The organism is Pacificoceanicola onchidii (genome assembly GCF_004804335.1).
In the GTDB taxonomy this organism is placed as follows: Bacteria; Pseudomonadota; Alphaproteobacteria; order Rhodobacterales; family Rhodobacteraceae; genus Pacificoceanicola; species Pacificoceanicola onchidii.
The window spans coordinates 1-57,671 of the sequence record NZ_SRXY01000013.1; the positions used below are offsets into that span (position 1 = coordinate 1).

General features: G+C 59.4%; 51 protein-coding genes, 1 pseudogene and 1 riboswitch (1 of these 53 running past the window's edge). Of the genes and pseudogenes, 22 read left to right on the forward strand and 30 right to left on the reverse strand.

Going from position 1 to position 57,671, the window contains the following annotated elements; all coding sequences use genetic code 11:
- A partial coding sequence (locus E4662_RS23190) for a PfkB family carbohydrate kinase (RefSeq protein ID WP_240705305.1) occupies positions 1 to 536 on the reverse strand: 536 nt, incomplete at its 3' end.
- A 118-nt stretch (positions 537 to 654) separates the two neighbouring features.
- Here E4662_RS23190 and E4662_RS23195 point away from each other — a divergent pair.
- Positions 655 to 1,758, forward strand: a complete 1,104-nt coding sequence (locus E4662_RS23195) for a Gfo/Idh/MocA family protein (protein ID WP_136444025.1) — start codon at positions 655 to 657, stop codon at positions 1,756 to 1,758.
- A 13-nt stretch (positions 1,759 to 1,771) separates the two neighbouring features.
- Positions 1,772 to 2,905 (forward strand): Gfo/Idh/MocA family protein, encoded by a 1,134-nt coding sequence (locus tag E4662_RS23200; RefSeq protein ID WP_136444026.1) that lies wholly within the window; start codon positions 1,772 to 1,774, stop codon positions 2,903 to 2,905.
- Here E4662_RS23200 and E4662_RS23205 read toward each other — a convergent pair whose 3' ends face one another.
- The 4 genes from E4662_RS23205 to repA form a co-directional block, all read right to left on the reverse strand.
- A complete protein-coding gene (locus tag E4662_RS23205; protein ID WP_136444079.1) occupies positions 2,906 to 3,904 on the reverse strand; it encodes a LacI family DNA-binding transcriptional regulator in 999 nt (332 codons plus the stop codon).
- A 193-nt stretch (positions 3,905 to 4,097) separates the two neighbouring features.
- Complete coding sequence (gene repC, locus E4662_RS23210; RefSeq protein WP_136444027.1) at positions 4,098 to 5,357, reverse strand: plasmid replication protein RepC; 1,260 nt, start codon at positions 5,355 to 5,357, stop codon at positions 4,098 to 4,100.
- A gap of 190 nt (positions 5,358 to 5,547) precedes the next feature.
- Positions 5,548 to 6,492 carry a plasmid partitioning protein RepB gene (gene repB / locus E4662_RS23215; protein WP_240705306.1) on the reverse strand — a complete coding sequence of 315 codons (945 nt, stop codon included), beginning with the start codon at positions 6,490 to 6,492 and terminating at the stop codon, positions 5,548 to 5,550.
- A 23-nt stretch (positions 6,493 to 6,515) separates the two neighbouring features.
- Positions 6,516 to 7,700, reverse strand: coding sequence for a plasmid partitioning protein RepA (gene repA, locus E4662_RS23220; protein WP_136444029.1), 1,185 nt, complete (start codon positions 7,698 to 7,700; stop codon positions 6,516 to 6,518).
- Positions 7,701 to 8,033: 333 nt separating this feature from the next.
- Here repA and E4662_RS23225 point away from each other — a divergent pair, with 333 nt between their 5' ends.
- The 4 genes from E4662_RS23225 (at position 8,034) to E4662_RS23240 (ending at position 11,574) form a co-directional block, all read left to right on the forward strand.
- Positions 8,034 to 8,810 (forward strand): enoyl-CoA hydratase/isomerase family protein, encoded by a 777-nt coding sequence (locus E4662_RS23225; RefSeq protein WP_136444030.1) that lies wholly within the window; start codon positions 8,034 to 8,036, stop codon positions 8,808 to 8,810.
- 3 nt (positions 8,811 to 8,813) lie between these two features.
- Positions 8,814 to 10,022 (forward strand): acyl-CoA dehydrogenase family protein, encoded by a 1,209-nt coding sequence (locus tag E4662_RS23230; RefSeq protein ID WP_136444031.1) that lies wholly within the window; start codon positions 8,814 to 8,816, stop codon positions 10,020 to 10,022.
- Positions 10,019 to 11,023, forward strand: a complete 1,005-nt coding sequence (locus tag E4662_RS23235) for a phosphotransferase family protein (RefSeq protein WP_136444032.1) — start codon at positions 10,019 to 10,021, stop codon at positions 11,021 to 11,023. Before E4662_RS23230 ends, E4662_RS23235 begins: the two co-directional genes overlap by 4 nt.
- 113 nt (positions 11,024 to 11,136) lie before the next feature.
- Positions 11,137 to 11,574: a MerR family transcriptional regulator gene (locus E4662_RS23240; protein ID WP_136444033.1), complete on the forward strand. Its 438-nt coding sequence runs from the start codon at positions 11,137 to 11,139 to the stop codon at positions 11,572 to 11,574.
- Here the strand turns inward: E4662_RS23240 and E4662_RS23245 are convergent.
- From E4662_RS23245 to cobU, 3 genes are all read right to left on the reverse strand, one after another.
- Entirely contained in the window at positions 11,558 to 13,687 is a 2,130-nt protein-coding gene (locus E4662_RS23245; protein ID WP_276606327.1) for a heavy metal translocating P-type ATPase, read from the reverse strand. The genes E4662_RS23240 and E4662_RS23245 overlap by 17 nt on opposite strands.
- A gap of 270 nt (positions 13,688 to 13,957) precedes the next feature.
- Entirely contained in the window at positions 13,958 to 14,974 is a 1,017-nt protein-coding gene (cobT, locus tag E4662_RS23250) for a nicotinate-nucleotide--dimethylbenzimidazole phosphoribosyltransferase (RefSeq protein ID WP_136444035.1), read from the reverse strand.
- Complete coding sequence (gene cobU / locus E4662_RS23255) at positions 14,971 to 15,483, reverse strand: bifunctional adenosylcobinamide kinase/adenosylcobinamide-phosphate guanylyltransferase (RefSeq protein ID WP_136444036.1); 513 nt, start codon at positions 15,481 to 15,483, stop codon at positions 14,971 to 14,973. The genes cobT and cobU overlap by 4 nt, the downstream gene beginning before the upstream one ends.
- A 229-nt stretch (positions 15,484 to 15,712) precedes the next feature.
- Between cobU and cbiB the strand changes: the two genes are divergently transcribed.
- On the forward strand, positions 15,713 to 16,654 hold the full coding sequence (gene cbiB / locus E4662_RS23260; RefSeq protein ID WP_136444037.1) for an adenosylcobinamide-phosphate synthase CbiB: 942 nt from the start codon (positions 15,713 to 15,715) through the stop codon (positions 16,652 to 16,654).
- 16 nt (positions 16,655 to 16,670) lie between these two features.
- Here cbiB and E4662_RS23265 read toward each other — a convergent pair whose 3' ends face one another.
- The 13 genes and pseudogenes from E4662_RS23265 to E4662_RS23325 all read right to left on the reverse strand — a co-directional run bounded on the left by E4662_RS23265 (position 16,671) and on the right by E4662_RS23325 (position 30,705).
- A complete protein-coding gene (locus E4662_RS23265) occupies positions 16,671 to 18,116 on the reverse strand; it encodes a cobyric acid synthase (RefSeq protein ID WP_136444038.1) in 1,446 nt (481 codons plus the stop codon).
- 3 nt (positions 18,117 to 18,119) lie between these two features.
- Positions 18,120 to 18,731, reverse strand: coding sequence for a cob(I)yrinic acid a,c-diamide adenosyltransferase (gene cobO, locus E4662_RS23270; protein ID WP_136444039.1), 612 nt, complete (start codon positions 18,729 to 18,731; stop codon positions 18,120 to 18,122).
- A 66-nt stretch (positions 18,732 to 18,797) separates the two neighbouring features.
- A complete protein-coding gene (locus tag E4662_RS23275) occupies positions 18,798 to 19,181 on the reverse strand; it encodes a pyrophosphohydrolase domain-containing protein (protein WP_136444040.1) in 384 nt (127 codons plus the stop codon).
- On the reverse strand, positions 19,181 to 20,155 hold the full coding sequence (gene nrdF, locus E4662_RS23280; protein ID WP_136444041.1) for a class 1b ribonucleoside-diphosphate reductase subunit beta: 975 nt from the start codon (positions 20,153 to 20,155) through the stop codon (positions 19,181 to 19,183). The genes E4662_RS23275 and nrdF overlap by 1 nt, the downstream gene beginning before the upstream one ends.
- 15 nt (positions 20,156 to 20,170) lie before the next feature.
- Entirely contained in the window at positions 20,171 to 22,318 is a 2,148-nt protein-coding gene (gene nrdE, locus E4662_RS23285) for a class 1b ribonucleoside-diphosphate reductase subunit alpha (RefSeq protein ID WP_136444042.1), read from the reverse strand.
- Between the two features lie 82 nt (positions 22,319 to 22,400).
- A pseudogene (gene nrdI / locus E4662_RS23290) lies at positions 22,401 to 22,790 on the reverse strand (class Ib ribonucleoside-diphosphate reductase assembly flavoprotein NrdI); the annotation flags it as partial.
- 7 nt (positions 22,791 to 22,797) lie between these two features.
- Positions 22,798 to 23,019, reverse strand: a complete 222-nt coding sequence (nrdH, locus tag E4662_RS23295; protein ID WP_136444044.1) for a glutaredoxin-like protein NrdH — start codon at positions 23,017 to 23,019, stop codon at positions 22,798 to 22,800.
- Positions 23,020 to 23,130: 111 nt separating this feature from the next.
- A riboswitch (cobalamin riboswitch) is annotated at positions 23,131 to 23,333 on the reverse strand.
- Between the two features lie 34 nt (positions 23,334 to 23,367).
- Complete coding sequence (gene metH / locus E4662_RS23300; protein WP_136444045.1) at positions 23,368 to 26,100, reverse strand: methionine synthase; 2,733 nt, start codon at positions 26,098 to 26,100, stop codon at positions 23,368 to 23,370.
- Complete coding sequence (locus E4662_RS23305) at positions 26,097 to 27,149, reverse strand: homocysteine S-methyltransferase family protein (protein WP_136444046.1); 1,053 nt, start codon at positions 27,147 to 27,149, stop codon at positions 26,097 to 26,099. The genes metH and E4662_RS23305 overlap by 4 nt, the downstream gene beginning before the upstream one ends.
- A gap of 154 nt (positions 27,150 to 27,303) precedes the next feature.
- Positions 27,304 to 27,969, reverse strand: a complete 666-nt coding sequence (locus E4662_RS23310; protein WP_136444047.1) for a hypothetical protein — start codon at positions 27,967 to 27,969, stop codon at positions 27,304 to 27,306.
- A 4-nt stretch (positions 27,970 to 27,973) separates the two neighbouring features.
- The gene (locus E4662_RS23315) at positions 27,974 to 28,825 is read right to left on the reverse strand and encodes an SDR family oxidoreductase (RefSeq protein WP_136444048.1); all 852 of its coding nucleotides are present in this window, start codon (positions 28,823 to 28,825) and stop codon (positions 27,974 to 27,976) included.
- Positions 28,826 to 28,986: 161 nt separating this feature from the next.
- Entirely contained in the window at positions 28,987 to 29,346 is a 360-nt protein-coding gene (locus tag E4662_RS23320; RefSeq protein WP_136444049.1) for a glycine zipper family protein, read from the reverse strand.
- 165 nt (positions 29,347 to 29,511) lie between these two features.
- Positions 29,512 to 30,705: a helix-turn-helix domain-containing protein gene (locus tag E4662_RS23325; protein ID WP_136444050.1), complete on the reverse strand. Its 1,194-nt coding sequence runs from the start codon at positions 30,703 to 30,705 to the stop codon at positions 29,512 to 29,514.
- Between the two features lie 221 nt (positions 30,706 to 30,926).
- On the opposite strand from E4662_RS23325, the gene E4662_RS23330 reads away from it, so the two are divergent.
- Complete coding sequence (locus tag E4662_RS23330) at positions 30,927 to 31,352, forward strand: hypothetical protein (protein ID WP_136444051.1); 426 nt, start codon at positions 30,927 to 30,929, stop codon at positions 31,350 to 31,352.
- Here E4662_RS23330 and fdhF read toward each other — a convergent pair.
- The 3 genes from fdhF to E4662_RS23345 all read right to left on the reverse strand — a co-directional run bounded on the left by fdhF (position 31,294) and on the right by E4662_RS23345 (position 36,707).
- Positions 31,294 to 34,119, reverse strand: a complete 2,826-nt coding sequence (fdhF, locus tag E4662_RS23335) for a formate dehydrogenase subunit alpha (RefSeq protein ID WP_136444052.1) — start codon at positions 34,117 to 34,119, stop codon at positions 31,294 to 31,296. The genes E4662_RS23330 and fdhF overlap by 59 nt on opposite strands.
- Entirely contained in the window at positions 34,116 to 35,834 is a 1,719-nt protein-coding gene (locus E4662_RS23340) for an NADH-ubiquinone oxidoreductase-F iron-sulfur binding region domain-containing protein (RefSeq protein ID WP_136444053.1), read from the reverse strand. The genes fdhF and E4662_RS23340 overlap by 4 nt, the downstream gene beginning before the upstream one ends.
- A 303-nt stretch (positions 35,835 to 36,137) precedes the next feature.
- Positions 36,138 to 36,707: a YbaN family protein gene (locus E4662_RS23345; protein ID WP_136444054.1), complete on the reverse strand. Its 570-nt coding sequence runs from the start codon at positions 36,705 to 36,707 to the stop codon at positions 36,138 to 36,140.
- Here E4662_RS23345 and E4662_RS23350 point away from each other — a divergent pair.
- The 14 genes from E4662_RS23350 (at position 36,706) to E4662_RS23415 (ending at position 51,384) form a co-directional block, all read left to right on the forward strand.
- Positions 36,706 to 37,098, forward strand: coding sequence for an RrF2 family transcriptional regulator (locus tag E4662_RS23350; protein WP_338113523.1), 393 nt, complete (start codon positions 36,706 to 36,708; stop codon positions 37,096 to 37,098). The two genes, E4662_RS23345 and E4662_RS23350, sit on opposite strands and share 2 nt — an antisense overlap.
- Positions 37,082 to 38,278 (forward strand): NnrS family protein, encoded by a 1,197-nt coding sequence (locus E4662_RS23355; protein WP_136444056.1) that lies wholly within the window; start codon positions 37,082 to 37,084, stop codon positions 38,276 to 38,278. The genes E4662_RS23350 and E4662_RS23355 overlap by 17 nt, the downstream gene beginning before the upstream one ends.
- Positions 38,279 to 38,280: 2 nt before the next feature.
- On the forward strand, positions 38,281 to 38,949 hold the full coding sequence (locus tag E4662_RS23360; RefSeq protein WP_136444057.1) for an NnrU family protein: 669 nt from the start codon (positions 38,281 to 38,283) through the stop codon (positions 38,947 to 38,949).
- Positions 38,950 to 39,146: 197 nt separating this feature from the next.
- Entirely contained in the window at positions 39,147 to 40,145 is a 999-nt protein-coding gene (gene iolG, locus E4662_RS23365; RefSeq protein WP_136444058.1) for an inositol 2-dehydrogenase, read from the forward strand.
- A 110-nt stretch (positions 40,146 to 40,255) separates the two neighbouring features.
- On the forward strand, positions 40,256 to 41,197 hold the full coding sequence (locus tag E4662_RS23370; RefSeq protein ID WP_136444059.1) for a sugar ABC transporter substrate-binding protein: 942 nt from the start codon (positions 40,256 to 40,258) through the stop codon (positions 41,195 to 41,197).
- Positions 41,198 to 41,275: 78 nt separating this feature from the next.
- Positions 41,276 to 42,397, forward strand: a complete 1,122-nt coding sequence (locus E4662_RS23375) for an ABC transporter permease (RefSeq protein WP_136444060.1) — start codon at positions 41,276 to 41,278, stop codon at positions 42,395 to 42,397.
- 1 nt (position 42,398) lies between these two features.
- Positions 42,399 to 43,178: an ATP-binding cassette domain-containing protein gene (locus E4662_RS23380; RefSeq protein WP_136444061.1), complete on the forward strand. Its 780-nt coding sequence runs from the start codon at positions 42,399 to 42,401 to the stop codon at positions 43,176 to 43,178.
- 66 nt (positions 43,179 to 43,244) lie between these two features.
- Positions 43,245 to 45,077, forward strand: a complete 1,833-nt coding sequence (gene iolD / locus E4662_RS23385) for a 3D-(3,5/4)-trihydroxycyclohexane-1,2-dione acylhydrolase (decyclizing) (protein ID WP_136444062.1) — start codon at positions 43,245 to 43,247, stop codon at positions 45,075 to 45,077.
- Positions 45,074 to 45,973, forward strand: a complete 900-nt coding sequence (iolE, locus tag E4662_RS23390; RefSeq protein WP_136444063.1) for a myo-inosose-2 dehydratase — start codon at positions 45,074 to 45,076, stop codon at positions 45,971 to 45,973. The genes iolD and iolE overlap by 4 nt, the downstream gene beginning before the upstream one ends.
- Positions 45,974 to 46,029: 56 nt before the next feature.
- The gene (locus E4662_RS23395; protein ID WP_136444064.1) at positions 46,030 to 47,211 is read left to right on the forward strand and encodes a phytanoyl-CoA dioxygenase family protein; all 1,182 of its coding nucleotides are present in this window, start codon (positions 46,030 to 46,032) and stop codon (positions 47,209 to 47,211) included.
- 52 nt (positions 47,212 to 47,263) lie between these two features.
- Positions 47,264 to 48,070 (forward strand): 5-deoxy-glucuronate isomerase, encoded by an 807-nt coding sequence (gene iolB / locus E4662_RS23400; protein WP_136444065.1) that lies wholly within the window; start codon positions 47,264 to 47,266, stop codon positions 48,068 to 48,070.
- A 456-nt stretch (positions 48,071 to 48,526) separates the two neighbouring features.
- Positions 48,527 to 49,645, forward strand: coding sequence for an extracellular solute-binding protein (locus E4662_RS23405; protein ID WP_136444066.1), 1,119 nt, complete (start codon positions 48,527 to 48,529; stop codon positions 49,643 to 49,645).
- Positions 49,642 to 50,352, forward strand: a complete 711-nt coding sequence (locus E4662_RS23410) for an SDR family NAD(P)-dependent oxidoreductase (protein ID WP_136444067.1) — start codon at positions 49,642 to 49,644, stop codon at positions 50,350 to 50,352. The genes E4662_RS23405 and E4662_RS23410 overlap by 4 nt, the downstream gene beginning before the upstream one ends.
- 3 nt (positions 50,353 to 50,355) lie before the next feature.
- Positions 50,356 to 51,384 (forward strand): zinc-dependent alcohol dehydrogenase, encoded by a 1,029-nt coding sequence (locus E4662_RS23415; protein ID WP_136444068.1) that lies wholly within the window; start codon positions 50,356 to 50,358, stop codon positions 51,382 to 51,384.
- Between the two features lie 133 nt (positions 51,385 to 51,517).
- Here E4662_RS23415 and E4662_RS23420 read toward each other — a convergent pair whose 3' ends face one another.
- The 6 genes in view from E4662_RS23420 to E4662_RS23445 are tightly spaced (at most 60 nt apart) and all read right to left on the reverse strand, a layout consistent with a single transcriptional unit that may run on beyond the window.
- Positions 51,518 to 52,357, reverse strand: a complete 840-nt coding sequence (locus E4662_RS23420; protein WP_136444069.1) for a carbohydrate ABC transporter permease — start codon at positions 52,355 to 52,357, stop codon at positions 51,518 to 51,520.
- A 1-nt stretch (position 52,358) separates the two neighbouring features.
- On the reverse strand, positions 52,359 to 53,288 hold the full coding sequence (locus E4662_RS23425) for a carbohydrate ABC transporter permease (protein WP_136444070.1): 930 nt from the start codon (positions 53,286 to 53,288) through the stop codon (positions 52,359 to 52,361).
- Positions 53,289 to 53,348: 60 nt separating this feature from the next.
- Positions 53,349 to 54,686: an ABC transporter substrate-binding protein gene (locus E4662_RS23430; protein WP_136444071.1), complete on the reverse strand. Its 1,338-nt coding sequence runs from the start codon at positions 54,684 to 54,686 to the stop codon at positions 53,349 to 53,351.
- Positions 54,687 to 54,722: 36 nt separating this feature from the next.
- Positions 54,723 to 55,823, reverse strand: a complete 1,101-nt coding sequence (locus E4662_RS23435; protein ID WP_136444072.1) for an ABC transporter ATP-binding protein — start codon at positions 55,821 to 55,823, stop codon at positions 54,723 to 54,725.
- Positions 55,824 to 55,871: 48 nt separating this feature from the next.
- Entirely contained in the window at positions 55,872 to 56,828 is a 957-nt protein-coding gene (locus E4662_RS23440; protein WP_136444073.1) for a 3-hydroxyacyl-CoA dehydrogenase family protein, read from the reverse strand.
- Positions 56,818 to 57,671 carry the 3' portion of an MBL fold metallo-hydrolase gene (locus E4662_RS23445; RefSeq protein WP_240705308.1) on the reverse strand. 97 nt of this gene lie beyond the right edge of the window, so 854 of the gene's 951 nt are visible here — the last part of the coding sequence; its start codon lies beyond the right edge, outside the window; its stop codon occupies positions 56,818 to 56,820. The genes E4662_RS23440 and E4662_RS23445 overlap by 11 nt, the downstream gene beginning before the upstream one ends.

Consider the following 57,671-nt stretch of genomic DNA (forward strand, 5'->3'; position numbering starts at 1 on the left):
TAAGGACGATAGTCGATGTCAAAGATGATCGGCAGACCCGCCCGCTTCGCATTCTCAAAGGCGCGGAAGGTCGCGCTGCGCGATGGCTCGGCGGCAAATACCGTCCCGGCGGTGATCAGGGCGGAAAACCCGGAATAGTCCACCCGGTCCATGTCTTCTTCAGTCACTTGAAAATCCACCGCACCGTTGCGGTAGATGACGTTCTGGAACGCGTCGATGCAGCTTTCGTAGACTGCCAAAGACAGGCGGTATTCTCCGCCCAGAACCCGGATAAACGACGTATCGACCCCGTAATGCTGCAACCGGTTCAAGGCAAACCGTCCCACGGCATCGTCAGACACAGAGGTGATCAAAGACGCAGCGCTCCCGAGCTTTACCAGCCCGGCGCAGATATTGGCGGACGAGCCACCCAGATCCGCGCGAAACGTCTCGGCATGTTCACTTTTCACACCGACGGGATCGGCAAACATGTCCATCCCGGCACGGCCAAAAACCGCAAAACGATTTCCTTTGATCCCATTGATCAATGCAGACATCAGTCCCCCCTGACACGGCGATTTCAGTACCGGACAAGGAAACATCTTGCCTCCGGACGAATCCTAGGATACCGATTTTGCAACCGGTTGCAAACACCATTCTCCAAGGTGCTGAAACATGACTGATATCGGAATAGGAATCATCGGCGGCGGCTATATGGGCAAGGCACATTCCGTGGCCATGTCTGCCGTTGGCGCGGTGTTCAATACCGCGCTTCGACCACGGCTCGAGATGATCTGTGCAAGTTCGGAAGAGAGCGCCGAGCGGTACCGCAAAGCCTATGGCTTTGCCCGGGCGACGGCGCATTGGCAGATGTTGGTCAATGATCCTGCGGTCGAAGCCGTGGTCATTGCCTCGCCCCAATCGACACACCGCGCCATCGCCGAGGCGGCCTTTGCGCTTGGCAAACCTGTTTTTTGCGAAAAACCCTTGGGCGCATCGATCGAGGATAGCCACGCCATGATGAAGGCGGCGGAGTCAGCCCAAGTGCCTGCCATGGTTGGCTTCAATTACATCCGAACCCCTGCCAGCCAATACGCCCGCGCCCTTATCGCAGCTGGCGAGATCGGCGACGTGACATGGTTCCGCGGCGAACACACCGAGGATTTTCTGGCTGACCCTGCCTCCCCTGCCACATGGCGCACCAGCGGCATGGCAAACGGCACCATGGGCGATCTCGCACCGCATATGATCAACGGCGCGCTGGCACTGATCGGGCCGATCTCATCCGTTATGGCCGAGGTCGAAACCGTGCACGAAACCCGCCCCGGCGGCACCGTCACCAACGACGATCACGCGCAGATGATGTGCCGGTTCGAAAACGGCACCATGGGGCATATGTACTTCAGCCGCGTCGCAACCGGTCGCAAAATGGGTTACGCCTATGAGATCTCCGGCACCAAGGGCGCGATCCGCTTTGATCAGGAGGATCAGAACGCGATCTGGCTCTACCGGATGGACGGACCAGAGGCGGAGCGCGGCTTTACCAAGATTCTGACAGGCCCTTCCCATCCGGATTATGAGCCCTTCTGCCAGGGCCCAGGCCACGGCACCGGCTATCAGGACCAGATCATCATCGAAGCCCGCGATTTCCTGCACGCCATTGAAACTGGCGATGCGGTATGGCCAACCTTTGCTGATGGGCATGCGGTCAATCGTGTTGTGGCAGCCGCACTGGCGTCATCACAGGAAAAGACCTGGCGGAACATCTCCGAATTCTAGGGACAAGACACTCATGAAAAAGCTGAAATGGGGCATGATCGGCGGCGGCGAAGGCAGCCAGATCGGACCGGCACATCGTCTCGGCGCGCAAGCGGACGGGCTGTTTGAATTCACCGCAGGCGCGCTTGATCACCGGCCCGACGTTGGGCGGGAGTATGCAGAGCGGCTCGGGATCGCCGAGGATCGCGCCTACGGCGACTGGCAAGAGATGCTTGCGGGCGAACGGGACCGCGCGGATCGGGTTGACCTCGTGACTGTTGCCACGCCGAACGCAACGCATTTCGAAATCACCAAGGCTTTCCTTGAAGCGGGTTTCAACGTGCTGTGTGAAAAACCCATGACCATGAGCGTCGAAGAAGGCGAGGAGATCGTGCGCGTTGCGGAAACCACCGGAAAGCTCTGCGTGGTCAACTACTGTTATTCCGCTTACCCAATGGTCCGGCAGGCCCGCGCTATGGTGCGCGCCGGGGAGATTGGCAAGGTCCGCCTTGTTGTCACCAATTTCAGCCATGGCCACCACGGGGATGCCACTGACGCCGATAACCCGCGCGTGCGTTGGCGTTATGATCCCGCGATGGCGGGTGTCTCGGGGCAGTTCGCTGATTGCGGTATCCACGCTCTGCACATGGCCAGCTTCATCTGCGATGATGAGGTAGAAAAACTCTCCGCCGACATGGCCTCAACTATTCCATCCCGCGTGCTCGAAGACGACGCCATGATCAACTTCCGCATGGAAGGTGGCACAGTTGGCCGGCTCTGGACGTCTTCCGTGGCCATCGGCCGGCAGCATGGGTTTGACATCCAGGTATTCGGCGAAACGGGCGGTTTGCGGTGGGCCTCAGAGCAGCCCAACCAATTGGTTTACACGCCGGTCGGTGGCCGTACGCAAATCATCGAGAAAGGCGAAGGCGGTCTCTATGACGATGCCACGCGCCTGTCCCGCGTCGCCATTGCCCACCCCGAAGGATTCCCGCTCGCGGTTGCCAACATCTATTGTGATCTGGCCGACGCGATCCGGGGCGAGGCCCGCGATGGCCTCCCGGGAGCCGCCGATGGTGTTCGCTCTATCGCGGCTGTCCATGCGGCCGTTTCTTCGGGCAATGCCGATGGCGCCTGGACCGAAGCCAGACCGCCGATGTTCCGATAATCAAACCCGGGGCCGGAGCGTGCTGCGTTCGATCACGCGGCACGGGAAAATCCGCGCCTCCGGGTAACGGTCCGGCTCCTGCAGCATGCTCTCGACCAGATCGACACAAGCCGCAATGATCCGTTCAATCGGCTGGTGGATCGTGGTCAGGGCGATGCTTTCCCAGCGGGCCATTTCCATGTCGTTCAGCCCGATGATGCCAACGTCTTTTCCTGGCTCTAATCCACTTTCCCGAAGGGCTGAGAGCGCCCCGACAGACAGAACGTCATCGCCGCAAAAATATGCTTCGGCAGGACCAGCGGCGATCTGACGGAGCATCTCAGCCCGTCCCGCTTCGAACGAGTATCCACCCGAAAACGTACTGAGCAAGTCCGCTTCAGGGTCTGCTTCAATGATCTCGCGAAATCCCACCAGACGATCCTGCGCAGAGGTCGCGTCGGCAGGACCACCCAAATACCCCACGCGCCGGTAGCCACGCGCAAGCAACTCCCGCGCCGCGATCCGCCCACACTCCACGTTGTCGATCCCAACCACGTGAACATCCGGAGATGTGTTGAACCGCCCAAAAGCGTGCACCACCGGCACATTTGCATCGTTGAACGCCTTGGCGAAACTGGGCGGCAAGGTCGAAGACGCGACAATCACCGCATCCACGGAATACTGCCGCAGCATTCTGACAGAGTTGGTCGGCTCAGTCTCATCGGTCAGATTAACAATCAACGGACGCAGCCCTCGCTCCTGCAACGCGCGGGTAAACTGGTCAAAAACCTCAAGGAAAATCGGGTTGTGGAAGTTGTTCGAAATCAATCCGATCAGCTTGGTCCGTCCCGTCGTCAGAGAAGACGCCAAAGCGTTGGGGCTGTATCCGAGCTCCTGCGCCGCGCGTTCCACCTTGTCGCGCGTCTTGGCCGAAACAGAGGCACCTTTGGTAAATGTACGCGACACGGCAGACCGCGACACGCCTGCGCGCTCGGCTACGTCTTTCAATGTCACGTTCACCGTCGTTTCCTCCGTTTGAGCCTGCGTATCATAAAGGGTTTGGCTGATCTTTCCAGCAGATGCCCCTTGCGGCCCAACTCTTCGCATCTGAGGCGTTGGATGTTAGTATTTTGCGAAACCGCCACCACATAAAGGGCTTCCCAGTCCTTTCGGCACTGTATCTTGTATAACCTCACCTCCCTGCCCTTTTTGACTATGCCGCTTGCTTGGCCAACCTGCCATGGAAACTCCGCTCGAGATGCAACTCCCCTGCCCCTGCTTTTCGGATCATCCCGCGCAGATACCCGTTAGGCGACGTAATCTCACCGGCGCAGTGCTTGTCAAAAGTCAGAACAAGCGCGGCTGCAGCTGTTTTGGGTCCAAGCTGTTCCTGAGCTTTCTTCCAAGTCAGATCTGACAAGCCGATCATTGGTCCAAGATGACCTGCAGCCCGGTGTAGATCACGCCAATCCTTCAGATAGGATCCGATTGCTCGGACCCAGGTGGTAAATTCTGGGCAAGCTCGCATGACTGTGGGAACGTCAATCCTGCTATCAGTGGGAGCAGTTTTTTTCCGGGCATTCAAAGAATTACGATTTACAGGATTAAGTTGATTGGTAGTTTGTATGTGGGGTTCAGAAATGGGCTCCTTGGGGGTCAATTCTGGTGTGTTTTCCTCGATCAATTCTACCGGGTCTTCATGGTTTTCCACAGAACTCTCGGACTGGAGAGCCGCCTGAATGGCGTTTTCGACTTTGCTTTGAAGCTGTTGAAATTGTTCCAAAAGTCGCGCAAGTGCTTCGGAAGTCGAATTGCCACGCGGAAGCTGTTTCAGAAGATCGTCAAACGCGGGCATCAGTATTGACCACGGACCGCGTAGATCGTCCTGGATAGCGCTTTCAACCCGAGCGCGGATGACTCTCCGCGCAACTGTAATCTGGCGTTTCAGACGTTGGCACAAGGTGCGTTCCGCCTTTTGCGCGCGCCACAAACGCTCGAACTCTTCCGCGCGCGCGGACAGCGGCGACAGATCGAACCCGTATGCTTCTGTGATGAAGCCTTCGGCGTCGCGCCTCCCCCAACGCTTGCCGTTGGGACTGTCCTTGAAGGAAATGACGCCTCTGTCCGCGAGGCGCCGTGCGTGCCGTTTCAAGGCTGACAGCGAAAAACCGGTTTGTTCCATCAGGTAGGCATTGGACGCCCAGACAATTGGCCGATTGCCCACGGTCCAATCCTGAACCTGTGAAAAGGCGCCGAGCGTGTCGAGAAGAAGCATATCGCCGGCCTTGAGACCAATATGCGCTGCGACCCGTTTTACGGCAGCCATGGCCTGCGCCTTGGGCACAGCCAGAGTTTCGCCGTGTTCCGCCAGACGTTCCGCATATGAAAGCCCGTCCGTGATTTTTCGCCAGCCAGAAGGCAAACTCTCTCTGTTCTGAAGCTGCACCGCTTCAGTTGCTCCAATCGGAGCCATTCCAATTCTTGTCATCGCTCAAACAGCAGACAAAAAAAACCCGTTCGCTCAAAAGCGTTTTCTCTTGTGTGGTGATTCGGTGGCTGCTAGATTCTAGGTGTCTAAGCTAAGAATGCGCCTTGTGCGCAGCAGCCCTCGGAACTCCGGTTTCGGGGGTTTTCTTGTTTGCCTTTCTCCTTTCTGCTCTGCCTCAGGTGTCGTCCGTCCGATTTACAGCTGTAAACTCGGCGTAGGATTGTTTGATTATGTCGGCGAGGTTCTCGTCCAGCCATTCGGCGAACTTCGCGTTCGGTCCGGATTTCCTGGCGGACAAAGAGACTGCGCCTTTTCCCGTCTTGATCGTTATCCCTTCAACGGGGGACGTTTCCGAAGACCCGCTGCCGGGACGGGCCCCGCGCTTGGTAATCTCGCTTAGGAGTTGTTCCAAACGGTCATCTGAAGATGCGTTAGCCCCGAGGGATTCCAGAATGGACAAAGCGGCGGATTTCGTGATCCGTTTTGCCACGAAATGCTCCGCCAACGCTGTCCACTTCGGTCTGCCGGATTTCGGAGCCGCGCCGATCGCATCACCGACAGTTTGGGGGATGTTCTGATACACTTTGGTCAAATGCGAGAGACCGGACGCAGACAGGCTGAGCACCTGCCGAACCGTGGCCGTTGTGTGGTCCGCGTTCAAAATAGCCTCTGCAAATCGCGCCTTTTCATAGAACGACAGATTGCGCCGAGCGGCGTTTTCGAGCCCCTTGGCAAGCAGCGCCGTCTGGTCATCAATGTCCTGCACGTTTGCACGGACCTTGATCCCAAGCTCGCGGCAGGCTTTTAGCCGTCTCCGGCCGTAAATCGCCTCATAGCGATCGTCAGCACCAGCTTTGCGCACAAGGATCGGAACTTGCTGACCGGCATCCTGTATGCTCGCCTTCAAGGTCTCAAAGGACTCCCCGTCTTCTTCCGAGTTTACAGCTGTAAACTCCCCCAACCTGTCCGCCGGTCCCCAATCGTCGATCAGACCGGGATCGATTTCTCGAATTGCAGCCAACGACCCCTGGAGCGCTCCGAGTGCCGGCGCGCTTGGCTTGGTGGTTCGGTCCCCGGACTTGGCGCCGGAGCGGGCAATGGTGCTAGCGATGCCAGACATGTCTTGCAGCGTCTTTCGAGCCATCAGCTACGCCCCCATGATTGTTGGATCATGCGCTCGACCTCGTTGCCAACTGCATCCATGGAGCCCTTGGCACGGTCATAGGTCGCCCGGGTCATTTCGGAGCGAACAACCTCATAGATTGATTGCTTGAGCATCGTCGCGTCACTGATGGCCGTGCTCTTTAACGCGGTCGCAGACATGACACGGTCCTGGAACAGGGCGCGCATGAAAGATGTCAACTGTTGTGAGGGCACATCCGTAGGCTCATCCCGCGTGATCAGGAATTTGAAGTGATCGTATTGCAAAGACGCGCCCGCATCTTCGATGACGCCCATGTAAGCGCCTGCGAGTTCGAGGAACTGCGCTGTAGAGGACACATCAAGCATCGAAGGCGTGAGCGGCACGATCAGCGAGCTTGCCGCCGCCATACCTGCGATGGTCAGAAACCCCAGTTGCGGCGGGCTGTCGAGCAGAACCAGATCGAAATCCTCTTCGACCTGTGCCAATGCGTTTCGGATGCGGGTGAAGAACGGCTGATCCGGGTTGGAATGGACCGCGGACTCCGTTTCGAACTCGGAGAGGATGAGCCGAGACGGCGCAATCGAAAGCCCGGGAAAGTAGGTTTCCCGAACAACCTCTGCCATATCGACAGGATCGTCATAGCGAATGGCATCATAGATTGTCAGGCCGTCAAACTCGATCTCAGGGCTGATCCCGCACATGGAGGTCAGGGAGCCTTGCGGATCAAGATCTACGACAAGCACACGATATCCGCGCAGAGCGAAGTAATGGGCGAGATGGATGGTCGAGGTGCTCTTGCTGCTGCCGCCCTTGAAGTTCATCAACTGCCAAACCTGTAGCTTTTCGTCCGGCGATCGCTGCGGCACGTACCGTCCCTTGGTGCGAGAGGAGCGTTCGAGAATTTCGCGTGCGTTCAGTATTTCCTGAGCGGTGTAGTGCCGACGACCGCTGCGGATGTCCTGCGGTTCGGGCACCGTGCCTTCTGCATGAACTTTGCGCATGAACTGCCCGGACACGCCAAGGAGTTCTGCCACCTCAGGAGCCGAGAAACTGCGCAGACGTTTGGTGTTGTCCGGCGCGAAAGCCGACAGCAGATGCTCCCGGATTGCAGCGTTCAGACGCTCGGAAATCTCGGTCGCGAGCGTTGATGGTCTCTCAGTGTCAAGTGGTGTCACTGGAATCATGTGGTTGCCCCAATTTCAAAAATGTGGCCTTTTTTACGCCACTTGGGGATAAAAGGTGCGATTCACCATCTTAAGTCAAGAAATTTCGCCTATTTAGTGTCTATGCAGGCTCAACTCGACAATATGGTCTGTCTGTCAACGGCGCAAGTTTACAGCTGTAAACTCCATCTTGGCGCGGGAGCAGCCGGGACAGCCTTCGGAAACAGCGGAGGAACTTGCACAAAAAACCTTTCCGAACCGGTCGCCTTTTGCTCCAAGATGATCAACTATTGATCAAGGGACAACGCAGCCCTTTTGCAGGCTGCGAGAGGAACAAGACCAATGGGAGGCATAATGTCCGAATCCGAAAACCTGATCACCGAACGCCGAGGCAGCGTACTGCGCCTGACGCTGAACCGTCCGGAGAAACGTAATGCCGTCAATGACGCGTTAATCCTGAAGCTGACCGAAGCATTCGAGACAGCATCCAAGGATCCGGATATTCGGGCAATTGTCCTGACCGGGGCAGGGGACAAGGCGTTTTGTTCAGGCGCGGATCTGGGCGGCGGTGTTTTCGATTTTGACTACTCGGAGCCGATTTCGAACTACGCCAACATGCTGCGCGCGGCCCGTCGCTCTACGGTACCGGTCATTGGCCGGATCAATGGGTTTTGCCTGGCGGGCGGCATGGGTCTGCTGGCGGTTTGTGACATGGCTGTCGCGTCCTCGTCAGCGAAGTTTGGCTTGCCCGAAGTCAAAGTTGGCCTCTTCCCGATGCAGGTCGCCGCACTTCTGCAAAGCCTGATCCCCGCACGGACCTTTGCCGAGATGTGTTACACTGGCGAGATGATGAGCGCCGAAGACGCGCTTGCCTGCAATTTGGTAAATTACGTTGCCGCGCCAGAAGAGCTGGACGCCAAAACGGACTGGTTGGTCGAGCGGGTCACGTCAAAATCCCCGACGGCCATCCGGCGCGGGAAATACGCGCTTTCGGCGACGTCGGGTATGAGTTTCGAACAGGCGATCAGCTTTTTGGAAAGCCAGATCGGGCTGATGCCGATGACCGAAGACGCGAAGGAAGGGATTACTGCCTTTGGCGAGAAACGCGCCCCGAACTGGACGGGCAAGTAAGCCATGGACTTTTCAATCACGCCCCGCGTCGAAGATTTCCGATCTCGTATCGCCCGTTTTGTCGATGAAGAGATCCTGCCGTTGGAAGCGGATCGGGACACGTACGATCTTCATGAAAACATTCGCAAGGACGTTCTGAACGGGCTGCGAGACAAGGCAAAGGCAGAGGGGCTTTGGTGCCTGCAATTGCAAAAGGAAACCGGCGGGCAGGCGCTTGGTCTGCAGGGGATGGCGGTTTGCTATGAGGAAATGAACCGGTCGATCTTTGGCCCGGTCGTCTTCAACGCCGCAGCTCCCGACGATGGCAATATGCAGGTTCTGGAAAAGGTTGGCACCGCGGAACAGAAGGAGGAATGGCTTCAACCCATTGTGCGCGGGGAGGTGCAGTCCGCCTTTGCCATGACGGAGCCCGCGCCGGGTTCAGGGTCCGATCCTGGCGGCATGATGCTGACCAAGGCTACGCGCACAAACAGCGGCTATGTCATTCGCGGGCGCAAATGGTTCATCACCGGGGCGGAAGAGAGCGATCACTTCATCCTTATTGCGCGCACCTCGGATGATCCGCGCAAGGGTCTTTCCGCTTTTTTGCATCGGCGTGACACGCCCGGCTTTCGTATTGAACGGCGGATACCGATCATGGGGCCCGAAGAGCACGGAGGGCATTGTGAGGTTGTCTACGAGGATATGGAAATCCCGGCCGAGAACCTGCTCATGGAGGAGGGAGATGGTCTCAAGCTGACGCAAATTCGCCTTGGCCCTGCGCGCCTTACCCACTGTATGCGTTGGCTTGGTCTCGCCAAACGCTGTGTCGAGATAGCGGACGATTATGCGCAAAACCGCTTTGCCTTTGGCGAGCGCCTGTCTAAGCGCGAGAGCGTGCAGATGATGATGGGCGATATTGCCATGCAGATCGAAATCGGTCGGCTTTTGGTGATGAAGGCTGCGTGGGAACTGGATCGCGGCAACTTTGCGCGCAAGGAAGTTTCCATGGCCAAGGTCCACGTGGCGAATGTGCTTCACAAGGCCGCGGATGTGGCGATCCAAATCAATGGCGCGCGCGGGTATTCCAAGGATACGCCTTTGGAGTGGATCTACCGCTATGCCCGTCAAGCGCGGCTCGTCGACGGCGCGGATGAGGTGCACAAGATGATCCTGCATCGCAACGTTGAAAAAGAGGGCAGGGGGTTTTGGCAGTGGGATGTCGGTGCATGAATGCCGATTTTGACCCGGCACGGCTGGAAGGCTTCCTGGCCGAGTTTTTCGGTGATGCTCCGCTTGCTTTGGAGCGTGTTGAGGGCGGTCAATCGAACCCGACCTACTTCGTCACACATGGCACGCGCCGTATGGTTTTGCGCAAGCAGCCGGATGGTCCGATCTTGCGCGGCGCTCATGCGGTTGACCGAGAGTATCGTGTGCTGTCCGCACTGCACCCAGCAGATGTTCCGGTTCCGCGCCCCATCTCATTTTGCAGTGACCCGGAAGTGATCGGGACACCTTTTTACCTGATGGAACGTGTCGATGGCCGGGTGTTTGCCGATGGTGCGTTGGCAGACGCGGACCCCTCCGAGCGCCACGCCCTTTGGATGGGTCTTGCCGATGCTCTGGCAAAACTGCACGCAGTCAATCCGGAGGAAGTGGGTCTCGGAAATTTCGGACGGCCCGGAAATTATTTTGAACGGCAGATCGCACGATGGTCCCGGCAATGGCATGAGAGCACGCATCCGCCGATCCCGGAACTGGACTGCCTCGCAGAGTGGTTGGTGGATAATCAGCCGGATGATGATGCGCTTGTGAGCATTGCACATGGCGATTACCGCATGGGGAATGTGCTCTTTCATCCGACAGAGCCGCGCGTGGTGGCCATTCTGGATTGGGAACTGTCCACGCTTGGGCACCCGCTTGCGGATCTTGGATACTGCTGCATGGCGTGGCACACGGCACCGGAGGAATACGGTGGCCTGCTTGGTCTTGACTATCCGTCGCTGAACCTTCCCGAAGAGGCTGAGTTTGTCGGGCGGTATATGGCGAAGAGCCGAAGCGGGTCGGCTTTGACGGCGTTCCACAAGGCATTCGCGCTGTTTCGGTTCGCCGTGATTTGGGTCGGAATCGCGGACCGCGTAAAGGCGGGGACAGCCGCTGGCACGGAGTCGCCCGCGGGCATGGCAGAGAGGTTCGCGCGTCGGGGATTGGAAGTTATTGAAGCAAAACACTAAAGTGGGGCAGGGGAGACGCGTGTGTATTCCGCAGATTCCTCGTTCTCTCCTTACGGCGGGTTGCGGAGATATTTTGATCTGGTAAATTACCTCTAGTCTCTAGAGGGTTTGACATGTCCTATTCCATTGGCCAGCTTTCCAAGAAAACTGGCGTCAAGGTGCCAACCATCCGTTACTATGAACAGGTGGGACTTCTGCCAGAAGCGCCGCGAAATGCGGGCAATCAGCGGCGGTACGAGAATGCGCATCTGGAGCGGTTACGTTTTATCCGTCATGCGCGCGAGCTTGGTTTCGAGATGGAAGACATTCGGGCTTTGCTGACCATGTCCGAAAAACCACAAGACAGCTGCCATGCGGCAGACAGCATTGCGCGCGATCACTTGGCATCAATACGGGAACGGATTGCGCAGCTTCAGATTTTGGAGCGGGAGCTGGAGCGCATGGTCGACGAATGCGCCCATGGTCGGGTGTGTGATTGCCGTGTGATCGAGGTGCTGGCCGATCACGCGGAATGCCGCACAGACCATGGCAAAGTCAGTTTGCCGGGCTGACCTGCAACGATTTTCGCTCAACGCGCGGCTTGTCCGCGCGGGGCGGCTTTCCCAATGCGCCCAGCAAACGCATTGCGTTGAGCGTGACCAGAACCGTCGCACCCGTGTCCGCGAGAACAGCCATCCAAAGGCCGGACAGGCCCGTGACGGTTGTGACAAGGAAGATCGCCTTCAGCCCAAGCGCAAGGGCCACGTTCTGACGTACCGTTTTCATGGTTCGCCGGGCTAATCCGGTCAGTCGCGCAACGTCCCGAATGTCGTTCCGCATCAACGCGGCGTCCGCGGCTTCCAACGCCACATCTGTGCCGGATCCAATTGCAACGCCGACCTGCGCCTGGGCAAGGGCAGGGGCGTCATTGACGCCATCGCCAACCATCATGACTGTCTCATGCTGGGCACGCTCGGCAATTCGGGCGGATTTGTGTTCTGGGAGCATTTCAGCCTCGGCCGTCAGGCCAAGACGCGCAGCAATGGCAGTGGCGGCGCGGCGGTTGTCACCGGTCATCATGACCGCGCCAATTTCCTGCTCGGCAAGGGCTTGGACGCCCGCGGCGCTTTCCGATCGAGGCTCGTCACGCAGGGCAATGAGACCAAGAACGTCCGTGCCGAGCAGCACAACAGCCAGCGTACATCCTTGGTCTTCCAGGGCGGCAATCCAGGTTTGTGCGTCCTCGGGCAGGGGGACACGCTCTGCCGCATACTTCGGCGCGCCAATGAAAAGCGGTTTGCCCCCTGCCGTGGCTTCCATGCCTTTGCCCGGAACGATTTGCGGGTTTTCGACGGCAACAGCCGATGCGCCCTCTGACCTCGCGTGGGCGCAGATTGCGGCGGCCAGCGGATGGGATGAGCTTTGCTCCAATCCCAAGGCCAACCCAAGCAACGCAGAGTTGCTTCCGGAAAACGCGATAACGTCGGTCACTCGCGGCGCGCCTTCTGTGAGCGTGCCGGTCTTGTCAAAGACCACGGTTCTGACCTGCGCGATATCTTCCATGACCGCGCCACCCTTGATCAGGATGCCATGTCGCGCGCCGGCTGCCAGCGAAGCCGCGATGGCGGCCGGAACGGATATGACCAGGGCACAAGGACAGCCGATCAACAAAAGCGCAAGCGCGCGGTACGTCCATGTTGCCCAATCAGCCCCGGCCAACAAAGGTGGTAGGATCGCGACAGCGAGCGCCAAGGCCAGGACAATCGGCATGTACACTTTGGAGAATCGTTCGATGAACCGTTCTGTAGGTGCCTTGGCGTCTTGTGCGTTTTCCACCATCGCGATGATGCGCGAGATCGTGTTGTCCTCTGCGGGTTTCGTGACAGTGACGGTCAGCGCGGCGTCGTGATTGACCGATCCGGCAAAGACGTCTTCTCCGACGGATTTCGTCACGGGCAAGCTCTCCCCGGTGAGCGGGCTTTCGTCCAGGCTCGATGTTCCCGTTTCGATGGTGCCGTCGGCAGGCATCCTGTCGCCGGGGCGGACAAGGATACGCTGCCCCTGTTGCAGGCTCTCCGCAGGGACTTGGCGCGGCGTGTTCCCGTCAAGAAGCCAGGCGTCCTTTGGCAACAAAGCACCAAGCGCCTTGATGCCGGAGCGTGCCTTTTGCGCTGCCTGAGCTTCCAGAATTTCGCCCAAGGTAAAAAGCAGAACCACCAGTAAGGCTTCGAGCTGTTCGCCAATGATTACCGCACCGATGGCGGCAATCATCATGAGCATTTGAATAGTGAACACGGCACCAAGCCGGGCCGCCATGACAGCGCGTTTGGCCACGGGGAAGATGGCAAACGACGCGATGGCGGTGAACACGACCGTATCGTGCCCCCCGAGCAAGTGAACCACCGCAAAGCCCAGAACCGTGGCCAGGAGGCTTAGGCCAAGGTGGCGCACTTTGGGTATCGCCCACCAAGGTGTTTGGGCAGCGGAGCCTGCGTCACGCGGGGCCACTCCGAACCCCAACTGCCGAACGGTTTGTTCAATCGTTGCAGTCGGGACGTCCCCCGTTTCAGCGGAGACGGTCAGTGTCTCATTTGCCAAAGAAACCTGCGCGGTAAGGGCGGCATCAATCCCTTCAACAGCGGTGATGATCGTGGCGGCACAGGCGGCGCAGTCCATGCCTTCGATCCGGAAAGCGTTGGTGTTTCCGGTGAGCTGCGCCGTTTGGCTTGCCCTTGGAGCGCTACCGCTGCAACACGCGCTGCCAACTGATGCATTTTGAGGTTTGGTCTCTTGGGCGCAGGCCATTGTCGTACCGCTTTGCTCGACTTGATTCGCAATAGGAATACGACCTCTAGCGACTAGAGCATCAAGCAGTTTGTCATCGTGATGGCCGTTAAACGCACCCTCAGCTGTGCTTTGCCTGCGCGTTCTGTTGTCACGCCACAGCCGGACGGATCAACCCCCGGCAACACCCGCTTCGGCAAAGGTCGCCATGCCATTGTGGCAGGCCAGAGCCCCGCGCAGAATGTTTAGCGCCAACGCGGCCCCTGACCCTTCGCCAAGGGCCATGTCGAGCGACAGGATCGGCTCTTTGCCCATGGCGGTGCAAAGGCGTGTATGACCCGGTTCGCGGCTGGCATGGCCGATCAGGCAATGGTCGAGAAATGCAGGGCTTGCAGCAAAAAGGGGGGCAACCGCTGCGGTGCAGATGAAACCGTCAAGGATCACCGGGATCCGCGCCTGACGCGCTGCCAGCACCGCCCCGCAAATCGCGGCTTGTTCACGTCCCCCAACAGCGGCCAATTGGGCAAGACCTTTGGAATCGCCATGCAAAGCCACGCCTCTGGCGACAACGCGCGTTTTGAGCGCGACACCCTCCGCGTCCGAGCCGGTTCCCGTTCCAACCCAATCGGCGGCCTCTCCACCAAAGGCCGCATGCGCCAGCGCTGCGGCAACTGTCGAGTTGCCGATGCCCATCTCGCCAAGGATCAGTACACTGGCCTTCGGATCGACAGCCTCTGCGCCGCGCCGCATGGCATCCAGGCAGTCTTCCTCTGTCATGGCAGGGCCTTCGGTGAAGTCTGCCGTCGGCTTGTCGAGGTCGAGCGCGATCACCGAAAGCGCAGCGCCGGAGACGCCGCACAGCTGGTTGATCGCCGCGCCGCCTGACTGGAAGTTGGCAACCATCTGGGCTGTGACTTCTTGGGGAAAGGGATTCACCCTTTGCGCACAGACCCCGTGATTTCCTGCAAAAACCAGCGCTTGCGCGTTGTCCAAGATCGGGTTCACCTGCCCTTGCCAACCTGCCACGAAGATCGCCAACTCTTCGAGACGGCCAAGCGAGCCCGGCGGTTTTGTGAGGGTCATCTGCCGCTCGGTTGCGGCATCGCGGGCCGCATTATCAGGGGCAGTGAGTTTGGCAGCAGCGTCTGTGATCTGAGCAAAGCTGTGGAAAACCAAGGGGGTTGTCATGAGGGTTTGACCTTGATTGGATAGCCTGAGACGCAGAGCCAGAGCTCGTCACAGGCGGTTGCGATCTGTTGGTTCATAAATCCGGCGGCATCGCGGAACTGACGTGCCAGTTTGTTCTCGGGAACGATCCCTGCGCCCACCTCGTTGGTCACAAAGACAACGGGTGCGGACTGGGCAGCGAGGGCATCGGTCAGGCGGGCGGTTTCCTCTTCCCAGCAGCGTTCGGCAAACATCAGGTTTGACAGCCAGAGTGTCAGGCAATCCACGAGCCTTGGGGCCGAACCATCGCTGTCCTTCAGCGCCAGCGCGAGGTCCAGCGGTTCTGCGAGTGTGGTCCATTCCACCCCGCGGCGGCTTTGATGACGGGCGATGCGGTCGGCCATTTCGCCGTCATGCGCTTCGGCCGTGGCGATATAGATCGCGGGAACACCAAGGCCGAGCGTCACGCGCTCTGCGTAGGTGCTCTTGCCGGATCGCGCGCCGCCTGTGATCAGTATCGACTTTCCCATGACCGCGTGACAAAGCAGAATCCGTTCAAAGAGGAAAGGGCCGATTGATCCTGTCATCCCGTCCTGTTTCGGCGTGCGTGGGCCACTCTGAAGCGCAAGTCGATTTCGCCTAGTGGCAGGGTAGGGGACTCGCCTGCCGGAGCTTGGGCTTTCTGGCGTGTTTACGGGCAAGGGTGGTCACCAAAATGGGTTTTGTGTTCGTGTTGCGGATTGAGATCGGAGATGGCGCATGAGTTTCGCCGCCATGATGTTACTTGGATGTGCTCTGGACAGCGTGATCGGCTGGCCGGATGGCCTGTTTCGCAGGATAGGGCATCCGGTGACATGGATCGGTGCTCTGATCGCCCGGCTCGAAGCGATGCTGAATACCGGGGGGCCAAGGCAAAGGCTATGGACCGGGGGCTTGGTGACGGTTCTGGTGGTTGGCGTGACAGGGGGCGTTGCTCTTGTTTTGCAGAGCGCATTGCCCAGTGGATGGCTTGGTGTGGTGCTGGGCGGGGTCTTGGCCTGGCCGCTGTTGGCCCTGCGCTCTATGCACGATCATGTGTTGGCGGTCGAGCGCCCGTTGGGGCAGGGGGATCTGGCAAGCGCGCGCACTGCGGTTTCGAGGATCGTGGGCCGTGACCCAAACCAACTGGACACCGCTGGCGTGGCGCGCAGTGCGTTAGAGAGCCTTGCAGAGAACACTTCGGATGGAATCATCGCGCCGGTATTCTGGGGCGCGGTGGCAGGCCTGCCCGGGATTGCCGCCTACAAGGCGATCAACACGCTGGATTCGATGATTGGCCATCGCAATGCGCGCTACGAGTGCTTTGGCAAGGTGGCCGCGCGGCTGGATGATCTGGTCAACCTGATCCCGGCACGTCTGACCGGTGTTCTGTTCGCCTTGGTTTCAAATCGACCGCACCGCGCGTTGTCCGTGATGCGCGCTGACGCAGGAAAACATCGCTCGCCCAACGCAGGATGGCCCGAAGGGGCGATGGCGGGGGCCTTGAATGTGCGCCTGTCAGGACCGCGCGTCTATGGCGCGCACCTCGCCAAGGAACCTTGGGTCAATGAAGGCGCGCCCGATCCCGGCGCGCCTGATCTGGGGTGCGGGTTGGGCCTCTATCGTCGGGCAATGGCGGGAATGGCCGCTCTGCTCGGGGTTTGCGTTTGCATAGGGTTTTAGAGCAGTCGGGTTTCGCTCAGCCTGCGGTTTCCAACAAACCCGCCACGTCCAGATGAGCCTCCAGGTGGTCCGCGAGCGCGTCGAGTGTGCGTTCTACCGTGTCATCATAGCGCGCTTCCGAAGTCACGCCGAAACCCGCCAACCAGGCCGCTCGGAAGCCATCGTCAGAGAACATCCCGTGCAGGTAACTTCCCATGATGCGGCCATTTGTGGACACCGCACCTTCGGCAGCGCCATCTACATGGGCAAAGGGGCGGGATCGGTCCGGCCCGGTGGTTTCACCGATATGGATCTCATACCCCTTGAATGCCTTGCCGCTGGCGCTGTGGGTGGCGTCGACCTGTGTGAGATGCTTGTGCGGAGTCATGATCGTATCCACGTTCAGAAGCCCCAGACCATCATCCTTGCCGGGGTCACCTTCGATCCCGCCGGGATCCGCAACAGTGCGGCCCAGCATCTGGTAGCCGCCGCAAATCCCCAAAACATGCCCGCCGCGCCGCACATGCGCCGCAAGATCCACATCCCAGCCCTGCGCACGCAGGAAAGCCAGATCGCCGCGCGTGGACTTGGTTCCCGGAATGATCACCAGATCAGCATCACCCGGCAAAGCGCGGCCCGGTCCAAGCATGGTCAGCCGCACGCCTGGCTCCTGTGCCAGCGGATCGAGATCGTCGAAATTGGCAATACGCGACAGGCACAGGCATACGATGTGTAAACCGCTCGCGCGTTTGGGAGCATCCACGTCCAGCGCATCCTCGGCAGGCAGTTTCCAGGCTTCGCGAAACCAGGGCACCACACCGAAACCGCGCCAACCTGTCTGCGCTTCGATCATCGCATAGCCATCATCAAACAGGCGCGGATCACCGCGAAACTTGTTGATCAGGAACCCTTTGACCAGCGCCGCATCCTCGGGATCAATCACCGCCTGCGTGCCGACGATCTGTGCAATGACACCGCCCCGGTCGATATCCCCGGCAAGGATCACCGGCACGTTTGCGGCGCGGGCAAACCCCATGTTGGCAATGTCGCCCCGGCGCAGATTGACCTCCGCCGGACTGCCGGCGCCTTCGACAATGACCAGATCATGCGCGGACTTCAGACGCTCAAAACTCTCCAGAACCTTGCCGATCAGCTGCGGTTTGAGATCGTAGTAGTCGCGCGCCTTGGTGCTGGTAAAGCGTCTTCCCTGCACGATCACCTGCGCACCAACATCGGTTTCGGGTTTGAGAAGCACCGGGTTCATGTCCGTATGAAGCGGCAGGCCAGAGGCCAGCGCTTGCAGCGCCTGTGCCCGGCCAATCTCGCCGCCATCCTCCGTCACTGCGGCGTTGTTCGACATGTTCTGCGGCTTGAAAGGCGCAACGGACAGCCCTCGCCTGCGCGCAGCACGGCACAGGCCCGCCACCAGCATGGACTTGCCGACATTGCTGCCGGTGCCCTGGATCATGAGCGCGCGGGGCATGGCTCAGAATTCCACGCCCTTCTGCGCCTTCACACCGTCTTTGAACGGGTGCTTTAGCAATGTCATTTCGGTGACCAGATCGGCAGCTTCGATCAGCTCGGGTTTGGCGTTGCGCCCGGTCAGGCAGACATGGGTCATCGCGGGCTTCTCGTTCAGCAGGAAGTCCACCACCTCGTCGATGTCGAGATAATCATAGCGCAGCGCGATGTTAATCTCGTCCAGCAGAACGAACTGGATCTCCGGGTCCAGAATTTGTTCCTTGGCAATGCGCCAGCCGTTTTCTGCAGCTGCCACGTCTCGTTCGCGGTCTTGTGTCTCCCAGGTGAAGCCTTCACCGGAGACAAAGAAGCGGACTTCTTCGGAGCACCGCTCGCGCAGAAAGGTTTTCTCACCGGTCTCCCAGCTACCCTTGATGAACTGAACAACGGCACAGGGCATGCCATGAGCAATGCAGCGGATGATCATGCCAAAGCCCGACGACGATTTCCCTTTGCCCGCGCCGGTATGGACCATGATCAGACCTTTCTCTTCGGTCTTGGTCGCCATCATCTTGTCGCGCACGGCCTTGATCTTGCGCATTCTTTCGTTGTGTTGGGCGTTTATGTCATCGCTCATGTCTGCTCTCCATCCTTGTCCAAAGAGGTGGCATTGTGGTCGGAGGCGCGCAGCACTGCGTAGCCTCTATTCAGGCAGAAACTGCCGCAGATTTGGCGGGAAGAAGTTCGGCCCTTTCAGAACCTTGCCATCTTCGCGCAACACGGGCGCGCCGTTTTCGCCGAGTTTGGACATGTTGGAGGCGTGCACCTCTCCCATGGCCGCGCCCTTCACCCCGTGCATGCCAAACTCCAGAAACGTCCCGTCGAGCACGTATTGAATGTCGCATAGCGCATCCAGAACCTCGACCATATCTCCGGCCTCTACCGCCTCGCGCAGCTCCGCCACTTCTTCTTCGAGGATGGCGAGGCGCATCTGAACACGGTCCTCGGGCAGTACAGGGCTGTCCTTGATTGGAACTTCAAAGGCCTCATGCCAGGCGCGCACAGTGGACAGGGTATCGGCGGTCATCAGAAATCCCAGTCTTCGTCTTCTGTCGCCACCGCCTTGCCGATCACGTAAGACGATCCGGAGCCCGAGAAGAAGTCATGGTTTTCGCTGTCCGGGCTGAGCGCCGCCAAGATCGCCGGGTTCACCTCGCAGGCGCTGTCCGGGAAAAGCGCTTCATAGCCGAGGTTCTGCAGCGCCTTGTTCGCGTTGTAGTGCAGGAAGGCTTTGACGTCTTCGGTCAGACCAAGGCTGTCATACAGCTCTTCGGTATAGCGCGCCTCTATGTCGTAAAGCTCGAACATCAAAGAGAAGGCGAACTCTTTGAGCGCCGCGCGTTCCGCTTCGGGCAGGCGTTCGGTGGCGCGCTGGAATTTGTAGCCGATGTAGTAGCCGTGGATCGCCTCATCCCGGATGATCAGGCGGATCAGATCGGCGGTGTTGGTCAGCTTGGCGCGGCTGGACCAGTACATCGGCAGGTAAAAGCCGGAATAGAACAGGAAGCTCTCAAGGAAGACGCTGGCGATCTTGCGTTTGTTCGGATCGCCGCCCGCGTCGTATTTATCAAGGATCAGTCGCGCCTTTTCCTGAAGGTGCGGGTTTTCTTCGGACCAGCGGAACGCTTCATCCACCTCCTTGGTCTGACACAGGGTCGAGAAAACCGACGAATAGCTGCGCGCGTGCACCGCTTCCATAAAGGCGATGTTGGTCAACACGGCCTCTTCATGCGGGGTTTGCGCATCGGGGAGCAGGGCAGGGGCGCCGACAGAGTTCTGGATCGTGTCCAGAAGCGTCAGCCCGGTGAAGACGCGAATGGTCAGCTGCTGCTCTTCGGGGCGCAGGGTGGCCCAGCTTTGCACATCGTTCGACAGCGGCACTTTCTCGGGCAGCCAGAAGTTCACCGTCAGCCGGTTCCAGACCTCAAGGTCCTTGTCATCCTGCAGCCGGTTCCAGTTGATCGCGCGCGGGATGGCGCGGGTTTCCACGTTGTCTTTCATGATGACAGCCCTTCCTTAGAGCGTGCAGGACACGCAGCCTTGCACTTCCGTCCCTTCAAGGGCGGTCTGGCGCAGGCGGACGTAATAGATGGTCTTGATCCCCTTCTTCCATGCGTAAATCTGCGCGCGGTTGATGTCGCGGGTCGTGGCCTCGGCCGGGAAGAACAGGGTCAGAGAAAGCCCCTGATCCACGTGTTCTGTCGCCGCCGCATATGTGTCGATCAAAGCCTCAGGCCCGATGTCATAGGCATCGCGGTAGTAATCCAGGTTCTCGTTGTCCATGAACGGCGCGGGGTAGTAAACGCGGCCGATCTTGCCCTCTTTGCGGATCTCGATACGCGAAACGATGGGGTGGATCGAGGAAGTCGAGTTGTTGATGTAGCTGATCGAGCCAGTCGGCGGCACGGCCTGAAGGTTGCGGTTATAGAGCCCGTCCTTCATCACCGCCTCTTTCAGCGCGGTCCAGTCCTCGCGGCTCGGCAGGGTGATCTCGAACCGCTCGAACAGGGCCTTGGCCTCATCGGTTTCCGGCAGCCAATCCCGGGTCGTGTATTTGTCGAAGAAACTGCCATCCGCATAGGCAGACTTCTCAAACCCGACGAAGCTTTGGCCTTTTTCTCGCGCCAGCGCATTGGAGGCGCGGATTGCGTGATAGGCGGCGGCGGCGAAATACACGCCGGTGAAATCAACACCTTCGGGGCTGCCGTAGTGGATGTGCTCGCGGGCGAGGAAGCCGTGCAGGTTCATCTGCCCAAGCCCCACCGCATGGGCCTCATCGTTGCCGCGCCGGATCGAGGGCACGCTGTCGATGGCAGACATTTCGCTGACAGCCGTCAGTGCTCGAATGGCCGTCTCGACAGTCGCACCAAAATCCGGCCCATCCATGGTCCGCGCGATATTCAGACTGCCAAGGTTGCAGGAAATATCCGTGCCGAGATGGCTAAAGCTCAGGTCGTCGTTGTATTCCGACGCCTCATTCACCTGCAAAATCTCGGAACAGAGGTTCGACATGGTGATGCGCCCGTCAATCGGGTTGGCCGCGTTCACCGTGTCTTCGAACATGATATAGGGATAGCCGCTCTCGAACTGAATTTCCGCCAGCGTCTGAAAGAACTCGCGGGCATTGATCTTGGACTTGCGGATGCGCTTGTCGTCGACCATTTCGTCGTATTTCTCGGTGACGGAAATGTCCGAGAAGGGCACGCCGTAAACCTTCTCCACGTCATGCGGCGAGAAGAGGTACATCTCTTCATTGCGCTTGGCGAGGTCAAAGGTCACATCCGGGATCACCACGCCGAGCGACAGCGTCTTGATGCGGATTTTCTCGTCCGCGTTTTCGCGTTTTGTGTCGAGGAACCGCAGGATATCCGGGTGATGCGCGTTCAGATAAACCGCCCCCGCACCCTGCCGCGCGCCCAGTTGGTTGGCATAGGAAAAACTGTCTTCGAGCAGCTTCATCACCGGGATGACGCCCGACGACTGGTTTTCAATGCCTTTGATCGGCGCACCGTGCTCGCGGATGTTGGTCAGCATCAGCGCCACACCGCCGCCACGCTTCGAGAGTTGCAGCGACGAGTTGATCGCCCGGCCAATGCTCTCCATGTTGTCTTCGACACGCAGCAGGAAGCAGGAAATCAACTCCCCGCGCGACTTCTTCCCGGCATTCAGGAAGGTCGGCGTTGCAGGCTGGAACCGGCCGCCGATGATCTCTTCCATATAGGCCATCGCCTGCGCTTCGTCCCCGCGCGCCAGCGCCAGTGAGACCATGCAAACCCGGTCCTCATAGCGTTCGAGATAGCGCTGCCCGTCGCGGGTCTTGAGCGTGTAGGAGGTGTAATACTTGAACGCCCCGAGGAAGGTGGGAAAGCGGAATTTGCGGGCATAGGCGGCGGCCCAGATCTCGCGCTGGAAGTTCTTGGAGTACTGGTCGAGAACCTCTGCCTCGTAATAGCCCTCATCTACCAGATACCCGAGCTTTTCATCCAGCGAGTGGAAGAAAACCGTGTTCTGATTGACGTGCTGCAGGAAGTACTGACGCGCGGCCATGCGATCCGCGTCAAAGCGAATATTGCCGTCCTCGTCATAGAGGTTCAGCATCGCGTTAAGCGCGTGGTAATCCAGCGCGGTGTCAGTCCCGTCCTGTGTCAGGCTATTGTCGAGCATTTGTTTCCTCAAGATGCGCAGCGGTGAGGGGAGCAGACCTACCCCCCTGTGCAATTGACTCGCTAGGGACATCCGGAAGATATCCCCAGAATTTTTTCAGCCCCGCGCGCACGCGGGCCACATCGGTCTCTGTGCCTGCCAGTTCAAAGCGATAGAGCACGGGCACAGAGCATTTTTGCGCAATGACATCCCCGGCCCGCGCGTAGGTCGCACCAAAGTTCCGGTTTCCCCCAGCGATCACACCGCGCAGCAGCGCGCGGCGACTTGGATCGTTGAGAAACCGGATCACCTGTTTCGGCACAGCGCCCCGTCCTTCGCCATCGGCATAGGTCGGGCAGATCAGGATAAAAGGGGCGGTTGGGGTGGGGAGGGTCTCGCCGCTTTGCGGTATACGCTCGGCGGGCAAACCAAGGTCCGCCACAAACCGCGCCGTATTGCCGGAGCGCGAAGAGAAATAGACAAGCCCCCCCACGGTCAGATCAGGACAGGCGGCCGATCAGGTCAGGGCGGAAGCCCGCCCAATGCGCATCGCCCGCGATCACGACAGGCGCCTGGCGGTAGCCCAGTTCGGTGACGTGGCTCATGGCGGAATCGTCTTCGGTCAGATCAACAACGATGTACTCAAGCCCTTTGGCTTCGAGTGCACGGGTGGTTGCGGTGCATTGCACGCAGGCCGGCTTGGAATAAACGGTGATGCTCATAGATGTGTCCCTCATCCTGTTGTGTCGAAAGGACAGGGGGGACACGAAGACCCTCACGCAGACAAAAGTCTGGGCAAGTCTATCACGCACCCCGAGGCCCTCCGCCTCTGGTTCTCGTCGTCCGTCATGGCAGGTCTCCTGACTTGCGGATCACCGCTCGGCTGTCCTTCCCAGGGCAAAACCCCAGTGGATGTTCAGCGTCGCTCTCCGCTCACAGTTGCGGGGGCAGTACCGGATTAGAGCTGTCCCGCCCGCACCGGTTTCCCTCTTTCCTCCCCGAGTCGCCCCGGGAAACCATAACGTAACCAATTGGCCCAAATTTGAGAGAGGTGTCAATATATAGTATGCCTACGCCGCCGCTTTTCCATCTGTAGGGGTAGGAACGTAATTCAGCACAGGTGCGAGCCAGCGTTCTGCCTCTTCGAGGTCCATACCTTTGCGGCGGGCATAGTCCACAACCTGATCACGCTCAACCTTGCCCACACCGAAGTAATAGCTCTCGGGATGACCAATGTAGAGACCGGAAACAGACGACCCGGGCCACATGGCCATGCTCTCGGTCAGCTCAACCCCGGTGACCTCCGTCGCATCGAGAAGATCGAACAAGGTGCGCTTCTCCGTGTGGTCCGGTTGCGCTGGATATCCGGGGGCGGGGCGGATGCCGTCGTAGGGCTCCCCAATCAACGCTTGCGGATCAAACGCCTCCTCCGGCGCATAGCCCCAGAACTCGCGCCGCACCCGTTCGTGCAGCATTTCGGCCATGGCCTCGGCAAAGCGGTCGGCCAGCGCTTTGACAAGAATCGAGCCATAGTTGTCATTCGCCTTGTCGAGCCGCTCCGCGATCTCGATCTCCTCCGGCCCTGCCGTCACCACAAAGCCGCCCACATGATCCGCGCCGCGCCCTTCGGGGACGACGAAATCCGACAGCGCCAGATTGCGCCGGTCGCCGCGTTTGGCGGTCTGCTGGCGCAGGGTGTGCAGGGTTGCGCGGGTCTCGGTCCGGCTCTCATCCGAATAGAGGCGGATGTCGTCGCCGACCGTATTCGCAGGCCAGAAACCGACCACTGCGCGGGGCGTGAACCAGCGCTCCGTAATGATTTTCTCCAGCATTTCCTGCGCATCGGCAAACAGCGCCCGCGCTGCCGCGCCCTGCTTTTCATCATCCAGAATCTTGGGGTAGACGCCGCGCATCTCCCAGGTCTGGAAAAACGGCGTCCAGTCGATGTAACGGGCGATCACTGCCAGATCCCAATCCTCGATCACCTTTGTGCCGGTAAAGCTCGGCTGGGCGGGCGTGAACCCATCCCAATCCAGCGCCAACGCATTCGCGCGTGCTTTTGCCAGCGGCAAACGGTTCTTGGCCCGCTCGCTGCGGGCGTGTTTCTCGGCTACATCGGCATATTCGGTGCGGATGCTTTCGACATAATCGGGTTTCTGCGTTTCACTCAGCAGCGCGCCGACCACACCAACGGCGCGGCTCGCGTCGGTCACATAGACCGCTTGCCCCAGATCATAGCGCGGTGCGATTTTGACGGCGGTATGCACCTTCGACGTAGTGGCCCCGCCGATCAGCAGGGGGATATCAAAGCCTTCGCGCTCCATTTCCGTGGCCAGATGCACCATCTCATCCAAAGACGGCGTGATCAGCCCGGACAGGCCGATGATGTCCACATTCTCTTCGCGGGCGACCTGCAAGATCTTCTGCGGCGGCACCATGACGCCCAGGTCGACAATCTCATAGTTGTTACAGGCCAGCACGACCCCGACGATATTCTTGCCGATGTCATGCACATCGCCTTTGACCGTCGCCATCAGCACCTTGCCCGCCGATTGCCGCGCTTCGCCTCCGTTCGCGCGCTTTTCTTCTTCCATGTAAGGCAGCAGAACGGCCACCGCTTGTTTCATCACGCGGGCCGATTTCACCACCTGCGGCAGGAACATCTTTCCTGCGCCAAACAAATCGCCGACCACGTTCATACCCGCCATCAGCGGCCCTTCGATCACGTGCAAAGGGCGGTCGGCCGCGGCTCGTGCGGTCTCTGTATCCTCTTCGATAAATTCGGTGATGCCGTTGACCAAGGCGTGTTCGAGCCGCTTTTCAACCGGCCAGTCTCGCCACGCCAGATCGCGCACTTTCGCTTCGCGTTTGCCGCCGAGAAACCGCTCGGCAATCTCAAGCATCCGTTCCGTCGCCGTGCCGCCCGCCTTTGGCACGCGGTTCAGGACCACATCCTCACAGGCCTCGCGCAGTTCCGGCTCAATCTGGTCGTAAACCGCCAATTGCCCGGCGTTGACGATGCCCATGTCCATGCCTGCCTTGATGGCGTGATAGAGGAACACCGCGTGCATCGCCTCACGCACCGTCTCGTTGCCGCGGAAGCTGAAGCTCAGGTTCGACACGCCGCCCGACACATGCGCATGGGGCAGGTTTTGCCGGATCCAGCGCGTCGCCTCGATGAAATCGACGCCGTAGTTGTCGTGCTCTTCAATCCCCGTCGCCACGGCAAAGACGTTGGGGTCAAAGATGATGTCCTCGGGCGGGAAGCCCATTTCGTCGACAAGGATGCGATAGGCGCGGGCGCAAATCTCGGTTTTGCGCTCAAAAGTGTCCGCCTGCCCGGTTTCGTCAAAGGCCATGACAACCACCGCTGCGCCATAGGCCAAGCAAAGCTCCGCATGATGACGAAACGCCTCTTCGCCTTCCTTGAGGCTGATGGAATTGACCACCGGTTTGCCCTGCACACAGTGCAGCCCGGCTTCGATCACCTCCCATTTGGAGCTGTCGATCATGATCGGAACGCGGGCGATGTCCGGCTCAGAGGCGATGAGGTTGAGGAACTCGATCATCGCCTGTTTGCTGTCGATCAGACCTTCATCCATGTTCACGTCAATGATCTGCGCACCGTTCTCCACCTGATCGCGCGCCACCTCCAGAGCGGTTGCAAAATCGCGGTTGACGATCAGCTTGCGGAACCGGGCAGAGCCGGTGACATTTGTGCGCTCGCCCACGTTCACAAAGGGAATGTCCGGCGTCAGGACGAAGGGCTCAAGGCCGGAAAGGCGCAGGTAACGGTTGGTCATGACTGGACCTTTCTCGGGGCGAAGGATGACACTGCGTCTGCGATGGCGCGAATGTGGTCCGGGGTGGTGCCGCAGCAGCCCCCAACAACGTTGACGATGCCGTCTCGGGCGAAGTCTTTCACCTGCGCAGCTGTCTCCTCGGGTGTTTCATCATATGCGCCAAACTCATTGGGCAGTCCCGCATTGGGATAAGCGCAGGTGAGCGCCGTGGCGACACTTGCAATCTCCGCCATATGCGGGCGCATTGACTCGGCCCCAAGCGCGCAGTTGAGCCCAACGGTGAAGGGTCGGGCATGGGCAACTGAATGCCAGAACGCCGTTGGTGTCTGCCCCGACAGCGTGCGCCCCGAAGCGTCCGTAATGGTTCCGGAAATCATGATTGGCAGGCGTTTTCCCGCTTTGGCAAAACTCTCGTAGGCCGCAAAAATCGCGGCCTTGGCGTTGAGCGTGTCAAAGATCGTCTCGATCAGGATCAGATCCGAACCCCCTTCAATCAACCCGTCGATCTGCTGACCATAAGCAACGCGCAGATCGTGAAATGTCACGGCGCGATAGCCGGGATCGTTCACATCCGGGCTGATGGAGGCAGTGCGGTTTGTCGGACCGACAGCCCCAGCCACAAAGCGGGACCGGCCATCGGCTGCCTCGGCCCGATCCGCCGCCCGCCGAGCAACTTGCGCCCCGGCGACGTTCAGATCATGCACGGCGTCTTCGAGGCCATAATCCGCTTGGGCGATGCTGGTCGAAGAAAACGTATTGGTTTCCAGAATATCCGCACCCGCCATGGCAAAGGTATACTGAATGTCCTCCACCGCCTGAGGCTGGGTCAGGACAAGCAGGTCATTGTTGCCCTGCTGCGGGTGATCCGGGTGGTAATGGTGCCGACAACCGGGGCCGTGGATATGCCCCTTGGCTGTGAAGTCCTCTTCCGACAGGCCCAGCGTCTGGATCATCGTCCCCATCGCCCCGTCAAGGATCAGGATCCGTTCGGATGCCATTTGACGAAGCTGCGTCAGGGCAGGGGTTTCGGGCAGGGAAAAATTCAGCATGGCGCAAATGACCGGGTTGTGAGGGTTGGACGCCTCTATAGCCCGATCAAATCATGAGGTATAATGAATGTTTCCCGGATTAATTATGAAGGCTACTCATCTACTGATCGACAGGCCCGGCGACGAACAGCCGCCTGAAACGTGAAAGGGCAGGTCACACGGGGCGCCTCGCCGTGCGGAAAAGACGGACGCCGACGGCAACAAACCAGAGAATGCCGCCAAGGCCAAAGACAACTCCAGCGGTTTCTCCGATGCTGGGGATCAGCGTCAGCGCGCCGCCGAGGCCGGTTATACTCCCAAGGCCAGCGGTCAGAAGGCCAAAGTTGCCACTCTTGTAGGCCACGCCGCTGACGCAAAGTATCCAAACCCCGCCAACGATTTCATTGCCGCCACCAAGACCAAGTTCCACGGCCCGCAAGATGCGCCATAGCTCCGCAGCACCCACGGGATCGGCAGCCGCCAATCCTGACACTTCCTCTACAGCGACATTCGCGATCATTCCCGCGCCCAGAACCAAACCAACCCAAATAAACCCAATCCCCTGCGTCACGGCCGCCCATGCCGGAGCCTGGACGCGTAGACTGGTGTGCAAGGCAACCACCAGAACCGCGAGTGCAAAGCCGTTTAGAATGTAAATGACACTGTTGAACAAGACCATCAGGCCCGGTTGCTGCGCGGTGAACTGCACAACGGCCGCAGCGTCAATAGTCGGTGTTCCGAACCCCAGCGGGACCAGCCATTTTATCAGAAACGCGAAGCCGAACAGGTAAGTTCCCGCGCAAATGAGGGCTGCGAGCCCGCCGGTTTTCTCAAGCGTCATCGATTTACCTTTTTTCGTTTTCAAGAGACTGAAAGAAGTCCGCCAGTCTATGTTCTCCTGTTGGTGGCGCGGTCATGTTCATCCCGCTTGCCGTCAGGAAAAACTGGGCCGGGCCGGCAATCCGCCCCGGCGCGAGCCTTGGCAACACCCGGAGAATCAAACGACGGACCCAATCTGGTAGATACGTGATCCGATGGTCCTTTCCCAACACATCAAAGCAGAGATGAGCAAGATCGGTCTGAGTAAAGGTTTCGGGACCGCCGACGGTCTGCCAATCGACGCCCGCTTCGGCTGCCTCGAAGATCGCTGCCGCGAGATCGGCCCCGTGGATGGGATTGATCCGCGGCTCACCAGACCCGAACAACCACACACGCCCGGATTGCGCCATGGTCAGAAAATCCGCCATGTCAGAAAAGTATCCGGTGGGAGCGATGACGGTCGAGGCGACGTCGGACGATTGCAATTTGCGCACGAAAGCGGATTTCGCGGCAACAAGGGGCACCGCGTCCATACGGTCCGCGTTCAGAACGTGGACATAAGCAAACCGGGACACGCCACTGCGTCGGGCTTCTTCCAGCAGGTTGAGGTTGGCTTGATAGTCCACATCCCAATAGGTCAGCCCGTCGGTCTGGCGGGTTATGCCAAGGGCAGACACTACCAGATCAATGTCTTCCATGGCACCAACCAGGCTTTCCGGCCATGTGGCTTCTGCTTCAATCAATCGGTCCGCTTCCAGACCATCCGTTTTGCCAGATTTGCGGATTAGGGCAGTGACGTGCCAACCCCGTTTGCGATACTCGGCGCATAGAAAACGGCCGAGGTAGCCTGTCGCACCAGCAACGAAAACATGTTTCATTTCGAAACCCTTTCATCGTCCGCACTCATGAGACGCCTGATCCAAGGTGTAAAGATGCGGCCCGGTTTGGGCGGCCTGATCATGGCCGCCCGGATAAGAAGATCTTCAAGCGCCCGGTATCGGTGCGCTCGGATGTAGAGAATGTCGGAACTCATGGCTGGTCACCCCACAACAGGGTGCCCTCGGCCCTTCAAACACTCGATGACCATGGCTTTGCGGCGTTCATTGGCATCGACAGCGCCAGCTGCACCGCCCGCAAGTGCACCGGCCACCGCGCCGCCCCACATATCGCCCTCGTCATCCAATGCGCCCAAAGTTGCGCCTGCGCCGGCCCCTACAGCCGCCGCGCCCAAAGTCTCCCGGTTTAGCTGTTTCTGACTGTTTGCCAGAGCCTGGCAGTCCGCCAAATCAGCTTGATAGCCCGCCGTCCGGGGCCCATCGAGGATCGGGTTGTATTTCGCTCCCTTGTCCCCACAGGCGGCGAGGGAGAGAGCGGTTGTCAGTGTCAAAAGCCATTTCATGGTCTGATCCTTTCGGTTTGATTACCACCTCGGCGGTGGCCTGAAACCGGAATAGGTCAGTGACATCCCAGACCGCGACCGAACAGGCTGGTTCGGGCGTTCGGACAAGCTGGCTCGTACGGACCTCTCAAAAAACTGTTTATTTTCAGAAGCTTTTTAGCTCCATCACGGTCGATGCCGGGCGCGCCATTGCGTCGGTGTTTGCTCGGTCACCTTCTTGAAACTGGTGTTGAACGTGGATTTTGCGTTGAAGCCAACCGTCTCGCTAATCTCCAGAATGCCTGCATCGGTGTGAATCAGCATCTCGCAGGCGTCCTTGATACGGCATTGATTCACATAGTCGTAGAACGTCATGCCCAGCTTGGTGTTCAGCACCTCCGAGAGGTGTATCGCGGGAATGGCGATTTCTGCGGCAAGCCTGCGCAGGTTCAGCCCGTGATCCCGCCAGAGCTTTCCTTCCGTCATCCGCAATTCCAGCCGTTTGGCGTATCGCGCAATGTCTTCTTCCTGCAGACCTGACCGAGCATATCGCTGCGCGGGCTCTGCACTTTGTGTCGGCTCGGGATCTGGTTTTTCCAGATCCGCCAACATCGGCTCTGTCCATTCCGGAAGCACTGGGTTGGCGCGCAGCGCGAACAAGCCGAAGGAGAACGGGAGAACAACGTCGAACAGGAGAGAAAACACGCCATCGCGAATGGAAGACAGATCCATCAGATCCCGGACTTCATCAACGATGACGATCAGCGGCAAAATCAGAAGGATCGCGACCAATGCGTCCAGCCAATGCAGGGTTCTTCCGCGAAGATCGGAAAACAGCCCGCGCACATTGCGCCGGTGAAGGATCAAGCGCCGAATGCACAGACCGCCGTAGACGACCAGCAGATTGATCCAGAACATCCAGAACGCGGTTTCGCCCCAAGCGATCAGCGCCTGGTGCAAGTCTGACAAGCTGGCTTGCGTTTCGCCGCGCCGAACATCGCCAGGCAAAATCAGGGCCGGTGAAAGGCAAAGTGCCCCTATGACAAAAGGGATGAAATGGATCGCATCGGCGCGTCTAAGCTGCGGCACGGAACTGGTCAGCGCACGCACATAGAAATAGAGCGAGACCATGAAACCGGGGATCAGTACATCGTTCCAACGGTACAGCGTATTGGGCCCAGAAAAGACATCCGAATAGGCAAAGGCGTTGAGGGAATCGCAGACATTGATGGTGAAGAACACGATCATCGCCCAGATATGCATCCGCGGCGCGGGCTCTCGCAGCCGCATGAACAGGCCAACAAGAACGAACAGCGTGATCGCCAGAGCCCCGGCGACACCGAGGTGTTCCCAATAAAGTTTCTCGTGAATGGAAAACATCGTGCGCCCTCAATGCGCGTAGTTTTAACGGCTCGCAGGGAAAATCCTAGCGCCGTTTTGGGGTGGTGGGCTTTGATGGGCCGAGGTTCAGCTTTAACATAAATCTCATTATCCGCAGGTGTGGTTGGTTCAACTCGCCCCTCTCAGGCGTGTGGCGGTTTGGCCCATACCTTCGCGACACGCATTGCGGCAGGCTGCAAGAGACTCCAAGGGGGTGCCCTATGTCTTTCCGCGTCCTGAACTTAACGGCTTCGCTTTTGTTTGCGGTCTTGTGCCTGACTCTGATCCTGTTCCCCGAAGTGGTTTACTGGCTGTTCCAGCTTCAGGGAAACACGCTCGGCACCCTTTTGGCGAAGCGCGCTGGGGCCTTGTTTCTCGGCCTTGCCGTTCTTTGCTACTTCGCCAGCCGCTCGAACAGCAACGAAGCGAAGCGCCTGGTGGCCCTATCTGTCGGAGCCGCCATGAGCGCACTGGCTGTTTTGAGCCTCTACGAGTTGCTGCGCGGTTCTGTCGGTCCGGGGATGGTACTCGCCATCGTCATCGAGACGACGATGGCTTTTTTGTATTATCGTCACTGGACAATCGCAGCTACTCCGCCGCGACAGCACCTTCATCCGCCGCAGAAATCCGCGCCGCCGCGAACTTGAACTCCGGGATTTTCCCAAAGGGGTCGAGCTGCGGATTGGTCAGGAAGTTGGCCGGAGCTTCGACGAAACAGAAGGGGATAAACAGCATCCCCGGCGTCACGTCGCGATCCGCGCGCAGGGTCAGTGTGATCGCGCCGCGGCGTGTCTCAACCGTGACCTGCTGACCGCGCTCGAAGCCCATGCGCCCGATGTCTTTCGGATGCATCGAGACAACCGCCTCGTCTTCCTGTGCGTTCAGATGTGTGGCGCGGCGGGTCATGGCGCCGGTATGCCAATGCTCCAGCATCCGGCCTGTGGTCAGCACCAGAGGGAATTCCTCGTCCGGCATCTCATCGGGGGGGACCAGGTCGGTCGGGACCAGCTTGGCCTTGCCTGAAGCGGTCGGGAAGCCATCGTAGAAGATGATCTCTTCGCCCGGACCATCATCCGATTGCACCGGATAGGTCACAACCCCTTCGCGCACCAGGCGATCCCAGGTGATGTTGTCGAGGCTCGGCATGTTGGCAGCCATTTCGTCATAGACCGCGCCAACATCCGGATAATCCCAATCGAGGCCCGAGCGCTGGCCCATTTCGACCAGCAGTTTCCAGTCCTGACGCGCCTCGCCCGGAGGAGTACGGACCGGCATGCCGACCTGAACCTGACGGTTGGAGTTGGTGTAAGTTCCGGGCTTCTCCGGTTGGGCAGAGGCGGGCAGGATCACATCAGCAAACCATGCAGTTTCGGTAAAGAAGATGTCCTGCACGACAAGATGTTCCAGCGTTGCCAATGCGCCGCGCGCATGGTGTTGGTCGGGGTCGGACATGGCCGGATTTTCGCCCTGCACATACATCGCCTTGACCTCGCCATGGTGGATGGCGTGCATGGTTTCAACGACGGTCAGACCTTTCTTGGGATCGAGGCTGCGGCCCCATTGATCCTCGTAACGGGCGCGCACGTCGGCGTCTTCGACCGACTTGTAGTTCGGATAGGTGATCGGGATCAGACCGGCATCCGAAGCCCCCTGCACGTTGTTCTGCCCCCGAAGCGGGTGCAAGCCTGTGCCGGGGCGGCCGATTTGGCCCGTGATCAGCGAAAGAGCGATCAGACAGCGTGCATTGTCCGTGCCATGCACGTGTTGGCTCACGCCCATGCCCCAGAAGATGATCGCGCGCTCTGCGCCTGCAAAGGTCCGGGCCAGCTCACGCAGATATTCGGCTTCCACACCGCAAATCTCGGACATGGCCTCGGGCGTGTAGTCTTTCACCTTTTCCCGCAGCGCTTCGAAGCCGTCGAGATTGGCCTGAATGTACTGCTCATCATAGAGCTGTTCTTCAATGATCGTGTGGATCATCGCGTTGAGCATCGGCACATCGCGCCCCGGCTCAAAGATCACCGGGTGCGAGGCGTGTCGCATGAGGCCTTGCTTGCGCGGATCGAATACCATGACCTTGGCGCCGCGTTTCGCGGCCTGTTTGAAATAGGTCGCGGCGACCGGGTGGTTCTGCTCCGGTCGGCACCCGATCATCATGATGCAATCGCTGTCATCAGCAGCGGTGAAAGGCGCGGACACAGCACCCGAACCGACGCCCTCCATGAGCGCTGCTACCGAAGACGCGTGGCACAGGCGGGTGCAGTGGTCGACGTTATTCGTTCCAAAACCCTGACGGATGTATTTCTGGAAGAGATAGGCCTCTTCGTTGGTGCCCTTTGCGCTGCCGAACCCGGCGACGGCCTGTCCGCCGACGCTGTCCCGCACGCGAGTCAGACCGCCAGCGGCAAATTCCATGGCTTCGTCCCACGTGGCTTCGCGGAACACATCGCCTATGTCGGCGAATGTCATGCGGGCGGCGGGGTCTTTCGGCACACCCTCACGGCGGATGAGTGGCTTGGTCAGACGCTCGGGCGACATGACATAGTCCATGCCAAAGCGGCCCTTGATGCAGAGCTTGCCTCGGTTGGCCGGGCCTTGACGGCCATCGACCTTGACGATGTCATTGTCCTTGACGCTGATCTCGGTCTGGCAGCCGACACCGCAGAACGGGCAGACAGAAGGCTTGGTTTCGACGTCAAAGATCTCGCGCTTGGTCGCGGTTTCGTTCAGCAGAGTCTTTTCCATGAGCGCGCCGGTCGGGCAGGCCTGAACACATTCACCGCAGCCGACGCAGGTCGAAAGGCCCATCGGGTCCGCGACATCAAAGACCGGCACCGCGCCCATACCACGGCCCGCCATGCCAATGACGTCGTTCACCTGCACTTCGCGGCAGGCGCGTTCGCACAGACCGCAGGAGATGCAGGCGTCGAGGTTCACGGCAATCGAAGGGTGCGAGGCATCGTGGAAGATGCTGTCCACCGGCACTTCTCTCTGCGCGCCGGGGCGGCCCGAAGGATAGCGGGCTTTCTCCAGACCGGCGATCTCGGCCTGCTGCCAGAAATGCGACTGCGGATCGGGGCTTTGCTCGCGGGCGGGCATGTCTGAAGCGAGCAGGTCAAAGACCATCTTCCGACTCTTTTGTGCGCGCTCGCTCGCGGTGGTCACAACCATGCCGTCTTTGGGTTTGCGGATGCAGGAGGCGGCGAGGACGCGCTCGCCTTCGATCTCAACCATGCAGGCGCGGCAATTGCCGTCTTCGCGCAGGTCCGGCACGTCGGGCTTCCAGCACAGGTGCGGGATGGCGATGCCTTCGCGCCGGGCGACCTCCCAGATGGTCTCATCGCTATGCGCTCTGACCTCGCGGTCGTCGAGTGTGAAGGTGATCACGGGGACATTGGCGGTGTCGAGGCTCATGACTGGACCTCCTCGTTGCTCTTCGAACCCGCAGAGAACTCTTCGGGGAAGTGTTTCATCAGATGTTTCACGCAATTGCCCGCCGCCTGTCCAAGGCCGCAGATCGAGGAATCGCCCATGACGGTCAGCAGATCGTTATAAAGCGCGGCGTCATCGTCACCTTCAGCCAAGAGGCGCACCATCTTGTCAGTGCCAGAGCGGCAAGGCGTGCATTGTCCGCAACTTTCGTGGGCAAAGAACTTCATGGTGTTGAGTGCCGCGCCGTGCACGCTGTCCTTGTCCGACAAGATCACCACCGCGTGCGAGCCGATAAAGCCGCCCTCTTTCTCCCATGTGCCAAAATCCATGGCGCGGTCCGCCATGGAAGCCGGGAAGATGCCGCCCGAGGCACCGCCGGGGAAGAAGGCCTTGAATTTGTGCCCATCGGCCATGCCGCCGCAGTAGTCTTCGATCAGGCGGATGAGCGGGATGCCGGCGGGGGCGATCTTGACCCCCGGTTCCTTGACCCGGCCCGAAACGGAGAAGGCGCGCGGGCCTTTGTGATCTTCGTTCCAGCCCTGATCCGCGAACCACTTGGGCCCGTTGGCGAGGATATCGGGAATCCAGCTGACGGTTTCAATGTTGTGATTGAGGGTCGGGAGGCCAAACAGGCCAACCTCTGCGATAAACGGCGGCTTGTGGCGGGGCAGACCACGCTTGCCTTCGATGCTTTCGATCATCGCGCTTTCTTCACCGCAGATGTAGGCCCCTGCCCCACGGCGCAGCTCCATCGGGACCACATCAAGATCAGAAGTATGCAGCGCTTCGATCTCGCGGCGAAGGATCTCCAGCACATGCGGGTATTCATCGCGCATATAGATGTAGATGCGATCACAGCCGACCACCCGCGCAGCGATCTGCGCGCCTTCCAGCATGCGATGTGGCTTGCGTTCCAGCCACCAGCGGTCCTTGAATGTGCCGGGCTCGCCCTCGTCTCCGTTGATCGTCATCAGGCGCGGGCCTTCGTAGCCGCGCACAAAACCCCATTTCATGCCAGCCGGGAAACCCGCGCCGCCAAGACCACGCAGGCCCGCGTCGGACATGGTTTCAACGGCGGCATCGGCACTGATCTCTCCAGCCAAAACCTGGCCCAGAACTGAATAGCCACCCGCTGCGCGATAGGCTTTCAGATCCTCGTAAGGATCCGGGGCGGGCGTCGAATTGTCGTTTTCGATCGCCTCAAGCAGGCTTTCCACCGTGCAATGACGGTAGATGCGTTTACCAATGGTCGCGGCGGGTGCGCCGTCGCACTGGCCGATGCAGGGCGCGGCAATAATCCGAACTTTTGCCGGATCGACAGCCGCGCGCAGACCTTCGATCAGGTCAAAAGCCCCCATCAGCTCTTCGGTCACGCCGGTGGCCACGCGGACTGTAACCGGCGGTGGCGGAGTTTCGCCTTCGCGCACCACGTCAAAATGATCGTAGAAGCTGGCCACTTCGAAGACTTCAACCTGCGCAAGACGGAACAACTCGGCCAAGGCCGCGATGTTCGAGGCGCTGATATGGCCGTGCGTGTCCTGAATGACATGCAAGGCCTCAATCACCATATCGCGCCTGCGAGGCATATCGCCCAACAGATCTGCAAGTGCGGTGACATCGCTGTCGCTGACCTGGCGCCCCTTCGGAAGCGAGGGGTCCCGGCGTTTGAACGTCTTGGCTGGCGCGTGGGTATTCATGATCCTGCTGCTTCGCTAGAGTCTAACAATATAGAAAAAGCCCATCTCCGCCGGGATTCCAGCGGAGCTGAGGCGCTGATGTTAGCGGCGCACTGCCAAAACCAGCAATGCCGCGCGCGTGCTAAATCCAGTAATAGACAGCCCCAATTGCCTTTCAACGTTTCCTTCCGGCAACATTTCCACCAAACGCGACACGAGTGCCGCCTTTGATCACCGAGACGCGGGCAAGGCCGATGCCGACGCAACCGGGCACGTCAAGTTGGCTCACAGGAGGTCAATAAACCGAACCCGGCCTTTACAGAGTTAGTTGCTATTAGGGTTTTTCGAGTCCGGTTGAACAACCGGATGACTGGGGCGCGTCAGGATAAACGTGGCCGCCCCCAACATGACCACAGCTTGAATCGCGAGCACCCTGCCCGGCAAGTCCATGGCGACGCTCAGGAGCAACGCCGCGCCCATCATGACCAAAGCCATGGCCTTGAACCGCGGCGCGATGGCGCCGTTGCTACGCCAATCGTCTATGATCGGGCCAAAAACCGCATGGTTTTCCAGATACCTGGCCCAACGCGGAGAGCCCTTGGCGAAACAAAAGGCCGCAAAAATAACAAATGGCGTGGTCGGCAGAACAGGCAGCACCACACCAATCACACCCAGCGCAAGCGCAACCGCCCCGAACAAGAACCAGACCGGTTTGCTGAAATGTCGAATGATCGACTTGATCCCGGTCAAAGTGTTTCTCCTCGGATGAATGTAATCGGCATTAAAGATGTCGATTGAGAGATTCGCATGCCATGAACTTTGACCCCGATCAAATTGGTAGGGCAAGCAGATGAAGCTGAGCCGTTTTGCCGATTTCGGTCTGAGGGCCTGCATGCGTATGGCCTCCGACCCAAGCAGGCCCTTTTCAACCGCAGAGCTCGCAGATGAGTTCGGCATATCCAGAAACCACCTGACCAAGGCTGTTCGCACCCTCGCCAATGCCGGGATTGTCGAAACGAGGCGCGGCACCGGCGGCGGCGCAGTACTGGCTCAGCCGCCCGAACGTGTTTCTGTCGGGCGTGTTGTTGCGATTCTGGAAGCGCGCAGCGCCCTTGTAGAATGCTTTCAAGCAGATGGGGGCACTTGCGTCGTCACCGCATCCTGCCGTTTGAAAGGCATGCTGGAGAAGGCCCGAAGCGCCTTCATCCCGGAACTGGATCAGTTCACCCTCGCCGATTGCCCTCTGGACGCACCAACAGGAGGCGCAGATGGACGCCACGCATGAAATACCCTCGCCGCGGCAGATGGCACTTTTCAGCTACGGCTTTCGCCCGTTTTTCCTTGGCGGTGCGCTCTGGGCTGCCGTCGCCATGGCGCTTTGGATTGGTATGCTGAGCGGCGCATTGGAGCTGACGACGCAACTTGATCCGGTCTCATGGCACGCTCATGAGTTTTTGTTCGGATATCTCAGCGCCGTCATTGCCGGTTTCCTGCTGACCGCCGTACCCAACTGGACCAACCGGGCGCCTCTGTCGGGCAGTCCGTTGGCCGGGCTGTTTATCCTGTGGGCGGCTGGACGGACGGCCATTGCCCTTGGGTCTTGGCTAAACCCGCTCTTTGTCGCTGTAGTCGATCTGTCTTTCTTGCCTGTACTGGCGATGATCGTTGCCCGCGAAATCATTGCCGGACGCAACTGGCGCAACCTGATCGTTCTTGCATTGCTCGGTGTTTTCATTTCCGCAAACACGACGTTCCATGTTGGCCAAATTAACGACACCTACGATGCGCAAGAGCTTGGTTTGCGGATCGGACTTGTTGCAGCGATTCTGCTTGTCGCCCTGATAGGAGGGCGGATCGTTCCAGCCTTCACCCGCAACTGGCTGAAAAAGCGTGGCGCAGAGCGCCTCCCTACCCCGCCCATGCAACGCTTCGATATTGGCGCAATGGTCATGCTGCTTGTCGCGTGCGCGCTTTGGAGCCTCGCGCCGGAGGCGGCCATCACCGGAGTCGCGCTTGGATTCGCTGGCCTTGCGCACAGCGTAAGGCTCCTTCGCTGGCAGGGAGGACAGACCGGGGCCGAGCCGCTGCTCTGGATTTTGCACATGGCCTATGGCTTTGTCCCGCTCGGCAGTTTTGCCATGGCAGGCTCGATTTTGTGGCCCGACATGCTCAGTGCCAACGCGGCGCAGCACATGTGGATGGCCGGAGCAATCGGTCTCATGACCCTTGCGGTCATGACCCGTGCCACCCTCGGCCACACCGGCGCGGCGCTTCATGCGGACCTTCGAACGCTGACCCTGTACCTGTGTTTGCTGTCCTCAATTGCCTGCCGTGTACTTGCAGGTCTCCTCCCCGACTTCACCGCGTCCTTGCACAGTGCGTCCGGTATTCTCTGGATCAGCGCCTTCGCCGGGTTCGCGTTGATCTACGGCCCGCGCATCCTGCGCACCAGAAACGGAAACTGACAATGGATTGGGCCGGTTTTATCGTCGCGTTCATTGCGTTCTTCGTGACGCACTCCGTACCTGTTCGTCCCCCTGTCAGGCCTTACCTCGTGCAGAAACTCGGCGCGGCCGGGTTTGGTGCTGCCTACTCCCTCTTGTCGTTGGGCGTTCTGACCTGGTTGATCGTCGCGGCGCGGAACGCTCCTTTTGTGCCGCTTTGGGACTGGAGCAGTTGGCAAGTTCACCTTGCCCTGACGCTCATGCTGATCGCTTGCCTCCTTGCCGCCATGGCCATTGCGCGCCCCAATCCGTTTTCTTTCGGCGGAGCGCGAAACGATACGTTTGATCCACAGAAACCGGGCGTCATTCGCCTCACCCGCCATCCGCTTCTGCTCGCATTGGCAGTCTGGTCAGTGGCGCATGTCCTTACGAACGGCGATCTCGCGCATGTGATCCTCTTTGGCACGTTCGCAGCCTTTTCCCTGCTGGGTGGACGGCTTGTCGATCGGCGCAGAAAGCGCGAAATTGGCGCGAAATGGCATCGGCTTTGGAGAGACGTACAAACGCAACCACTTCGGCGAGCGATTGCGTTCGGAGAGCTTTGGCGGCTGGTAGCAGGGATTGCGCTCTATCTCCTGTTGCTGTTGGGCCATGGGCCCGTCATTGGAATCAGTCCACTACAATCCTTGTGAAACCGGTCGCAGAAACAAAGCACCGAAAACCGGCTCGAAGACCTTCGAACACGGATCAACCCGTTCCTGCCGAGGCCCGTTTTTTGCAATCGCGACAAACCGTTGTCCGACATACAACGATTGCGTGAAATTAGTATTTGCAACCGGTTGCAAAATTGATCATGCTGACCTCGGAAACACGGATTCGGGGAGACCCCATGCTCAGGATTGGATTGCTTGGTGCCGGGCGCATTGCCACGGTTCACGCAAGGGCGATTTCCGCTCATGCGAAGAGCCAGCTTTGCACCGTCTCCGATGTCTTCCCCGAAGCCGCCGAGACTCTGGCCGCATCTTTCGGCGCGGAGGTGCGCAGCTCCGAGGACGTGCTGGCGGATCCGTCTATCGATGCCGTTTTGATCGCGACACCAACGGACACGCACTCGGACCTGATCGAAGCGGCAACACAGGCCGGCAAGGCCGTTCTGTGTGAGAAACCCGTTGACCTGAGCCTCCAGCGCGCACGGTCTTGCCTTGCCGCGGTCAAGGACGCGGATCAGCCCGTAATGATCGGGTTCAATCGCCGGTTTGATCCGACGTTCACCGCAATGAAGACAGCCGTCGCGGCAGGGGAAATCGGCAAGCCGGAGCTTCTGGCGATCACGTCTTTTGACCCGGCCCCACCGCCCGTTGACTACGTCAAAGTGTCAGGCGGGTTGTTCCGGGACATGATGATCCATGACTTCGACATGGCGAATTATCTGATGGGTGAAACGCCCGTGACGATTTCCGCCGTTGGCAGCGCCATCGTTGACCCGGCCATTGGTGCAGCAGGCGATGTGGACACCGCTGCCGTCACGATGACCTATGCCGACGGCCGTATTGCGGTGATCAAGAACTCTCGCCGCGCGGTTTATGGCTATGATCAGCGCGTCGAACTGCTCGGATCGGACGGTTTGCTGCAGGCGCAGAACATGCTGGAGAACACCCTGGTGAAATCCACCACGACCGGCGTAACCGGAGCCAAGCCTACCTACTTCTTTCTCGAGCGCTACATGCCTGCTTACGAGGCGGAGTGGAACGCCTTTGTTCAGGTCATGACGGAAGGCGCCGACGTGCCCGTGACGCTGGAGGATGGCGTCGCCGCACTGGCGATGGCCGAAGCGGCAACACGCTCTCATCAATCCGGGCAACCGGTTGCACTTTCGGAGGTCGAATAGAGGAAAACACCGGTCGCAGAACCGGACAGAGCATTCGGTCAAAGACCGATACGACGCGGTGAAAACACACCGCATAACAAGATCGAATTGTCTTCTAGGGAGGAAATGACATGAAGAACCTGTTGAAAACCACCATGCTGGCGGCAACGATGTCTGCTGCAGCGCTGGGTGCGGCACAGGCCGAGGGCGAGAAATACGTTCTGGTCAGCCACGCCCCGGACTCGGACAGCTGGTGGAACACGATCAAGAACGGCATCGCGCTGGCAGGTGACCAGATGGGCGTCGAGGTCGAGTACCGCAACCCGCCGACCGGTGACCTTGCCGACATGGCGCGGATCATCGAGCAGGCTGCAGCCTCTGGCCCGAACGGGATCATCACAACACTGGCCGACTATGACGTGCTCTCCGGCCCGATCAAGGCAGCCGTGGACAGCGGTGTTGACGTGATCATCATGAACTCCGGCACGCCCGATCAGGCGCGTGAAGTGGGCGCTTTGATGTATGTGGGCCAGCCGGAATATGATGCGGGCCATGCTGCAGGCGTGCGCGCCAAGGGTGACGGCGTTGGCTCGTTCCTGTGCGTGAACCACTACATCAACTCGCCGTCCTCCACCGAGCGTTGCCAGGGCTTCGCTGATGGTCTGGGTATCGATCTGGGCAACCAGATGATCGACAGCGGCCAGGACCCGGCGGAAATCAAGAACAAGGTGCTCGCGTACCTCTCCGCCAACCCGGACACGGACGCCGTTCTGACGCTTGGGCCGACCTCTGCGGATCCGACCATCCTCGCGCTGGAAGAGAACGGCATGGCCGGTGACATCTACTTCGGCACCTTCGACCTCGGCGACGAGATCGTCAAAGGCCTGAAGGCCGGCGTGATCAACTGGGGTATCGACCAGCAGCCCTTCCTGCAGGCCTACCTGCCGGTCGTGGTTCTGACTAACTACCACCGCTATGGCGTTCTGCCGGGCAACAACATCAACTCCGGCCCCGGTTTCGTGACTGCTGATGGCCTGACCCTTGTCGAGAAATACGCAGGCGAATTCCGCTAAGCTTTTCTCCCTGTCAGGGCGCGCCAGATGCGCGCGCCCTGACCCTTTTTCCCAAATTACAAACGAACGGAGTTTGCGATGTCGGCGGCAACGCAAGGCGCGGATAAAGACGAACGTATCAAGGAAATTTCCCGGTTCAGACAAGCGCTGATCCGCCCGGAGCTGGGTGGGATCGTCGGAACGGTCGCCGTGTTCACCTTTTTCCTGCTCACCGCCTTTGACAGCGGCATGTTCAACGCACAGGGCGTGATGAACTGGTCGGTTGTCTCGGCTCAATTCATGATTATTGCCGTCGGTGCCTGCCTTCTGATGATTGCGGGCGAGTTTGATCTCAGCGTCGGCTCGATGATCGGCTTTGCCGGCATGATGATCGCGATTTTCTCCGTCACCCTGGCCTGGCCGGTCTGGCTGGCCATCATGATCACCTTTGTCCTTTGCGTCTTCATCGGGGCGATCAACGGCTTCATCGTCATTCGAACGGGCCTTCCGTCTTTCATTGTGACACTGGCGTTTCTGTTTATCCTGCGCGGCTTTACGATCTTTTTCCCTCAGGTGCTCGAACGCAAAACCATTATCGGCGGCATCAAGGACGCAGCCGAAGGTGACTGGCTCGCGCCCTTCTTTGGCGGCAAGGTTGGTGGGCCGATCTTTGAATGGATGGGCAACGTTGGTCTGATCGAGACTTTCTCGCGCGGCACCCGTGCTGGCCAACCCGTGGTCGACGGCATTCCCATGCTGATCGTCTGGGCCATCGGTCTGGTGATTTTTGGACACATCCTGCTGACACGCACCCGGTTCGGGAACTGGATCTTCGCTGCAGGCGGCGACGCCGAAGCGGCCCGCAACTCCGGTGTGCCCGTGAACCGCGTCAAGGTTCTGATGTTCATGTTCACGGCTTTCTGCGCGACGGTTTTCGCCACCTGTCAGGTGATGGAGTTTGGCTCTGCCGGGGCGGATCGTGGTCTTCTCAAGGAATTCGAAGCCATCATCGCCGTGGTCATCGGCGGGGCGCTTCTGACCGGGGGTTATGGCTCCGTCATCGGGGCCGCTCTGGGCGCTTTGATCTTTGGCGTGGTGCAGCAGGGACTGTTCTTTGCGGGCGTCGAAAGTTCGCTCTTTCGGGTCTTCCTTGGCCTGATCCTGCTCGGGGCCGTGATCCTGAACACCTATATCCGTCGCCTGATCACAGGGGAGCGCTGAGATGTCTGAACCAATCATTCGTATGAACAACATCGAAAAGCACTTTGGCAGCGTGATCGCGCTGGCCGGTGTCACGGTCGAGGTCTTTCCCGGCGAATGCCACTGCCTTCTGGGCGATAACGGCGCGGGCAAGTCGACCTTCATCAAGACCATGTCCGGCGTGCACAAACCCACCAAGGGCGAGATCCTTTTCGAAGGCAAGCCAATGGAATTCGCCGATCCGCGGGACGCAATTGAGGCGGGGATTGCCACGGTGCACCAGCACCTCGCCATGATCCCGATGATGAGCGTGAGCCGGAACTTTTTCATGGGCAATGAGCCTTTGAAGACGCGGCTCGGCATCCCGTTCTTTGACCGCGAGTATGCGGATCGTGTGACCATGGAAGAGATGCGCAAGATGGGCATCAACCTGCGTGGCCCGGATCAGGCGGTCGGCACGCTCTCTGGCGGTGAGCGCCAGACGGTAGCCATCGCCCGCGCTGTGCACTTCGGAGCCAAGGTGCTGATCCTAGACGAGCCAACCTCCGCTCTTGGCGTGCGCCAGACCTCGAACGTGCTGGCAACCATCGACAAGGTGCGTAAGCAAGGCGTCGGCGTCGTCTTTATCAGCCACAACGTGCGCCATGCACTGGCTGTGGGTGATCGCTTTACAGTGCTCAATCGCGGCAAGACCTTTGGCACTGCGAAACGGGGTGAAATCACCCCCGAAGAGCTGCAAGATCTCATGGCAGGCGGGCAGGAACTCGCGACGCTTGAAGGCTCTCTGGGCGGCACCGTTTAAACTACTGAAACCCGTCGGGTCGCCTTTTCGGCGGCTCGACCGAACCCACACTCTCTGGGGATATCCATGTCCAAGACAATTCGTTTGACTGCAGCGCAAGCGCTGGTCCGTTACCTGTTGGCACAGCTCACAGAAGACGGGGAACCTTATATCGCCGGTGTCTGGGCGATCTTCGGTCATGGCAACGTGGCCGGTTTGGGCGAAGCGCTCTATGCCTCGCGTGATGGTCTGCCGACCTATCGCGGCCACAACGAGCAGACTATGGCCCACGCCGCGATTGCCTATGCCAAACAATCCGGCCGACGCCGGGCGATGGCGGTGACCTCTTCGATTGGTCCGGGCGCAACCAACATGGTCACGGCGGCCGCTCTGGCCCATGCCAACCGCCTACCGGTGCTGTTCATTCCGGGCGATGTCTTTGCCACGCGCGGACCGGACCCGGTACTTCAACAGGTCGAGGATTTCGGCGATGGCATTGTCACGGCCAATGACTGCTTCCGCCCGGTCAGTCGCTATTTCGACCGCATCTCGCGGCCAGAACACTTGCTGACCGCCCTGCCCCGCGCAATGCGTACGCTGACCGATCCCGCCGATTGCGGCCCGGTTACGCTCGGCTTCTGTCAGGACACGCAGGCCGAGGCCTATGATTACCCGGTCAAATTCTTTGAACCGCGTGTCTGGCGTCAGCGCCGGATCGGCGCGGATGAGGGCGAACTGGCGAATGCGGTCGAGGCCATCAAGGCCGCAAAGAACCCGGTGATCGTTTCCGGCGGCGGCGTGCACTATTCGGGCGCGACCGATGCGCTCAAGAGCTTTGTCGAAGCCCACAACATCCCCGTGGCCGAGACGCAGGCGGGCAAATCTGCCCTACCCTGGGATCATCCGCTCAACCTTGGCCCGATCGGCGTGACCGGCGGCGAGCCTGCCAATGATCGCTGCGAGGCGGCGGATCTGGTGCTGGCCGTGGGCACACGTCTTCAGGATTTCACCACCGGTTCCTGGGGCCTGTTCAAGAACCCTGATCGCCGAATGATCTGCCTGAACGTGGGCGCCTACGATGCCGCCAAGCACAATGCAGAGCCGCTGATGGCCGATGCAAAGCGCGGGCTTGAGGCGCTTGGTGCGGCCCTGGGCGATCACAAGGCGCCCGGCGACGTGTCTGCTGCCAAGGCCGATTGGTTTGGCAAGGTCGACCCACTGACCGATGCGCCCGCAGACAGCAACGCGCTGCCCACGGACATGCAGGTGGTTGGTGCGGTTCAACGCGCGGCGAATGAGAACACCGTCGCCATGTGCGCCGCTGGCACCATGCCGGGTGAGCTTCACAAGCTGTGGAAGGCCTCTCGTCCGGGCAGCTATCACATGGAATACGGCTTTAGCTGTATGGGCTATGAAATCGCCGGGGCCATGGGCATCAAGATGGCAGACCCGGAGCGCGACGTGATCTGCTTCACCGGCGACGGCACTTACATGATGGCCAACTCGGAGATGGCGACGGCCGCAATGATGGGCATCAGCTTTACCGTTGTGGTCACCGACAACCGCGGCTTTGGCTGTATCAACCGGCTGCAAATGGGCACCGGCAGCGCCGAATTCAACAACCTGCTCGACCATGCGGTTGGCGGTGAGAACTCGGCCATCGACTTTGCCAAACACGCGGAAGCCATGGGGGCCACGAGCCTCAAGGTGTCTTCCATCGCCGAACTGGAAGAGGCCTTGGCCAAGCGCAGCGAGATAAAAGGCCCCTACGTGGTTGTCATCGACACCGATCCCTATCCGTCGACCGAGCACGGCGGAACGTGGTGGGAAGTGGGCGTGCCGGAGGTTTCGACCCGCCCCGAAGTCATGGAAAAACGCGCGGTCTGGGACAATGCCCGTAAAGAAAGAAACGAGCAATGAGCGTAAAAATCGGCATCTCCCCGATTGCCTGGCAGAACGACGATCTGCCGGACATCACGGCAGATTTTACCATGGAGCAGGCGCTGAAAGAGGCGCGCGAGATCGGGTACACCGGTGTCGAGCGCGGCCAGCGTATGCCGCATGACACGGAAGGTCTGCGCGCGTACCTCAATGAGTACGATATCGCACTCTGTGGCGGCTGGTGTTCCGGTGCGTCTTTGGTCAATGACCTTGCGGCGGAAAAGGCGGCGGTACAGCAGCAGGTTGACCAGTTCGTCGCCCTGAACGCGCCCTGTATCGTCTATGCGGAATGCTCCAACACAGTGCAGGGGCAGATCGCGACGCCGGTAAATGATCGCCCAAAACTGTCACGCGATGAGGTGCTGGCCTACGGCGCGAAACTGACCGAATTGGCCAAGTGGATGGCGGATCAGGGCATGCCGATGGCTTATCACCATCACATGGGTTCCATCATCGAGAGCGAAGACGACGTGAACTGGCTGATGGAGGGTTCTGGCCCGGAGCTGCGCCTGTGTTTTGACACCGGGCACCTGCTCTTTGGCGGCGGCGACGTGATGGCGACACTGAACCGCTGGGGTGACCGGGTGCATCACGTTCACTTCAAGGACATCCGCCCCGACGTGGTTGTGGATGTGCGCGAAAACAACCGCTCTTTCCTCGACGCGGTCATGGCCGGTGCCTTCACCGTTCCGGGCGACGGCTGCATCGATTTCCAGGCGGTGTCCAATGCTTTGAAAGCAATGGATTACGCCGGTTGGATCGTGGTCGAGGCCGAACAAGACCCGGCCAAAGCGCCGCCGTTCGAGTATTCCAAAATGGGATATGAGCACATTCAAACCGTGTGCAAAGCCGCCGGTTTGCAGATCGATACATAAGGTTCACCGGCCCTTCGGGGCCAAACCGAAGACCATGCACAACAAGGAGGTTAGCCATGGTTGAACGTCAGCTTGGATATATGGGGTATTTTGATCGCGAGTCCTGCGATCTGGATGAGTTCAAGGTACTGACGTCGCAAAACCTCCTGCCCGAGGCCGTTCCGCAGGCGGCCTCGGTGGTCAAGAATGTGCCCCTTTACGACATGGCCGAGCATCGCGAGACCCTGTCCGATCCATCTGCGCGCAAGCGGCTTATGGAAGAATGGGCCTGGGTGTTGGGCAAGTCCGCGGGCGTGATTGTTCTGAAAGGTGCCTATGCGGACACCACCCCGATTGATCGGGCCACGGATGTGTTTCGGCAAATCATTGCGGAAGAGAGGGTCGGAGCCGAAGGCAAAGGTGATCATTTCGCAGCGAGCGGCGCCAATGACCGGATCTGGAATTCGCTGCAAAAACAGTGCTTGCGTGATCCGGAGGGCTTTGCGCTCTATTTCGGGAACACAGCCATTGCGGCAGCCTGCGAAGCATGGCTCGGACCGAATTACCAGATGACCGCGCAGGTCAATCAGGTGCGGCCCGGCGGCAAGGCGCAGCAGGCGCACCGCGATTATCACCTTGGCTTCCAAAGCGCAGACAACGCCGCGCTTTATCCGCGCCATGCCCACGAGGTGACGGCAACGTTGACGCTGCAAGGCGCAATTGCGCATTGCGATATGCCGTTGGAGAGCGGGCCAACCAAACTGCTGCCGTTTTCGCAACTCTACGGTCCCGGTTATCTCGCCTTTCATGACGAGGCGCATCGGGATTGGTTCGAAGAGGCACATGTGCAGCTGCCTTTGGATAAGGGCGACGCGGTGTTCTTCAATCCGGCGCTGTTCCATGCGGCGGGAGAGAACACCAGTGCCAATATCGAGCGGCTGGTAAATCTGGTGCAGGTCTCATCGGCCTTTGGGCGCGCGATGGAGACCCTCGACCGCGCGGCCATGTCCCGCGCCTTGCACCCTGTTCTGGTCTCGCTTTGGCAGGGCGGGCGGCTGTCCGGGCAGGCGGTGGCTGCGGCCATTGCTGCCTGTGCGGAGGGCTATCCGTTCCCGACCAATCTCGACACGGACCCGCCGATTGGCGGCAACGCCCCGGCCAGCCAGGCGCAGCTCTTGGCCGAGGCGGTCGCCACGGGCGCGGACACAGAGGCCTTTGCCGAAACTCTGGCCGCATTGAAAACCCGTCAGGCGGCTTGACAACCACCACGTCGCAACCGGCGCAAGCCGGTTGCGCACCGAAAGGACAACTATGCCGGACCTTTTGCGCAAACCCTTTGGAACCCATGGCAAGGTACATCAGATCACGCCGGAAAGCGCGGGGTGGCTCTATGTCGGTTTTTCTCTCTACCGCCTGCGCGCCGGGGAACGCGCGTGGGAGGCGACAGGGGATCGTGAGGTCATCCTGGTCATGGTCGAAGGCAAAGCCGCGATCACCGGCGCAGGCCAGGATTGGGGCGTTCTGGGCGAGCGAATGAACGTCTTTGAAAAAACACCGCCGCACTGCCTTTACCTGCCGGGCGGCACCGACTGGGAAGCCGTGGCCGAAACCGACTGCGTGCTGGCGGTCTGCTCCGCCCCCGGCCATGGCGGCCATGAGGCGCGGCGGATCGGGCCGGACGGCATCTCGCTGACAACCCGCGGCAAAGGCACCAACACCCGCCACATCAACAACATCGCCATGGAGAACGAGGATTATTGCGATTCGCTTCTGGTGACCGAGGTCTTTACCCCGGCTGGGCATTGGTCGAGCTATCCGAGCCACCGTCATGACGAAGACGATTACCCCCGGATGACCTATCTCGAAGAGACCTACTATCACCGTCTGAACCCGGCGGACGGCTTTGGAATTCAACGGGTCTATACGGATGACAGGAAGCTGGATGAGACCATGGCAGTCTCGGACGGCGACGTGGTTCTGGTTCCGCGCGGCCACCACCCCTGCGGCGCGCCCTATGGCTTTGAGATGTACTACCTCAACGTCATGGCCGGGCCTTTGCGCAAATGGCGATTTGAACCCGCGCCGGAGGTGGCGTGGATTATGGAGCGGGATGGGTGAAGATTGGTAGCACCCGCGTACACGGCCGCGGGTAAGCGGTAATCTTTTTCGAGCACATGCATTGACGTCTCGCCCAACCATTGGACGCTCAGGAGCTTTTGCCTGTTAGCAAATCAGCAGCGAAAGCGCCGATCGTTTTCTTGGTCGAGGGCGGCACGTTTCGTCCCACATTTTTCCAGTTTGCTTGAAAAGCTAAAGCTCTTAGCGGCACTCCCTCGCAACGCATCGTCAATTCTCGACCAATGTCACTATTTATGAGGGAGTTTTTCGCAGGCGCGTGTCTTTGCCCCTCAGAAGTCGAGACGGCCCACCCCCTTTGAGTCCACGCGTAACCTCCAAAGCTGGCCACCGGTATCTTGCGGTTGCAAAACTTGGTAAAGCGCTTTACTAAGATGGGCGCCGGATCTCGCCATCCCACGCTAATGACGAGTCTTTTTCCTGAAACGGACATGCGACATGACACACCTCAAAGGAATGACCTGGGACCATCCCCGTGGCTATGCCGGGCTGGAAGCCGCGACGGCTGAGTACAAGCGCCTTCACGGGACAAACATTTCCTGGGATCGGCGCAGCCTTCAGGCCTTCGCCGATGCCTCCATAGAACAGATGGCTCAAGACTATGATTTCATCGTTCTGGATCATCCCCATGTCGGCCTGATCGCCGACACGGAGAGCCTTTTGCCCCTGCCCTTTCCAAAAGACGCAACAGAAGCTTCGCTGGGCGGGTCGTTGGAAAGCTATGTCTGGCGTAATCAGCTCTGGGCTTATCCGATTGATGCAGCCTGCCAGGTGGCAGTCAAACGCTCCGACCTATGCCACACTGAACTGCCCGATTGGGAAACTGCCTTGGCAGGTCACTATGACCTGCCCATGGTCACCCCGCTACTGCCGGTGGATGCGTTTGACATGATGATGACCCTGATCGCAGGGCGCGGCGGAGAGCGGCTTCCGATGTCGCCAACCGCCTTTTGTTCGGACGAGAAAGGGCTTTTGTCACTGCGCGTGTTGAAAGCCCTTTACAAAGCCGGTCCGTCCGAGGCCGTTCACTGGAACCCGATCAAGGCGCTCGAAGCCATGTCGACAACCGACGACTTTGCCTATGCGCCCAGCCTGTTCGGCTATGTCAACTATGCCCGCCCCGGATTTCGCCCGCATCAGTTGGACTATTGCGATTTGCCGAGCTTCCGGGGCAGCGCCCTGAAACGCGGGATCCTCGGCGGTGCCGGCATCGGCGTTTCGGCACAAACGCACCACCCCGAAAAGGCTGTGGCCTTTGCACAATGGGTGACGTCCGAACCAGTCCAATCCGGGGTTTACCTCGAAAACGAAGGTCAGCCCGCGCATCTGCAGAGCTGGCGGCGCATGGGCAAGGATCCTAGATATTCCGGGTTTTTGCACGGAGCGCTGCACACCATGGAAAACGCCTGGACCCGGCCGAGGGATGTCTGGTTCCTCGGATTTGTCGACGATGTTTGTGACATCTTCCCGGGCTTCTTTCTGAAAGACCGGGACGAGACTGATTTCCTGCGCGAAATCAACGCGCTCTACCAAAAGCACTTGGAGGAACGCGTATGAAGACCGCAGTCATCACAGGCGGCAACAAAGGGCTCGGTCTGGCCCAGACCAAACGGTTCGTAAAAGACGGATATCAGGTTCATGTGGTCGCGCGCTCCAAGGGCGATCTTGGATCCGTTGACGGCGACGTGACCTTTGTCGAAGCCGATCTGAGCCGCAATGTGGGTTTCCTTTCGGACATTCATGCAAAAACCGGCAATATCGATGTGCTGGTCAACAATGCTGGGATGCATCTCAAGAAACCCATGTGGGACGTTTCACCCGAAGAGTTCGACCAGGTGATCGGGCTAAACGTCAAGGCCATGTTCCTGGCCTGTGGGCGCTACGTGGAACTGCAAAAACCCACCGGAGGAGCCATCGTCAATATCTCGTCCATGGGCGGCCTGCTCGCCCTGCCGAACTCCGCGGCCTATGTCACCGCCAAGACCGCTGTCGTCGGGCTGACCCGCTCGGTCTGCGTTGATGCCGCGCCGTTTGGCATTCGGTGCAATGCCGTGGCCCCGGGCTTTATCGACACCGACATGACCCGCGCGATCCTGGCCAAAGATCCGGCGCGGCGCGACAAGATCGAAGGGCGCATACCCGGCGGCAAGTTCGGCCAGCCCGAAGACATCGCGGAAGCGGTTCACTTCCTCGCATCAGACCGTGCAGCGCATATCTCCGGTGTGCTTCTTCCGGTTGATGGCGGCTACTCGGTGGGGTTCTGAGACATGAGCTATACGAAGTCCAAACTTGTCGCCGCGAGAGAGGTTTGCATCGAGCAGGTCGACATGCCCCAAGACATCGCGCCCGACCACATGCGCCTAAAACTTGCCACGGCAAGCATCTGCGGCACCGACATGCATTACTTTCGCCATTTTGCAAACGCCGGGTTCTATCTGGATTACCCCGTAACGCTCGGCCACGAAGCCTGTGCCTATGTTGCGGACGCCAATGGCCATGATTTTGCGCCGGGCCAGTTGGTGGCGATCAATCCGGTGATTGAATGCGGCACCTGCCCGGCCTGTCTGCGCGGCGACATCAATATGTGTCCGACCAAACGGTTTCCCGGATCGGCCACGACAAAACCGCATATCGACGGGTTCTTTCGCGAAGAGTTCGACTTCCCGGCGCGATGCTGCAAGGCCGTAGCCGATGGGGTGAACCCCGACCATCTGACTTTTGCCGAACCTCTGGCCTGCGCACTGCATTCGGTCAACCGCGCGGGGATCAAACCCGGTGACAAGGTTCTGGTCACCGGCTGCGGGCCGATGGGACTGCTGGCGGTTGTGGGGGCCGTGGCCAAGGGCGCTCAGGCGGATGTGACAGATCTCAAGCCGGACTCCATTGCCGCGGCAAAGGCCGTGGGGGCAACAGCCGGGTTTGTGATTGGACAAGATGACATGACCCAGCTGACGAGCAGTTACGACGTGGTGATCGAGGCGAGCGGGTCTCCGCATGCCTATAACCAGGCGTTGGATGCGGTGCGCAAACAAGGGGTGATTTCGGTGCTGTCCCTGATCCAGCCCACGGATGTACCGATCAACCTGCATCTCAACGCGCTCAAGGAAGTCACATCAGTCGGCTCAATTTTGTTTACCGATGAGTTTGCTGACGCCGTTGCCCTGATCGAAAGTGGCACGGTGAACTTCGACGCGATCACCGCTGCGAAGTTCCCTGTCTCGCGCACGCAAGACGCTTGCGAAATGATGGCGGATGGCAAGGCGGTGGGCAAAGTTCTGATCAAGCCGGACGCCTAACCCCAAGTCCAGCCTGGTCCATAATTCAAAAGGGCGCTCAATTGAGCGCCCTTTCTTTTGTCTTGCAACTGGATCGGCATTTTAATGGTCCATCACCCGGCCCGGAACCTTCCGGATCACTGGCCGGTTCAGATCACCCTTTGACCGCGCCCGCCGTCATGCCGGCAATGATCTGGCGGGCGGCAAAGAAGGTGAACAGCAAAGGCGGGATCACGATAAGCGTCCCCATGGCCATGATGCGCCCCCATTCCACCCCGGTATCGGTGATGAACCCGGCCGCCCCTACGGGCAGAGTGCGCGAGGTACGCCCGGTCAGCAAAAGCGCCAGGATGAACTCGTTCCATGCAATCCGAAAGGTAAAGATCCCGGCCACGGCATAGCCCGATTTCATCAGCGGCAAGAGCACACGGAAGAAGACCTGCAAAGGCGTCGCGCCATCCACGATAGCGGCCTCTTCGAGCTCCACAGGGATCTGCTTGTAAAATCCGAACAACAGCCAGATCGCGAATGGCAGGTTCAGCGCCGTGTAGAAGAAGATCAAGACGGCGAGGTCGGCATCCAGACTGAACTTGATAACCATTGCAAAGGCTGGCACGGCAAGGACAGCGGGCGGCACCATGCGCACAAGCAAGGTCGAGTTGGCCACCAAAACCCTGCCGCGAAACTCGGTCCGGGCCAGCGCATAAGCGCAAAGCCCGCCAAACAGCAACGTCAGGAAGGTTGCCCAGACCCCAACTATGACCGAGTTCCAAAGATAGCGGTCAAACTTGCCGCGGGTCATGATGTATTCGTAGTTCTCAAGGGTCGGCACAAAGAAGAACCAGACCGGTTCCTTTTGCTGCACAAGGACATCGTCCTTGAACCCTGTAACCACCATAATCCAGATCGGCGCCAGCGTGACAAGCGCGAGAACAATCAGGGCTCCGTAGTGTCCCCAGACATGAAGCGGGTTGTTTATCTGTTTCGTGATCATATCAGATATCCGACTTGTCTTTCATAGGGTTGCCCATTCGCAGGATGCCAAGGCTCAGAAGCGTGACAATCACGATCAACAGCACCGAAATGGCCGAGGCATAGCCGAGCTGCTGTGTATCAAAGGCCCGGTTGTAGATGTGCAGTGACAACAGTTCGGTCGATCGGCCCGGGCCGCCCCCGGTGAGGATGTACATGACCTCAAGCGCGCGAAAGACGTCGATCAGGCGCATCAGCAGTGCGATCATGAGGATCGAGCGGATCATTGGCAGCTTCACAAAGAGAATGTGTTGCCACCAGTTGGCCCCATCAATCTTGGACGCTTCGAGCACTTCCGACGGCAGAGCCTGCAGCCCGGCAATCACAATGATGAAAATGAACGGGGTCCACTGCCAGATGTCGGTGAAGACGATGGCAAAAAAGGCCAGGTCCGCGTCGCCCAACCAAACCTGAGGTTCAATCCCGATTAGGCCGAGATAGTAGTTGATCCAACCGATGCGCGCATCAAACAGATAGCGCCAGATCAACCCGACCACCACAGGTGACACCATCAGCGGCAGGATGAAGATCGTGCGAAAGACGGAAGCCCCCCGGATCGGCTTTTCCAACAACAAGGCCAGAGACACACCAAGGAACATTTCAATGGAGATCGTCCAGAACCCGAAACGCAGCGTGACCCAGATGGATTCCCAGACATTCTCATCCGTGAGCATCCGGGTGAAATGCCGCAGGCCGACGTAAGGGGCGTCCTGGAAATCGGTGCCGATCTTCCAATCATAAAAACTCAGGTAGAAGGCCTGGATCACCGGATAAACGAGGCCCGCCAGCATGATCGCCACGGCCGGAAGAATAAAGAAGTAAGGGACAAGCGCGGACAAGTCGCGCGGCCGCTTTAGGGCAGTTGGCGTGCCATGTGCAGGAATGTCAGTCATGTTGCCGAGCCTTTGGAAGGGAGATGTGGGGCGGCAGATCAGACCGCCGCCCCGGTTTGGTTACTGTTGGGCGCGGTACTCGGCCCAGGTGTAGTAGCCTTCACGCTCCATGATGGCGCGCAGTTTTTCATTGGCTTCGTCCATGATCGGCTGGATCGGATCATCGGTGGTGATGACCTGAGTCAGGGCCTGGCCAAGAACGTCGATGTTGATCTCGTTCCATTCCGGGATCAGCGGGCGCCAATCCGGATCCGCACAAGGAAGCTGCTCTGCCGTAACCGCATAATCCGGGTACTGATCGGCATTGTTCTTGAGCGTGGAAATCCGGATCGGATCACCACCCAGTTCCACCATGCGCTGATCCCCGGCCTTTGAGGTCATGTATTGAATGAACAAGAAGGCCGCTTCCTTGTTGGGCGCATTGTCAGGGATGCCAAGCGCAAACCCACCGGTTTCGGACCCGCAACGTTTGTCCGTCGGATGCAGCGCATAACCGACATTGCCGTCAATCTTGGACAGCTTGGGATTGCGGGACATGGCTGCGATCTTGAGAGTATCAAGATGCATCGCGGCATCGCCCTGAAGAAAAGCGGCGGAGGCTTCACCAAAGCCGAAGGTCTGGATGCCCACCGGGCCCGTCTTGGCCACGTGGCGCATGAACTCTGCGGCCTTCACCGCTTCAGGAGAATTCACCACCGGGTTCCATTCGTCATCAAAGATCTTGCCGCCCATCGGCGCCAGGTGAAACAACCACGCCGCCGTGACCTGGTGGCCGGTCTTACCCCGCGACGTCAGCGCCGGGATGCCGGCCTCGTGCAGCTTGGTCATTGCGGCTGTCAGTTCATCATAGGTTTCGGGAACCGCGATGCCCTGCTCTTCGAATACATCCTTGCGGTAGGCAAGGATCGAGGTTTCGGCACCGAACGGAATGCCATAAAGCGCGCCGGATGCGCCGGGCATGTAGCCTTTCTTGCCACCAACAACGCCACCGTTTTGCAGATAGGCATCCGCGATGTCGTCAATGTCATAAAGCGGATCCACAAGCGATCCGGAGGTGTAAAACTGGCTCAAGGGAGTCAGAAGTCCCTTGGACACGTACTCGCCCTTCCACATGACCACCCAGGAAACCACATCGTAATCCCCTTCCGGTTTGGACATTTCGAGAATCTGCCGATCTCGCAGCTTGAGATACTGAAGCGCGTCGATCTCAACCTCGATACCGGTCTCTTCGGTGAACTCTTCCACCAGCGTTTCGGCAGCGTTGAAATGCGCCAGCGATGGCCAGCTGACAACAATCGTCGTGCCGTCGTATTTCTCATAAGGATTGGCCAGAGCCGTCGTCGCAAGCAAAGCCGCAGCAGCGCTCGCCGCAAATCCTTTCAAAAGGTTACGTGTCATTCTTTCCTCCCTGAATGTAAGACTATTGTGCTGAAGTCAGGCCACCGCCTCTCCGGTGGTCTTGTCGAAAAGGTAGATTCTGTTGGTGTCGAACAGGTAGTCGCCGCTCTGCAGCGGGGCGCTGTCAGGGCCGACCTCAATCGCGGCCGAGACCTGCTTCGGACCGATATTGGCCGCGAGGAATTGGCTCGAACCGATGTATTCAGCGACCTCAACCGTCAGTGCAATCGGGGCAAAACGCGACTCCGCGGTGCCGCCCTTGGCTTCGGTCGAGGCAAAATGCTCGGGCCGCAACCCCGCCACCACATTGCGCGCGCCGTGGTTCTGGACCGCCTGTTGCAAACGCGGCGGCAGGGCAAGATCAAACCCTTGTCCGACAATGCGCGGCTCCGCGCCCTGCAGTTCGGCATCCAGAAAGTTCATGGACGGAGACCCGATAAACCCCGCCACAAACAGGTTTTTAGGGTTGTTGTAGACCTCACGCGGGCTGCCGACCTGCTGAACGTTCCCTTTTTCCATGATCACGATCCGGTCCGCCATGGTCATGGCTTCGATCTGGTCATGGGTCACGTAAACCATTGTCCGATCGAGCTTCTTGTGCAGGATGGCGAGCTCCGTGCGCATGGTGGCCCGGAGCTTTGCATCGAGATTGGACAGAGGCTCGTCAAACAAGAAGCAATACGCATCGCGAACGATGGCACGTCCCATGGCCACGCGTTGACGTTGACCACCGGAGAGATCTTTGGGTTTGCGATGCAGGTATTCGGTCAGTTCCAGCATGTCTGCCGCTACCTTGACCCGCTTTTCCACCTCATCCTTGGGCGTGCCCGCGAGGCGCAGCGCAAAGGACATGTTCCCCGCGACGTCCATATGCGGATAAAGCGCGTAGGACTGGAACACCATGGCGATGTCGCGTTCCTTTGGGCGGGCCCAGGTCACATCCTTCCCGGCGATATGAATCGATCCACTGGTGACAGGTTCCAGGCCCGCAATCATCCGCAAGGTCGTCGACTTCCCGCAGCCCGAAGGCCCCACGATGACAACGAATTCACCTTCATCAAAGGACAGGTTCAAGGGAGGAATGACATTCACCGCCCCGTAGGACTTGGTGATATCATTCAGTTGAACTCCACTCATTTGGCTCCTCCTCCAAACTGTGTTTGATTTGCGCCCAAGACGGCGTGGTCAATCGGCCTCGCCAGCCCGGTTGATCTTGACCCGGCGAATGATTTCCTCATCTCGCAAGCGCTTGAATTCCTCAGGATCCCGCGTCGACCAGTCATAGAAGCCGCGCCCCGATTTCATGCCCAGTTGCCCCTGTTCCAGAAGCTGGCCAACTGGCGTTTCAGCGGGGTCTGACACCGTGCTGAGATCCGCCCAGACCGCTTTGGCCGCCGGGGAATTGATCAGGTCGAGCCCAGCCAGATCCGCGTGTTCGAAAGCCCCCATGGCAGGCAAACGCGAGGCATAACCGACCTTCAGGATCGTGTCGCAGGCCTCCGGCGTCACAAGCCCCTGCCCCACCAGAGAGGCAAACTCGCGCAGAACCGCGTGCTGGATCCGCGCCCAGAGAAACCCCGGAATATCCGGGCAAAGCACAGGGGTTTTACCCGTGGCCTGCAAAATACGGGTGGTTTCGGCAATGGCCCTGTCCGAGCTATGCGCCCCGCCGACGACCTCGACCAGTTCCACAAGATGGGCTGGTTGCGCGTAATGCGCGATGCAGAAGTTGCCGGGGTCCTTAAGCGCCGATTGCAGTTCCGTGGCGCTCAATGCGGACGTGGTGGAGGACAGGATCGTGCCAGCGTCCGACAAGGATTCGACCTGGGCCAGAAGGTCCTGTTTCAGCGCCATATCCTCGGCGATGGCTTCGATAACAAAGCCTTTGCCCGCCACTGCCACTTCAAGTGAGTCAGTGGTTGCGATGCGTCCCAGAACCGCGTCCCGCTCTGCCGCGTCGGCCAAACCCTTGGAGACCAGGAAATCATAGGCCTTGCCGCAAAGCTCCCGCGCCGGAGCCAGAGTTTCCGCCCGGCGCCCCCAGAGCGTCACCGACGCCCCGCCAAGCGCCAGGGAAAGGGCAATCTGCCCTCCCATTGTGCCGGATCCCAGGACCGCGCAGGTTGGTAGGTCAGCCGACATAGTGCCACCCGCCGTTACGATTTTCAGCCAACCCTTTGGCAACAAAATCCTTCAGGCTGGCATCAATGGAGACAAGGGCCCGCCATTCCCGAACCATGTTCTGATCATCGCAGCACTTGTCGCGCAAATCAGCGAAACTGATGCCGGGATTGGCCTTCATATGGGTGACCATTGACGCCTCGACCTTGTCGACACGGGCGCGGCAATCCTCGATCAGTTCCTGGGTCTCGGCGGCGGTTTTCACCTCGTCATGGGCGAACAGAACCGCCTGCACATCGCGCTCAACAAGAAACTTTTCGATCTTGTCAAAAGTGGCCCGCATGACATTGGGCTCTTCATACAGGTAAAGCACCGGGTTGAAGGGCGGCAGCAGCGGATCGGCAATCACCAATGTCCGTGTCGAGCGTTCTAAAAAGCCGATCTCACACATGGAATGGCCCAGAACTTCGACCACTTCGAGTTCGATACCGCCGCCAAGATCAATGACATCGCCATCCTTGACGAACTGGTCGATCGGGCCCTCTGTCGGCCCCATCCAGTCCAGGTATTCCTCATTCAGGTCAAAGCTTTCGCCTTCGGGGAAGGCGTGGACAATCGCCTTGGCGTTCAACATGTTGTCCGCCACACGGTCGGCGCGGCCCTCGTGGCCGACGATCGTGCACCCGGTTTCGGCCTTCAGCCAACCATTGTTACCCACATGGTCCATGTGCTCATGCGTCAGCAAAAGCAGATCCAGAGCCTCCCGCTTGATATCGAGCTCATCAAAAGCTTGTTCCAGCGCGGCCAACCCACCGAACAGTCCGCTGTCGATCAGCGCGGTCTTCTCGGTGCCGCGCACAAAGA

Bases quoted from the DNA above. Each gene is read 5' to 3' on its own strand.
- cbiB (WP_136444037.1), top strand. From the start codon at position 15,713: ATGAGTTTCGCCGCCATGATGTTACTTGGATGTGCTCTGGACAGCGTG.
- repC (WP_136444027.1), bottom strand. From the start codon at position 5,357: ATGGCTCCGATTGGAGCAACTGAAGCGGTGCAGCTTCAGAACAGAGAG.
- nrdH (WP_136444044.1), bottom strand. From the start codon at position 23,019: ATGAGCATCACCGTTTATTCCAAGCCGGCCTGCGTGCAATGCACCGCA.
- E4662_RS23425 (WP_136444070.1), bottom strand. From the start codon at position 53,288: ATGACTGACATTCCTGCACATGGCACGCCAACTGCCCTAAAGCGGCCG.
- iolD (WP_136444062.1), top strand. From the start codon at position 43,245: ATGTCCAAGACAATTCGTTTGACTGCAGCGCAAGCGCTGGTCCGTTAC.
- cobT (WP_136444035.1), bottom strand. From the start codon at position 14,974: ATGACAACCCCCTTGGTTTTCCACAGCTTTGCTCAGATCACAGACGCT.
- nrdF (WP_136444041.1), bottom strand. From the start codon at position 20,155: ATGAAAGACAACGTGGAAACCCGCGCCATCCCGCGCGCGATCAACTGG.
- E4662_RS23370 (WP_136444059.1), top strand. From the start codon at position 40,256: ATGAAGAACCTGTTGAAAACCACCATGCTGGCGGCAACGATGTCTGCT.
- E4662_RS23435 (WP_136444072.1), bottom strand. From the start codon at position 55,823: ATGAGTGGAGTTCAACTGAATGATATCACCAAGTCCTACGGGGCGGTG.
- E4662_RS23355 (WP_136444056.1), top strand. From the start codon at position 37,082: ATGGACGCCACGCATGAAATACCCTCGCCGCGGCAGATGGCACTTTTC.
- iolE (WP_136444063.1), top strand. From the start codon at position 45,074: ATGAGCGTAAAAATCGGCATCTCCCCGATTGCCTGGCAGAACGACGAT.
- E4662_RS23200 (WP_136444026.1), top strand. From the start codon at position 1,772: ATGAAAAAGCTGAAATGGGGCATGATCGGCGGCGGCGAAGGCAGCCAG.
- E4662_RS23440 (WP_136444073.1), bottom strand. From the start codon at position 56,828: ATGTCGGCTGACCTACCAACCTGCGCGGTCCTGGGATCCGGCACAATG.
- E4662_RS23275 (WP_136444040.1), bottom strand. From the start codon at position 19,181: ATGACCGCCGATACCCTGTCCACTGTGCGCGCCTGGCATGAGGCCTTT.
- E4662_RS23305 (WP_136444046.1), bottom strand. From the start codon at position 27,149: ATGCTGAATTTTTCCCTGCCCGAAACCCCTGCCCTGACGCAGCTTCGT.
- E4662_RS23405 (WP_136444066.1), top strand. From the start codon at position 48,527: ATGACACACCTCAAAGGAATGACCTGGGACCATCCCCGTGGCTATGCC.
- E4662_RS23375 (WP_136444060.1), top strand. From the start codon at position 41,276: ATGTCGGCGGCAACGCAAGGCGCGGATAAAGACGAACGTATCAAGGAA.
- cobO (WP_136444039.1), bottom strand. From the start codon at position 18,731: ATGAGCGATGACATAAACGCCCAACACAACGAAAGAATGCGCAAGATC.
- E4662_RS23415 (WP_136444068.1), top strand. From the start codon at position 50,356: ATGAGCTATACGAAGTCCAAACTTGTCGCCGCGAGAGAGGTTTGCATC.
- iolG (WP_136444058.1), top strand. From the start codon at position 39,147: ATGCTCAGGATTGGATTGCTTGGTGCCGGGCGCATTGCCACGGTTCAC.
- E4662_RS23230 (WP_136444031.1), top strand. From the start codon at position 8,814: ATGGACTTTTCAATCACGCCCCGCGTCGAAGATTTCCGATCTCGTATC.
- repA (WP_136444029.1), bottom strand. From the start codon at position 7,700: ATGATTCCAGTGACACCACTTGACACTGAGAGACCATCAACGCTCGCG.
- iolB (WP_136444065.1), top strand. From the start codon at position 47,264: ATGCCGGACCTTTTGCGCAAACCCTTTGGAACCCATGGCAAGGTACAT.
- metH (WP_136444045.1), bottom strand. From the start codon at position 26,100: ATGACCAACCGTTACCTGCGCCTTTCCGGCCTTGAGCCCTTCGTCCTG.
- E4662_RS23325 (WP_136444050.1), bottom strand. From the start codon at position 30,705: ATGTTTTCCATTCACGAGAAACTTTATTGGGAACACCTCGGTGTCGCC.
- E4662_RS23195 (WP_136444025.1), top strand. From the start codon at position 655: ATGACTGATATCGGAATAGGAATCATCGGCGGCGGCTATATGGGCAAG.
- E4662_RS23345 (WP_136444054.1), bottom strand. From the start codon at position 36,707: ATGCAGGCCCTCAGACCGAAATCGGCAAAACGGCTCAGCTTCATCTGC.
- E4662_RS23410 (WP_136444067.1), top strand. From the start codon at position 49,642: ATGAAGACCGCAGTCATCACAGGCGGCAACAAAGGGCTCGGTCTGGCC.
- fdhF (WP_136444052.1), bottom strand. From the start codon at position 34,119: ATGAGCCTCGACACCGCCAATGTCCCCGTGATCACCTTCACACTCGAC.
- nrdE (WP_136444042.1), bottom strand. From the start codon at position 22,318: ATGCTCGACAATAGCCTGACACAGGACGGGACTGACACCGCGCTGGAT.
- E4662_RS23360 (WP_136444057.1), top strand. From the start codon at position 38,281: ATGGATTGGGCCGGTTTTATCGTCGCGTTCATTGCGTTCTTCGTGACG.
- repB (WP_240705306.1), bottom strand. From the start codon at position 6,492: ATGTCTGGCATCGCTAGCACCATTGCCCGCTCCGGCGCCAAGTCCGGG.
- E4662_RS23310 (WP_136444047.1), bottom strand. From the start codon at position 27,969: ATGACGCTTGAGAAAACCGGCGGGCTCGCAGCCCTCATTTGCGCGGGA.
- E4662_RS23330 (WP_136444051.1), top strand. From the start codon at position 30,927: ATGTCTTTCCGCGTCCTGAACTTAACGGCTTCGCTTTTGTTTGCGGTC.
- E4662_RS23225 (WP_136444030.1), top strand. From the start codon at position 8,034: ATGTCCGAATCCGAAAACCTGATCACCGAACGCCGAGGCAGCGTACTG.
- E4662_RS23350 (WP_338113523.1), top strand. From the start codon at position 36,706: ATGCGTATGGCCTCCGACCCAAGCAGGCCCTTTTCAACCGCAGAGCTC.
- cobU (WP_136444036.1), bottom strand. From the start codon at position 15,483: ATGGGAAAGTCGATACTGATCACAGGCGGCGCGCGATCCGGCAAGAGC.
- E4662_RS23240 (WP_136444033.1), top strand. From the start codon at position 11,137: ATGTCCTATTCCATTGGCCAGCTTTCCAAGAAAACTGGCGTCAAGGTG.
- E4662_RS23340 (WP_136444053.1), bottom strand. From the start codon at position 35,834: ATGAATACCCACGCGCCAGCCAAGACGTTCAAACGCCGGGACCCCTCG.
- E4662_RS23235 (WP_136444032.1), top strand. From the start codon at position 10,019: ATGAATGCCGATTTTGACCCGGCACGGCTGGAAGGCTTCCTGGCCGAG.
- E4662_RS23420 (WP_136444069.1), bottom strand. From the start codon at position 52,357: ATGATCACGAAACAGATAAACAACCCGCTTCATGTCTGGGGACACTAC.
- E4662_RS23315 (WP_136444048.1), bottom strand. From the start codon at position 28,825: ATGAAACATGTTTTCGTTGCTGGTGCGACAGGCTACCTCGGCCGTTTT.
- E4662_RS23265 (WP_136444038.1), bottom strand. From the start codon at position 18,116: ATGCCCCGCGCGCTCATGATCCAGGGCACCGGCAGCAATGTCGGCAAG.
- E4662_RS23395 (WP_136444064.1), top strand. From the start codon at position 46,030: ATGGTTGAACGTCAGCTTGGATATATGGGGTATTTTGATCGCGAGTCC.
- E4662_RS23430 (WP_136444071.1), bottom strand. From the start codon at position 54,686: ATGACACGTAACCTTTTGAAAGGATTTGCGGCGAGCGCTGCTGCGGCT.
- E4662_RS23380 (WP_136444061.1), top strand. From the start codon at position 42,399: ATGTCTGAACCAATCATTCGTATGAACAACATCGAAAAGCACTTTGGC.
- E4662_RS23320 (WP_136444049.1), bottom strand. From the start codon at position 29,346: ATGAAATGGCTTTTGACACTGACAACCGCTCTCTCCCTCGCCGCCTGT.